This window comes from Streptomyces sp. NPDC006339 (assembly GCF_040612775.1).
Taxonomy (GTDB): Bacteria; Actinomycetota; Actinomycetes; order Streptomycetales; family Streptomycetaceae; genus Streptomyces.
The window spans coordinates 1-56,036 of sequence record NZ_JBEXQW010000031.1 but is presented as its reverse complement, the minus strand read 5'-3'; the positions used below and the strand labels follow the sequence as shown (position 1 = coordinate 56,036).

52 protein-coding genes, 1 tRNA gene and 1 pseudogene (1 of these 54 running past the window's edge) are annotated in these 56,036 nt (G+C 72.7%); 25 read left to right on the top strand and 29 right to left on the bottom strand.

All coding sequences use genetic code 11. From position 1 onward, the window contains the following. Both ABZ135_RS24585 and ABZ135_RS24580 read left to right on the top strand, forming a co-directional pair. On the top strand, positions 1-592 hold the 3' portion of the coding sequence (locus ABZ135_RS24585) for an acyl-CoA dehydrogenase family protein (protein ID WP_356698399.1). It extends 560 nt beyond the left edge of the window; 592 of the gene's 1,152 nt are visible here — the last part of the coding sequence; the start codon falls outside the window, past its left edge; its stop codon occupies positions 590-592. Positions 593-677: 85 nt separating this feature from the next. Next, positions 678-1,307, top strand: coding sequence for a TetR/AcrR family transcriptional regulator (locus tag ABZ135_RS24580; RefSeq protein WP_356698398.1), 630 nt, complete (start codon positions 678-680; stop codon positions 1,305-1,307). Here the strand turns inward: ABZ135_RS24580 and ABZ135_RS24575 are convergent. Then, positions 1,295-1,756 (bottom strand): MaoC family dehydratase, encoded by a 462-nt coding sequence (locus ABZ135_RS24575; protein ID WP_356698397.1) that lies wholly within the window; start codon positions 1,754-1,756, stop codon positions 1,295-1,297. The two genes, ABZ135_RS24580 and ABZ135_RS24575, sit on opposite strands and share 13 nt — an antisense overlap. A gap of 106 nt (positions 1,757-1,862) precedes the next feature. Here ABZ135_RS24575 and soxR point away from each other — a divergent pair, with 106 nt between their 5' ends. Then, complete coding sequence (gene soxR / locus ABZ135_RS24570) at positions 1,863-2,327, top strand: redox-sensitive transcriptional activator SoxR (RefSeq protein ID WP_356698396.1); 465 nt, start codon at positions 1,863-1,865, stop codon at positions 2,325-2,327. 85 nt (positions 2,328-2,412) lie between these two features. On the opposite strand, the gene ABZ135_RS24565 is transcribed toward soxR, so the two are convergent. The 6 genes from ABZ135_RS24565 to ABZ135_RS24540 form a co-directional block, all read right to left on the bottom strand. Further along, on the bottom strand, positions 2,413-3,486 hold the full coding sequence (locus ABZ135_RS24565; protein ID WP_356698395.1) for an RNA ligase (ATP): 1,074 nt from the start codon (positions 3,484-3,486) through the stop codon (positions 2,413-2,415). 126 nt (positions 3,487-3,612) lie between these two features. After that, positions 3,613-4,326, bottom strand: a complete 714-nt coding sequence (locus ABZ135_RS24560) for a 3-keto-5-aminohexanoate cleavage protein (protein ID WP_356698394.1) — start codon at positions 4,324-4,326, stop codon at positions 3,613-3,615. After that, positions 4,326-4,937 (bottom strand): hypothetical protein, encoded by a 612-nt coding sequence (locus tag ABZ135_RS24555; protein WP_356698393.1) that lies wholly within the window; start codon positions 4,935-4,937, stop codon positions 4,326-4,328. The genes ABZ135_RS24560 and ABZ135_RS24555 overlap by 1 nt, the downstream gene beginning before the upstream one ends. 150 nt (positions 4,938-5,087) lie before the next feature. Next, positions 5,088-6,305 (bottom strand): serine-threonine protein kinase, encoded by a 1,218-nt coding sequence (locus ABZ135_RS24550; RefSeq protein WP_356698392.1) that lies wholly within the window; start codon positions 6,303-6,305, stop codon positions 5,088-5,090. Between the two features lie 80 nt (positions 6,306-6,385). Beyond that, positions 6,386-7,744: an erythromycin esterase family protein gene (locus ABZ135_RS24545; protein ID WP_356698391.1), complete on the bottom strand. Its 1,359-nt coding sequence runs from the start codon at positions 7,742-7,744 to the stop codon at positions 6,386-6,388. Between the two features lie 90 nt (positions 7,745-7,834). After that, positions 7,835-9,094: a DUF1343 domain-containing protein gene (locus ABZ135_RS24540; RefSeq protein ID WP_356698390.1), complete on the bottom strand. Its 1,260-nt coding sequence runs from the start codon at positions 9,092-9,094 to the stop codon at positions 7,835-7,837. A gap of 150 nt (positions 9,095-9,244) precedes the next feature. Here ABZ135_RS24540 and ABZ135_RS24535 point away from each other — a divergent pair, with 150 nt between their 5' ends. The 3 genes from ABZ135_RS24535 (at position 9,245) to ABZ135_RS24525 (ending at position 12,374) form a co-directional block, all read left to right on the top strand. Next, positions 9,245-10,009, top strand: a complete 765-nt coding sequence (locus ABZ135_RS24535) for an SDR family oxidoreductase (protein WP_356698389.1) — start codon at positions 9,245-9,247, stop codon at positions 10,007-10,009. Positions 10,010-10,125: 116 nt separating this feature from the next. After that, positions 10,126-11,751, top strand: a complete 1,626-nt coding sequence (locus tag ABZ135_RS24530; RefSeq protein WP_356698435.1) for an AMP-binding protein — start codon at positions 10,126-10,128, stop codon at positions 11,749-11,751. 29 nt (positions 11,752-11,780) lie between these two features. Then, positions 11,781-12,374, top strand: coding sequence for a TetR/AcrR family transcriptional regulator (locus ABZ135_RS24525; protein ID WP_356698388.1), 594 nt, complete (start codon positions 11,781-11,783; stop codon positions 12,372-12,374). Between the two features lie 60 nt (positions 12,375-12,434). On the opposite strand, the gene ABZ135_RS24520 is transcribed toward ABZ135_RS24525, so the two are convergent. Continuing rightward, positions 12,435-13,649 carry an acyl-CoA dehydrogenase family protein gene (locus ABZ135_RS24520; RefSeq protein ID WP_356698387.1) on the bottom strand — a complete coding sequence of 405 codons (1,215 nt, stop codon included), beginning with the start codon at positions 13,647-13,649 and terminating at the stop codon, positions 12,435-12,437. A gap of 6 nt (positions 13,650-13,655) precedes the next feature. After that, positions 13,656-14,729 (bottom strand): phosphotransferase family protein, encoded by a 1,074-nt coding sequence (locus ABZ135_RS24515; protein ID WP_356698386.1) that lies wholly within the window; start codon positions 14,727-14,729, stop codon positions 13,656-13,658. Between the two features lie 131 nt (positions 14,730-14,860). On the opposite strand from ABZ135_RS24515, the gene ABZ135_RS24510 reads away from it, so the two are divergent. After that, positions 14,861-16,153, top strand: coding sequence for an enolase C-terminal domain-like protein (locus ABZ135_RS24510; protein WP_356698385.1), 1,293 nt, complete (start codon positions 14,861-14,863; stop codon positions 16,151-16,153). A 98-nt stretch (positions 16,154-16,251) separates the two neighbouring features. On the opposite strand, the pseudogene ABZ135_RS24505 reads toward ABZ135_RS24510, so the two are convergent. The 7 genes and pseudogenes from ABZ135_RS24505 to ABZ135_RS24475 all read right to left on the bottom strand — a co-directional run bounded on the left by ABZ135_RS24505 (position 16,252) and on the right by ABZ135_RS24475 (position 20,694). Further along, positions 16,252-17,236, bottom strand: a pseudogene (locus tag ABZ135_RS24505) (MBL fold metallo-hydrolase). An 81-nt stretch (positions 17,237-17,317) separates the two neighbouring features. Continuing rightward, a complete protein-coding gene (locus ABZ135_RS24500; RefSeq protein ID WP_356698384.1) occupies positions 17,318-17,617 on the bottom strand; it encodes a hypothetical protein in 300 nt (99 codons plus the stop codon). Positions 17,618-17,746: 129 nt separating this feature from the next. After that, positions 17,747-18,148: a DUF202 domain-containing protein gene (locus ABZ135_RS24495; protein ID WP_356698383.1), complete on the bottom strand. Its 402-nt coding sequence runs from the start codon at positions 18,146-18,148 to the stop codon at positions 17,747-17,749. After that, complete coding sequence (locus ABZ135_RS24490) at positions 18,145-18,540, bottom strand: DUF202 domain-containing protein (RefSeq protein WP_356698382.1); 396 nt, start codon at positions 18,538-18,540, stop codon at positions 18,145-18,147. Before ABZ135_RS24490 ends, ABZ135_RS24495 begins: the two co-directional genes overlap by 4 nt. Positions 18,541-18,648: 108 nt before the next feature. Then, positions 18,649-19,164, bottom strand: a complete 516-nt coding sequence (locus tag ABZ135_RS24485) for an NUDIX domain-containing protein (RefSeq protein WP_356698381.1) — start codon at positions 19,162-19,164, stop codon at positions 18,649-18,651. A 48-nt stretch (positions 19,165-19,212) separates the two neighbouring features. Further along, positions 19,213-19,977 carry a glucose 1-dehydrogenase gene (locus ABZ135_RS24480; protein WP_356698380.1) on the bottom strand — a complete coding sequence of 255 codons (765 nt, stop codon included), beginning with the start codon at positions 19,975-19,977 and terminating at the stop codon, positions 19,213-19,215. Positions 19,978-20,064: 87 nt separating this feature from the next. Beyond that, positions 20,065-20,694, bottom strand: a complete 630-nt coding sequence (locus ABZ135_RS24475) for a TetR family transcriptional regulator (protein WP_356698379.1) — start codon at positions 20,692-20,694, stop codon at positions 20,065-20,067. 115 nt (positions 20,695-20,809) lie between these two features. Here ABZ135_RS24475 and ABZ135_RS24470 point away from each other — a divergent pair, with 115 nt between their 5' ends. From ABZ135_RS24470 to ABZ135_RS24460, 3 genes are all read left to right on the top strand, one after another. Then, entirely contained in the window at positions 20,810-22,474 is a 1,665-nt protein-coding gene (locus ABZ135_RS24470; RefSeq protein WP_356698378.1) for an FAD-binding dehydrogenase, read from the top strand. A 72-nt stretch (positions 22,475-22,546) separates the two neighbouring features. After that, positions 22,547-22,966: a hypothetical protein gene (locus tag ABZ135_RS24465; RefSeq protein WP_356698377.1), complete on the top strand. Its 420-nt coding sequence runs from the start codon at positions 22,547-22,549 to the stop codon at positions 22,964-22,966. Beyond that, positions 22,963-26,349, top strand: coding sequence for a HEAT repeat domain-containing protein (locus ABZ135_RS24460; protein ID WP_356698376.1), 3,387 nt, complete (start codon positions 22,963-22,965; stop codon positions 26,347-26,349). Before ABZ135_RS24465 ends, ABZ135_RS24460 begins: the two co-directional genes overlap by 4 nt. A gap of 43 nt (positions 26,350-26,392) precedes the next feature. On the opposite strand, the gene ABZ135_RS24455 is transcribed toward ABZ135_RS24460, so the two are convergent. Both ABZ135_RS24455 and ABZ135_RS24450 read right to left on the bottom strand, forming a co-directional pair. Further along, positions 26,393-27,790: a gluconate:H+ symporter gene (locus ABZ135_RS24455; RefSeq protein ID WP_356698375.1), complete on the bottom strand. Its 1,398-nt coding sequence runs from the start codon at positions 27,788-27,790 to the stop codon at positions 26,393-26,395. 44 nt (positions 27,791-27,834) lie between these two features. Continuing rightward, positions 27,835-28,371, bottom strand: a complete 537-nt coding sequence (locus ABZ135_RS24450; RefSeq protein WP_356698374.1) for a gluconokinase — start codon at positions 28,369-28,371, stop codon at positions 27,835-27,837. A 195-nt stretch (positions 28,372-28,566) separates the two neighbouring features. On the opposite strand from ABZ135_RS24450, the gene ABZ135_RS24445 reads away from it, so the two are divergent. The 4 genes from ABZ135_RS24445 to ABZ135_RS24430 all read left to right on the top strand — a co-directional run bounded on the left by ABZ135_RS24445 (position 28,567) and on the right by ABZ135_RS24430 (position 32,808). Beyond that, the gene (locus ABZ135_RS24445) at positions 28,567-29,268 is read left to right on the top strand and encodes an FCD domain-containing protein (RefSeq protein ID WP_356698373.1); all 702 of its coding nucleotides are present in this window, start codon (positions 28,567-28,569) and stop codon (positions 29,266-29,268) included. A 199-nt stretch (positions 29,269-29,467) separates the two neighbouring features. Continuing rightward, positions 29,468-30,937 carry an amino acid permease gene (locus ABZ135_RS24440; protein ID WP_356698372.1) on the top strand — a complete coding sequence of 490 codons (1,470 nt, stop codon included), beginning with the start codon at positions 29,468-29,470 and terminating at the stop codon, positions 30,935-30,937. Between the two features lie 156 nt (positions 30,938-31,093). Continuing rightward, positions 31,094-32,179 carry an S-(hydroxymethyl)mycothiol dehydrogenase gene (locus ABZ135_RS24435; protein ID WP_356698371.1) on the top strand — a complete coding sequence of 362 codons (1,086 nt, stop codon included), beginning with the start codon at positions 31,094-31,096 and terminating at the stop codon, positions 32,177-32,179. Beyond that, positions 32,179-32,808 (top strand): MBL fold metallo-hydrolase, encoded by a 630-nt coding sequence (locus tag ABZ135_RS24430; RefSeq protein WP_356698370.1) that lies wholly within the window; start codon positions 32,179-32,181, stop codon positions 32,806-32,808. Before ABZ135_RS24435 ends, ABZ135_RS24430 begins: the two co-directional genes overlap by 1 nt. Here ABZ135_RS24430 and ABZ135_RS24425 read toward each other — a convergent pair. Together ABZ135_RS24425 and ABZ135_RS24420 are read right to left on the bottom strand one after the other, a co-directional pair. After that, the gene (locus ABZ135_RS24425; protein WP_356698369.1) at positions 32,792-33,730 is read right to left on the bottom strand and encodes a pseudouridine synthase; all 939 of its coding nucleotides are present in this window, start codon (positions 33,728-33,730) and stop codon (positions 32,792-32,794) included. The genes ABZ135_RS24430 and ABZ135_RS24425 overlap by 17 nt on opposite strands. A 74-nt stretch (positions 33,731-33,804) precedes the next feature. Next, positions 33,805-33,892, bottom strand: a tRNA-Leu gene (locus tag ABZ135_RS24420). 228 nt (positions 33,893-34,120) lie between these two features. Here ABZ135_RS24420 and ABZ135_RS24415 point away from each other — a divergent pair. The 3 genes from ABZ135_RS24415 (at position 34,121) to ABZ135_RS24405 (ending at position 36,695) form a co-directional block, all read left to right on the top strand. Then, positions 34,121-35,449, top strand: a complete 1,329-nt coding sequence (locus ABZ135_RS24415) for a M20/M25/M40 family metallo-hydrolase (protein ID WP_356698368.1) — start codon at positions 34,121-34,123, stop codon at positions 35,447-35,449. 147 nt (positions 35,450-35,596) lie between these two features. Then, the gene (chpH, locus tag ABZ135_RS24410) at positions 35,597-35,830 is read left to right on the top strand and encodes a chaplin ChpH (RefSeq protein ID WP_356698367.1); all 234 of its coding nucleotides are present in this window, start codon (positions 35,597-35,599) and stop codon (positions 35,828-35,830) included. 112 nt (positions 35,831-35,942) lie between these two features. Beyond that, the gene (locus tag ABZ135_RS24405; protein ID WP_356698366.1) at positions 35,943-36,695 is read left to right on the top strand and encodes a chaplin family protein; all 753 of its coding nucleotides are present in this window, start codon (positions 35,943-35,945) and stop codon (positions 36,693-36,695) included. Between the two features lie 60 nt (positions 36,696-36,755). Here the strand turns inward: ABZ135_RS24405 and ABZ135_RS24400 are convergent, their stop codons facing one another. Continuing rightward, positions 36,756-36,944: a DUF5703 family protein gene (locus ABZ135_RS24400; protein ID WP_125749393.1), complete on the bottom strand. Its 189-nt coding sequence runs from the start codon at positions 36,942-36,944 to the stop codon at positions 36,756-36,758. A gap of 47 nt (positions 36,945-36,991) precedes the next feature. Between ABZ135_RS24400 and ABZ135_RS24395 the strand changes: the two genes are divergently transcribed. Continuing rightward, on the top strand, positions 36,992-37,621 hold the full coding sequence (locus ABZ135_RS24395; RefSeq protein ID WP_356698365.1) for a hypothetical protein: 630 nt from the start codon (positions 36,992-36,994) through the stop codon (positions 37,619-37,621). A gap of 83 nt (positions 37,622-37,704) precedes the next feature. Here the strand turns inward: ABZ135_RS24395 and ABZ135_RS24390 are convergent, their stop codons facing one another. Together ABZ135_RS24390 and ABZ135_RS24385 are read right to left on the bottom strand one after the other, a co-directional pair. Further along, on the bottom strand, positions 37,705-39,975 hold the full coding sequence (locus ABZ135_RS24390; RefSeq protein WP_356698364.1) for a helix-hairpin-helix domain-containing protein: 2,271 nt from the start codon (positions 39,973-39,975) through the stop codon (positions 37,705-37,707). After that, complete coding sequence (locus tag ABZ135_RS24385; RefSeq protein WP_356698363.1) at positions 39,972-40,958, bottom strand: aldo/keto reductase; 987 nt, start codon at positions 40,956-40,958, stop codon at positions 39,972-39,974. The genes ABZ135_RS24390 and ABZ135_RS24385 overlap by 4 nt, the downstream gene beginning before the upstream one ends. A gap of 151 nt (positions 40,959-41,109) precedes the next feature. Here ABZ135_RS24385 and ABZ135_RS24380 point away from each other — a divergent pair, with 151 nt between their 5' ends. Beyond that, entirely contained in the window at positions 41,110-42,159 is a 1,050-nt protein-coding gene (locus ABZ135_RS24380; protein ID WP_356698362.1) for an LLM class F420-dependent oxidoreductase, read from the top strand. A gap of 337 nt (positions 42,160-42,496) precedes the next feature. Further along, entirely contained in the window at positions 42,497-43,282 is a 786-nt protein-coding gene (locus ABZ135_RS24375) for a ferritin-like domain-containing protein (RefSeq protein ID WP_356698361.1), read from the top strand. A gap of 39 nt (positions 43,283-43,321) precedes the next feature. Here ABZ135_RS24375 and ABZ135_RS24370 read toward each other — a convergent pair whose 3' ends face one another. Then, positions 43,322-44,314, bottom strand: coding sequence for a magnesium and cobalt transport protein CorA (locus ABZ135_RS24370; protein WP_356698434.1), 993 nt, complete (start codon positions 44,312-44,314; stop codon positions 43,322-43,324). Between the two features lie 63 nt (positions 44,315-44,377). Here ABZ135_RS24370 and ABZ135_RS24365 point away from each other — a divergent pair, with 63 nt between their 5' ends. The 4 genes from ABZ135_RS24365 (at position 44,378) to mshC (ending at position 47,936) form a co-directional block, all read left to right on the top strand. After that, positions 44,378-45,067, top strand: coding sequence for a histidine phosphatase family protein (locus ABZ135_RS24365; protein ID WP_356698360.1), 690 nt, complete (start codon positions 44,378-44,380; stop codon positions 45,065-45,067). 91 nt (positions 45,068-45,158) lie between these two features. Continuing rightward, the gene (locus tag ABZ135_RS24360) at positions 45,159-45,749 is read left to right on the top strand and encodes a DUF3090 domain-containing protein (RefSeq protein WP_356698359.1); all 591 of its coding nucleotides are present in this window, start codon (positions 45,159-45,161) and stop codon (positions 45,747-45,749) included. After that, positions 45,746-46,549, top strand: coding sequence for an SCO1664 family protein (locus tag ABZ135_RS24355; protein WP_356698358.1), 804 nt, complete (start codon positions 45,746-45,748; stop codon positions 46,547-46,549). Before ABZ135_RS24360 ends, ABZ135_RS24355 begins: the two co-directional genes overlap by 4 nt. A gap of 157 nt (positions 46,550-46,706) precedes the next feature. Beyond that, positions 46,707-47,936: a cysteine--1-D-myo-inosityl 2-amino-2-deoxy-alpha-D-glucopyranoside ligase gene (mshC, locus tag ABZ135_RS24350; protein ID WP_356698357.1), complete on the top strand. Its 1,230-nt coding sequence runs from the start codon at positions 46,707-46,709 to the stop codon at positions 47,934-47,936. A 142-nt stretch (positions 47,937-48,078) separates the two neighbouring features. On the opposite strand, the gene ABZ135_RS24345 is transcribed toward mshC, so the two are convergent. The 5 genes from ABZ135_RS24345 to ABZ135_RS24325 all read right to left on the bottom strand — a co-directional run bounded on the left by ABZ135_RS24345 (position 48,079) and on the right by ABZ135_RS24325 (position 54,438). Further along, positions 48,079-49,257: a PAC2 family protein gene (locus ABZ135_RS24345; RefSeq protein ID WP_356698356.1), complete on the bottom strand. Its 1,179-nt coding sequence runs from the start codon at positions 49,255-49,257 to the stop codon at positions 48,079-48,081. A 157-nt stretch (positions 49,258-49,414) separates the two neighbouring features. Next, a complete protein-coding gene (locus ABZ135_RS24340) occupies positions 49,415-51,019 on the bottom strand; it encodes a glycerol-3-phosphate dehydrogenase/oxidase (protein ID WP_356698355.1) in 1,605 nt (534 codons plus the stop codon). 16 nt (positions 51,020-51,035) lie between these two features. Further along, a complete protein-coding gene (gene glpK / locus ABZ135_RS24335) occupies positions 51,036-52,586 on the bottom strand; it encodes a glycerol kinase GlpK (RefSeq protein ID WP_356698354.1) in 1,551 nt (516 codons plus the stop codon). Between the two features lie 35 nt (positions 52,587-52,621). Next, positions 52,622-53,407, bottom strand: a complete 786-nt coding sequence (locus ABZ135_RS24330; RefSeq protein WP_356698353.1) for an MIP/aquaporin family protein — start codon at positions 53,405-53,407, stop codon at positions 52,622-52,624. A gap of 266 nt (positions 53,408-53,673) precedes the next feature. After that, positions 53,674-54,438, bottom strand: coding sequence for an IclR family transcriptional regulator (locus tag ABZ135_RS24325; protein WP_356698352.1), 765 nt, complete (start codon positions 54,436-54,438; stop codon positions 53,674-53,676). 243 nt (positions 54,439-54,681) lie between these two features. Between ABZ135_RS24325 and ABZ135_RS24320 the strand changes: the two genes are divergently transcribed. After that, on the top strand, positions 54,682-56,036 hold a 1,355-nt coding region (locus ABZ135_RS24320), incomplete at its 3' end, for a homocysteine S-methyltransferase family protein (protein ID WP_356698351.1).

Below are 56,036 nucleotides of genomic sequence, written 5' to 3'. Positions count from 1 at the left end.
CGCCGACACCCCCGGCCTCACCCGCCGAGCCATCCACGGCAAGCTCGGCCTGCGCGGCCAGGCCACCGCCGAACTGGTCCTCGAGGACCTCCGCGTCCCCGCCGACGCTCTGCTCGGCCCGGCGGGCAAGGGCTTCTCCGTCGCCATGTCCGCCCTCGCCAAGGGCCGGATGTCGGTCGCCGCCGGCTGTGTCGGCATCGCCCAGGCCGCCCTCGACGCGGCGGTGCGCTACGCCGGGGAGCGCGAGCAGTTCGGCAAGCCCATCGCCTCGTACCAGCTCGTCCAGGAGCTCATCAGCGACATCGCCGTCGACGTGGACGCGGCCCGGCTGCTCACCTGGCGCGTCGCGGATCTGATCGACCGCGGCCAGGACTTCGCCACCGCCGCCTCCAAGGCCAAGCTGTACGCCTCCGAGGCCGCCGTCCGCTCGGCGAACAACGCCCTCCAGGTCTTCGGCGGCTACGGCTACATCGACGAGTACCCGGTCGGCAAGCTGCTGCGGGACGCCCGCGTGATGACCCTCTACGAGGGCACCAGCCAGATCCAGAAGCTGATCATCGGGCGGGCGCTGACGGGTGTGTCGGCGTTCTGACCCACCTGATCCACCCACAGCGCTAAGCGCTTGCTCACCTTCGTTGTATGGTGTTCGTCCTGGACGGCCCGAGAAGGAGTGTGCGATGAGCGCGGCGGAGGAGACGCCCGGCGGCGAGGACATGCCGTGGGGCGAGGTCACGCCCGAGGCCGCCCGGCGTCTGCTGGTCGCGGCCGTCGAGGCGTTCGCCGAGCGCGGCTATCACGCCACCACCACCCGGGACATCGCGGGCCGGGCCGGCATGAGCCCGGCCGCGCTCTACATCCACTACAAGACCAAGGAAGAGCTGCTCCACCGGATCAGCCGGATCGGCCACGACAAGGCCCTGGAGATCCTGCGGGCCGCCGCCGACGGCGAGGGCACGGCCGCCGAGCGGCTCGGCGACGCGGTGCGGTCCTTCGTCCGCTGGCACGCCGAGCGGCACACCACCGCCCGGGTCGTGCAGTACGAGCTCGACGCCCTCGGCCCCGAGCACCGCACCGAGATCGTGGCCCTGCGCCGCGAGTCGGACGCCACCGTGCGGCGGATCATCGACGAGGGCGTGGCGGCCGGCGAGTTCGACGTCCCCGACGTGCCCGGCACGACGGTCGCGGTGCTCTCCCTCTGCATCGACGTGGCGCGCTGGTTCAACACCCAGGGCCGGCGCACGCCCGACGAGGTCGGCGCGCTCTACGCCGACCTCGTGCTCAGGATGGTCGGCGCTCAGAAGAAGTAGCGGGAGACCGACTCGGCGACGCAGACCGGCTTGTCGCCGCCCTCGCGCTCCACGGTCACCGTCGCCGTCACCTGCACCCCGCCGCCGGCCTCCGTCACGTCGGTCAGCACCGCCGTGGCGCGCAGCCGCGAGCCGACCGGCACGGGGGCGGGGAAACGGACCTTGTTGGTGCCGTAGTTGATGCCCATCCGCATGCCCTCGACGCGCATGATCTGCGGGACGAGCGCCGGCAGCAGGGACAGCGTGAGGTAGCCGTGCGCGATCGTCCTCCCGAACGGGCCGGCGGCGGCGCGCTCCGGATCCACGTGGATCCACTGGTGGTCCCCGGTGGCGTCGGCGAACTGGTCGATCCGCTTCTGCTCGATCTCCAGCCAGTCGCTGTATCCCAACGGCTCGCCCACCCCGGCGCGGAGCTCCTCGGCGGAGGTGAAGATCCTCGGCTCGGCCATGTTCCCGCTCCCTCTCGTATGGAAGTTTCCAAGCGCTTGCTCAGCATGTGGGGCGAGCGGACTCCTGTCAACGGAACGGCGACGGTCCTGACGTAGGCTCGGCGGAATGCCGCAGATTCCCGAGAAGATCCACGAACTCACCGTCGGCCAGCTCTCCGCGCGCAGCGGGGCGGCCGTCTCGGCCCTGCACTTCTACGAGACCAAGGGCCTGATCAGCAGCCGCCGCACCAGTGGCAACCAGCGCCGCTACAGCCGCGACACCCTGCGCCGGGTCGCCTTCATCCGCGCCGCCCAGCGGGTCGGCATCCCCCTCGCCACCATCCGCGACGCCCTCGCCGAACTCCCCGAGGAGCGGACCCCCACCAACGAGGACTGGGCGCGGCTCTCGGCGGCGTGGCGCACCGAGCTCGACGAGCGGATCAAGCAGCTCGGCCGGCTGCGGGACCACCTGACGGACTGCATCGGCTGCGGCTGCCTGTCCCTGGAGAACTGCGTGCTCTCCAACCCCGACGACGTGTTCGGCGAACGCCTCACCGGCTCGCGCCTGATGCCGGAGCGCAAGGAGGCATAGGACGCCCCCGGCGGCGGACCAGGGAAAAGGAGCAGGGGCCCGCCACCCCCGTGGGCGGGTCCCTGCTCGGATCACGGCGAGTACGTCACTCGTACTCGGTGCCGCCCTTGCGGGTCAGATAGGCCGGGCTGACCGCCTTCGCGATCGCGCGGCCGCCGAGGACCGGGCTGTGGCGCTCGGTCACCGGGCGGATCACGACCCCCTCGCGCAGGTGCAGTGCACGGCCGGAGACCGTCTCCCCGCCGCTCGCGAGGGCGAGGACCGTGTCCAGGTCGAACGGTCCGGTGTACAGCCGTGGCACGAGCGGCAGTTCGCCCGGCTCCAGGACCTCGGCCGGGTCCAGCCAGCGGACCTGGCCGTCGACTTCGGCGGACACGTCGAACAGCGCGTAGCCGAGGCCGTCCTCGGCGCGGGCGTTCGCCCCGTACGCCAAGTCCTGCACCCCCGCCCCGTACACCTCGCCGAACAGGCCGACCCGGGTCGCGCCGAGCCGCTCGGCGAGCCGGGCCGCGACGGCGGGCAGACCGTGCCCGAGGACCGCGCGCCAGTACAGATTGCGCGGATCCTCCTTCAGGGCCAGGCTCTTGGCGCCGAAGCCCTTGGAGGAGACGAGGACCCGCTCCTCCCCGGCGAGATAGGTGACCAGGCAGGCCGTCCCGTGCAGCTTCTCGGTGAGGACGACCGGCTCGCCCGGCGCGAAGACGTCCGGGAAGCGGTGCAGGTTCTCGATGTCCACCCACGGCAGCAGGTCCGGCGCGGCCTCCACGTCCCCGCTCATGGTCGGCGGGACCGGCGGCGCCCACTTGGTGATCCCGAGCAGCTCCGCGAAGTCGGTCCCGTCCGCGGCCGCCTGCTTCAGATCCACGCCGTCGAGCGCCTTCGGCCGGCACACCAGCCCCTGGGACAGCTCCCCGCGCAGCCGCACCGCCTTCACCCGGTCCGACGCCTTCCCGGCCAGCCGCCCGGTAAGCCCGAGCTCCTCCACCAGCCCGGGCGGCAGCACCGCCTGCTCCGGGATGTAGAGCGCCACGTCACCGGTCCGGTAGATCCCCTTGGCGACCACCGCGCGATAGAGCCCGACCTGCGCGAGCTCCAGCGCGTCGGCGTTCGGGTGGTCGTGGACGGTCAGGGTCTCGGCGGTGACGCGCAGCGTCGACATGTCAGAACTCCGGTCGCTCGGTGTGGTGCGGTCGCGGTCGCGGTTTCGTTCGCGTTCTCATCGCCGCACACTGTGCCGGGCCGAAATCCCGTGGGCCAGCGCTTTGTTGGCTGGTAGCGTCGCTCGCTATGCCGAGACGGCCGCCGAGGAGCACTCCGCGAGCGCCGCCGAGACCAGTTGAGCGTTGGAGCGGGCCGGCGAGCCGTCCGGGAGGAGCAGGGTGTCCTCCAGGCCGATGCGGGCGGCCAGGCCCCGTCGGCGGGCGAGGCGGAGGAGGGGCCAGGCGGCGGTGTCCCGGCCGTGGAGCAGTACCGGGCGGGCGTGGGGGGAGCGGGCCAGGGCGGTGAGGAGGGCCAGGGCCGCGGACTCGGAGCCGGCCTCGGCGACGGCCCGCAGCACCCGCGGGGCCAGGGAGGAGCGCAGGAAGCGGGCCGGGCCGTCGGTGTCCGCGCGCAGCACCGCCTCGACGGCGATGCCCCGGCTGAGGAGGGCCGACGCGAGGGCCTCCGCGCCCGGCTCGTGCCAGTTGACCGCGGCACGGTCCGGCAGCACCGTCCACGCGCGCACCCGGGCCAGCCGGCGGACCGGATCGGGCTCCGCCCAGGCGCCCGTCGTCACCCCGACCGGCACGTCCACGGCCGCCCGGATCGCGCTCAGCGTGTCGGCCAGCACCCGCGGCGAGAGCGTGTCGCTCCCGCAGGGCGTCTTGGGGTGGACGTGCACCTCCCCCGCGCCGGCCGCGACGGCCGACGCCGCCGCCTCGGCCATCGCGGCCGGGGTCATCGGCACCGCCGCCGAATCCCCGGGCCCGCGGCCCCCGTTGAGACAGACCTGGAGCATCACGCCACCGAGGCCAGCCGGGGCGACAGCTCACCACGGGTCCTGGCCAGGGCCCGCGGCGTCAGCACGGCGCGCGGTATCAGCACCCCGCAGTCCTCGCACACCGGGCCGAACCACGGCTCGTCCCGCAGCTCCGAGCGCCACTCGATCCGCGGCCCCTCGCACACCGGGCAGTGCTCGCCCGGCCCGCGCCGCAGCGCCTCGACCAGCCGGCCCACCACCTCCGGCAACGGCTCGGTCGGATGGTGCGCCGGATCGTCGCAGCGGGCGACCCCGTTGCCTCCCCAGATCCTGCGGTGCCACTCGTCCAGGCCGCCCGGCCGGCGCAGCCCGCCGTGTTTCTCCCGCCGCCGCCGATCGGCGAACTCCCTCTCGTACGCGAGCCACACCGCCCGCGCCGCCTCCAACTCGTCGAGCGCGGCCACGAGCCGCCGCGGATCGGCCTCCCGGTCCTCGGGACCGAACCCGTGCCTGCGGCACAGATGGTCCCAGGTCGCCCGGTGACCGTAGGGTGCGAAGCGCTCCAGGCACTTGCGCAGCGAGTACCGCCGCAGCGCCGTGTCGCTCCCTGGGTCGCGGACCTGTCTCGCGAGACTCCGGAACCCGGCCATCTCTGCCACCTCCGTCGCTAGCACACCGGCGATATGAGAGGGACGAACGAGAGACCGATCCTGTTCCATCGACGCGCCGCGACGGGACGCGGAAGACGGCCGGATGGCCGGAACCGGACCCCCGGACGGCGGGCCGGCCGGCGGCCCGCCTCAGCCGAACCGGCCCGCCCGCGCCACCAGCCCGGCCAGCTCCTCATGGCAGATGTCGCTGTGCTCGGACACCACGGGGGCCGCGTCCACGCTCACGCACCCGGACGCGGGCAACCCCTCGCGCAGTGCCGCGCCCAGCGTCACGGCGGCCGTCCCCGGTACGGCCTGAACCCCGTCATAGCCGATCGCCCCCCAGCGCGGGTCGTCCCGGCCCAGAAGCGACTCGTCGTCCCGGGCGAGCCGCGACGCCAGCGGATAGAAGACCCGCAGCGCCGTGTCGCGGTGCGAGTGACAGGCCACCAACGGCCCGTCGATCCGCTTCTGGAGGTCCCGCAGGGCGCCGCCGCGGCCGGGCTCGTGCGGCAGCCGCGCCGCGAAGGCGTAATGCGAGAAGGCGCCTTGGAGGAGCGTCACGGACTTCACGGTGCGGGCGCCCGCGGGCAGGCCGCGCAGGGCGTGCGCGACGAGCCGGGCGCCGAAGCTGTGTCCGACGAGATGGACCCGTAACCCCGGGGCCGTACGGGCGAGTTCGCCGAGCAGCGGTCCGAGGCCGCGCTCGCCGACCACACCGGCCCGGCGCTTCATCGTGTAGTACGTGGCCTGCCGCAGCGCCTCCTTCGCGCCCTTCCACAGCCGCTTCACCCGGTCCCGCCCGAACAGCGACTCCACCCCCGGCCCACCCTCCGGCACGCCCGCGCCGCCCTCCGCCGCGTCGGCGAACATCGCGTACACCGTCAGCGGATCGCCGACGAGGAACGCGGGCGCGGTGGCGGCGGCGGGCCCCTCGGCCGGCGCCTCGGGCGCGACGCCCGCCAGTTCCCGCAGCAGCGCCGCGAACTCGGCGAACGCCGCCTCCTCGGCCGGTTCCTCCGCGAGCAGCTCCGCGATCCGCGCGACCACCGCCATCCGGCCGGGCACGGTCGCGGCGAGCACGCCGTAGTCCGGGACCGGCTCGTCGGAGAACATCATCGAGGGCCAGACGAGCCCCGCGTACCCGAGCCGCGCTCCCGGCGCGGCCACGCGGGGGAAGGGCGCGAAGAAGCGGGAGAAGAGCCCGGAGGCGACCGACGGCGTGTTGTTCCAGCCGTGCGAGAAGAGCACCAGGTCCGTGCGGCCGCGCCGGGCCAGAGAGGCGAGCGCGCCCGCCTGTCCGGCCGGGCCGTCGCCGTCCTTGTCGAAGACGATCTCGCGGTACGGATCGACACTCGTCACCGTCATGGCCCGTCCCTCCGCGTCGAGGTGCGCCGCCGCACGGCGGCGGCCCCGGGATTCTTCCCCCGCGGAGGGACGGCCAGTCGTCAGGGGCGCAGCCGCGCCGCCGAGATCTCCGGGAAGTGCACGAGCGCGTCGTACGAGGTCGCGAGCCGCACGGGCGCCAGATCACCCAGCCAGGGATACGCGGTGCCGATCGCCCGGCTCGGCCGGGCGGCGGACAGCCACTCCCGCGCCTCCGGCGTCGCCGTGCGCAGGTCGAGCAGGAAGGGGCGCCGCGCCACCCGGTCCAGGACGTGCTCGTTGCTGTCCGGCCCCAGCGGCCCCACGGTGAACACCCGGACCGGTTCGCCGGCGGTCCCGGTGTCGCGCGCGTTGAAGGAGCCCCTGCCGAAGGTGGTGCCGATGCTCACGTAGTCCCGGCCGAGCGCGTCGCGCAGGAAGGCGCCCTGGAGCCGCGGGTAGTGGTCGGGCATGGTGGTCTCGTAGCCGATGTGCCCGTTGTGCGCCGACAGGACCATCCGGTCGCCGGTGTGCCGCTGCCACCACACGGTGTTCTCGGCCATCACCTGGTCGCGGTAGAGCATGGCCGCGGCGACGCCGTCCGGTGTGTTCAGGTCGTGGGCGTACTCCGCGCCGACCTGGGCGATCGCCCGCGCGTGCTGGACCGCCCAGGCGTGCGCCTCGCGCGCCTTCCGGTCCTGGCCGGCCGGCTTCTGCCGCTCCAGGAGGGTGAGGGCGCGATGCGCGTCCGCCGCCATCGCCCGCCGTTCGGCGAGCGGCCTGGTCAGGTAGGCGTTCATCCAGGTGTCGACGGCGACGCCGTCGGCAGGGCGCGAGGAGCGGTACAGCTCCCGGAAGCGGGGGAGGAGCCCGGGGCGGGTCCGCGCGACATGGCCGAGGACCTCGTCGAAGACCCGGGGGCCGGCGTAGCCGAGGTCGTTGCCCATGAACCGCACCGGGTGGCCGGGGTGGCGCTGGTTGTGCCGCCGCATCCAGGTGAACAGGTCGAGGTACTCCTCGGTGTTCCAGAAGGCGTACGCGTGTCGGAACTCGTCCCGCATGATCTTCCGGATGTCGCCCTTGCCGAAGCGCACGTAGTCGTCGATCAGGAGCCCGGTGCTCCAGTTGGCCTCCAGGGCGAAGGTGGTGAACCCCCGCTCCTCCACGAGCCGTTCGAAGATCCGGTGCTTGGTCTCGAAGAACTCGGCCGAGCTGTGCGTGGCCTCGCCGATGCCCACCACCTTCGCCGAGCCGACGACGCGGTCCAGGGCGCGGTCGTCGGTCAACGGGCGGGCGGTGGCGGCGAGTTCCCGGGCCGGGTCGGGGGCGGGACCGGTGCCCGGCCGCTCCTGCGCGACGGCGGCGGGCGCGAGGAGGGCCACGCAGAGGGTGGTGAGCAGGGCGGTGAGGGGGCGCCGGCGGCGCCGTGTGAAAGTGCTCATGACGTCAGCCTCCTTGCCGGAGGGCGGGCGAGGACAGCCCGCGCGCCCCCCGACCGGCACGGGGGACAACCCCACCCGCCGAGGCCGTGCCTAGTGGTACATCAGGTATCCCTTGCGCACCGAGCGGAACGCCGCCAGGTCCTCCTCCCAGGCGCCGACGACGTCGTCCGCCGACGCGCCCGCGTCGATCAGCGTCCGCACCCGGCTCGAACCTGTCAGCCTGTCGATCCAGTGGTCCGCCCGCCACGCGAAGCCGCTCCAGGTGCGGCGCGCGGTGACGAGGAGCGCGATCCCGGTCCGTACGGGGTCGAAGGCGGCGCGGTCGTGCACCATCAGTTGGACCCCGCCGACCGTCTTCCCCTGGAACTTGGAGAAGGTCGGCGCGAAGTACGCCTCGCGGAACCGGACGCCCGGCAGGCCGAGCGCGTTCGCCGCCTCCGCCCACCGGCCGTCGATCCCCTCCGCGCCGAGCAGTTCGAAGGGGCGGGTGGTGCCGCGGCCCTCGGAGAGGTTGGTGCCCTCGAAGAGACAGGTGCCGGAGTAGACGAGCGCGGTGTCGGGCGTCGGCATGTTCGGGCTGGGCGGCACCCACGGCAGCCCGGTCGCGTCGAAGAGGTCGGCGCGCCGCCAGTGGGTCATCGGCACCGTCTCCAGCGGCACCGGCGCCGCCAGGAACTCCCCGTTGAACAGTTGGGCCAGCTCCGCCACGGTCATCCCGTGCGCCTGCGCGATCGGCTCGCGGCCCACGAAGGTCGCGTACGCCTTGTCCAGGACCGGCCCGAGCGCGGCCCGCCCGGTCACCGGGTTCGGCCGGTCGAGGACGACGAAGCGCTTGCCGGCCGCCGCGGCCGCCGCCATGCAGTCGTAGAGCGTCCAGATGTACGTGTAGAAGCGGGCGCCCACGTCCTGGATGTCGAAGACGATCGTGTCGACGCCCGAGGCCGTGAAGACGTCCGCGAGGGCCTTGCCGCTCTTCAGATACGTGTCGTAGACGGGCAGTCCGGTCGCCGGGTCGTCGTAGCGGCCCTCGGAGCCGCCGGCCTGGGCGGTGCCGCGGAAGCCGTGCTCGGGGCCGAAGACGGCGATCAGGTCGACCCGTTCGTCGGCGTGCATGACGTCGACGATGTGCCGGGCCTCGGCGGTGACGCCGGTCGGGTTGGTGACCACGCCGACCCGCTGTCCGGCGAGCACCGCGTACCCGTCGGCGGCCAGCCGCTCGAAGCCGGTGCGCACCCGGCGGCCCCGGCCGGCCGGGGCGTCGGCCGCCGCCGGTGCGGCGCCCGTGGCGGTGGCCGTGCCGGCCGCCAGCGCTCCGCCCGCGGCCAGCAGGCCCCGTCTGGACAGGCTCATGGGGAAACCTCCTTGCTCGCCTTCCCTGACATGGCCACGCACGCTAGCGCCCGGGGGGCCCGCACGGAACGAGGCGTACCGCCGGACTCTTCCCCGACTGCATACCGACCGGTTAGTCTGCCCGCGTAACCGCGACGGAGAGGTGGGCCGATGAGTACGGTGCAGGGCGCTGCAGTGGTCGTCACGGGAGCGGGAGGCGGCATCGGCGCCGCGCTCGCCCGCCGGTTCGCGGCGGAAGGGGCGCGGGTCGTCGTCAACGACCTCGACCCCGCCCGCACCCGGGCGATCGCCGACGAGATCGACGGCCTGGCCGTCCCCGGTGACGCCTCCGCCGTCGTCGAGGAGGCCCGCGACGCCCTCGGCGGCGCCGTGGACGTCTGGTGCGCCAACGCCGGACTCGCCTCGCCCGGCGACGCCTTCGCCGACGAGGAGGTCTGGGCCGCCGCCTGGGACGTCAACGTGATGGCCCACGTGCGGGCGGCCCGCGCCCTGCTGCCCGACTGGCTGGAGCGCGGTACCGGACGCTTCGTGTCCACCGTCTCCGCCGCCGGCCTGCTCACGATGGTCGGCGCCGCCCCGTACAGCGTGTCCAAGCACGGCGCGTACGCCTTCGCCGAATGGCTCTCGCTCACCTACCGCCACCGCGGTCTCCAGGTCCACGCGATCTGCCCGCAGGGCGTACGTACGGACATGCTGACCGCCGCCGGATCGGCCGGCGAACTCGTCCTCGCCCCCACCGCCATCGAGCCCGAGGACGTCGCCGACGCCCTCTTCGACGCCATCGACGCCGACCGCTTCCTGGTCCTCCCCCACCCCGAGGTCGCCGGCTACTACCGCACCCGCGCCACCGACCCCGAGCGATGGCTCGGCACCATGAACCACATCCAGCAGAAGTGGGAAGGGACGGGCGCATGAGCGACGAACACCCCGCACCCACCGCGGACGGCAGCGCGACCGGGGCCACGGCGGCCGGTGCCGGCCCCGTCGGGACGGGCGCGAGCGACGGCCCCGCCGGGTCCCTCTACGCCGCCATGCCCTGGCTCGGGCAGCTCAATGAGGCCCAGCGTGCTCCCGTCAGCCCGCCGCCCACCGTGCTGCACGCCTTCCGGGCCGCCGTCGGCCGCGCCCCCGACCACCCCGCGCTCGTTTACTTCGACGGCCGCGTCAGCTACCGCGAGGCCGACGCGCTCTCCGACTCCGTCGCCGGGCACCTCGCCGCCCGGGGCGTCGAGCGCGGCGACCGGGTCGCGATCATGCTGCAGAACAGTCCCCACTTCGTGCTCGCCCTGCTCGGCGCGTGGAAGGCCGGCGCCGTCGTCGTCCCGCTGAACCCCATGTACAAGTCCGCCGAGGCCGGCCACGCGCTGCGGGACTCCGCGGCCACCGCGCTCGTGTGCTCCGACCGGGCCTGGGACGGCTACCTCCGCGAGACCGCCGCCGAGGCCGGCGTACGCGTCGTCCTCACCGCCGACGAGCGCGGGCTCCAGACCCGCGACGACCCCCGCGTCCTCGCCTTCGACCCCGTCCCCACCGAGACCGACGACCTCCTCGCCGTCGCCCGCGCCGGACACCCCGCACCCGAGGACCGCGACCTCCACTCCGACGACCTCGCCCTGATCAGCTACACCTCCGGCACCAGCGGCACCCCCAAGGGCGCCCTCAACCTCCACCGGGGCATCGTCCACAACGCCGAACGCCAGCGCACCGGCCACCCCGTGCCGCCCGGTGCCGTGTACTTCGTCCTCGCCCCGCTCTTCCACATCACCGGCCTCGTCTGCGAACTCGGCGCCTGCTTCGCGAGCGGCGGCACCCTCGCCCTCGCCTACCGCTTCGAGCCCGGCGTCGTCCTCGACGCCTTCCTCGAACACCGGCCCGCCTACACCGTCGGCCCCTCCACCGCCTTCATGGCGCTCGCCGCCCACCCGGCCGCCACCCCCGACCACTTCTCCTCCTTCCTGGTCGTCTCCTCGGGCGGCGCCCCGCTCCCGCCCGCCCTGGTCGAGCGCTTCCGCGCCCGCTTCGGCCCGTACCTCCGCAACGGCTACGGCCTCACCGAGTGCACCGCCCCCTGCGCCTCCGTCCCGCCGCAGCACGAGGCACCCGTCGACCCCGTCTCCGGCACGCTGTCCGTCGGCGTCCCCGGCCCCGACACCGTGGTCCGGATCCTCGACGAGAACGGCGCCGAGGTCCCCTTCGGCGAGCACGGCGAGATCGCCGTCCGCGGCCCCCAGGTCGTCCCCGGCTACTGGGGGCTGCCCGAGGCCACCGCCGCCACCTTCCCCGACGGGGAACTGCGCACCGGCGACATCGGCTTCATGGACGAGGACGGCTGGCTCTACGTCGTCGACCGCAAGAAGGACATGATCAACGCCTCCGGGTTCAAGGTCTGGCCGCGCGAGGTCGAGGACGTCCTCCACACCCACCCTGCCGTCCGCGAGGCCGCCGTCGTCGGCGTCCCCGACGCCTACCGCGGCGAGACCGTCAAGGCGTACGTCAGCCTCCGCCCGGGCGCCTCGGCGGAGCCCGCCGAGCTCTCCGCCCACTGCGAGCGGCGGCTCGCCGCCTACAAGTACCCGCGCGAGGTCGAGATCCTGCCGGAGCTTCCCAAGACGACTAGTGGGAAGATCCTCAGGCGGGACCTGCGGTCCCGGAAGTGAGCGGCAGCATGAACGAAAGGCGGCGCAGCATGGCCAGGACGACGGACGGGAACGGCGCACCCGTCCCCCAGAGGCTCCTCGCCGCCGCCACCCGGCTCTTCGCCGAGCAGGGGTACGACCGGACCTCCGTGCAGGAGATCGTCGAGGCGGCGGGCGTCACCAAGGGCGCCCTCTACCACTACTTCGGCTCCAAGGAGGACCTCCTCCAAGAGGTCTACTCCCGCGTCCTGCGGCTCCAGCAGGAGCGGCTCGACGCCTTCGCCGACGCCGACGCGCCGGTCGCCGAGCGGCTGCGGGACGCCGCCGCCGACGTCGTCGTCACCACCATCGAGAACCTCGACGACGCGGCGATCTTCTTCCGCTCCATGCACCACCTGAGCCCGGAGAAGAACAAGCAGGTACGGGCCGAGCGGCGGCGCTACCACGAGCGGTTCCGCGCCCTGATCGAGGAGGGCCAGGAGTCCGGCGTGTTCTCCGCCGCGACCCCCGCCGACCTGGTCGTCGACTACCACTTCGGCTCGGTCCACCACCTGTCGACCTGGTACCGCCCGGACGGCCCGCTCACCCCGCAGCAGGTCGCCGACCACCTGGCCGACCTGCTGCTGCGGGCCCTGCGCCCGTAACGGAGGTCCGGACGGGCGAAGGGCCCGGGGCGGGACGACGCCCCGGGCCCTCCCGCGTCCCTACAGGTACTTCTTCAGCTCCCGGCGGGCCAGCGACCGCTGGTGGACCTCGTCGGGTCCGTCCGCCAGCTTCAGGGTGCGCGCCGCGGCCCACAGCTCGGCGAGCGGGAAGTCCTGGGAGACCCCGCCGGCGCCGTGCACCTGGACGGCCTTGTCGATGATGTCGACGACGGCCCGGGGGGTGGCGATCTTGATCGCCTGGATCTCGGTGTGCGCGCCCCGGTTGCCGACGGTGTCCATCAGCCAGGCCGTCTTCAGGACGAGCAGCCGAAGCTGTTCGATGGTGACCCGGGCGTCCGCGATCCAGTTCTGTACGACGCCCTGCTGGGCGAGGGCCTTGCCGAAGGCGGTACGGGACACCGCGCGCCGGCACATCAGCTCCACGGCCCGCTCGGCCATGCCGATCAGCCGCATGCAGTGGTGGATGCGGCCGGGGCCGAGGCGGGCCTGCGCGATGGCGAAGCCGCCGCCCTCCTCGCCGATCAGGTGCGTGGCGGGGACGCGGACGCCGTCGAAGACCACCTCGGCGTGGCCGCCGTGGGAGTGGTCCTCGTAGCCGTACACCTGCATCGCGCGCCGCACCTCGACGCCGGGGGTGTCGCGGGGCACGAGGATCATCGACTGCTGGCGCCGGATGTCGGCGCCGTCGGGGTCGGTCTTGCCCATGACGATGAAGACCTTGCAGTCGGGGTTCATGGCCCCGGAGATGTACCACTTGCGCCCGTCGACGACGTACGTGTCGCCGTCCCGCCGGATCCGGGTCTCGATGTTGGTGGCGTCGGAGGAGGCCACCTCGGGCTCGGTCATGGCGAAGGCCGAGCGGATCTCGCCCGCGAGCAGCGGCTCCAGCCACTGCTTCTTCTGCCGCTCGTCGCCGAACTGGGCGAGCACCTCCATGTTCCCGGTGTCGGGGGCCGCGCAGTTGAGGGCGGTGGGGGCGAGGTGGGGGCTGCGGCCGGTGATCTCGGCGAGCGGCGCGTACTGGAGGTTGGTGAGCCCGGCCCCGTACTCCTCGTCCGGCAGGAAGAGGTTCCACAGACCCTGGCGGCGTGCCTCGGCCTTGAGGTCCTCGACGACCGCCGGGGTGTCCCACGGCGAGGCGAGCCGGGCCCGCTGCTCGTGGGCGACGGCCTCGGCCGGGTACACGTGCTCGTCCATGAAGGCGAGGAGTCTCGCCCGCAGTTCCTCGGTACGGGCGTCGAACGCGAAGTCCATGGCGGGTCAGCCTTCCTGGAGGGTGGTGAGGCCGTGCTCGATGAAGACGGGGACGAGCGCGCCGATGCGGTCGAAGCCGGCGCCGACGGTCTGGCCGAGGGTGTAGCGGTAGTGGATGCCCTCCAGGATCACGGCGAGCTTGAACCAGGCGAACGCCGTGTACCAGGACAGGGCGCCGGTGTCGCGGCCGGAGCGGGTGGCGTAGCGCTCGATCAGCTCGGCGGCGGAGGGGTGACCGGCGGCCGACGCGGTGGTGGAGACCGGCGAGTCCGGCAGGTCGAGCGGTGTGCTGTACATGATCAGCAGACCGAGGTCGGTGAGCGGGTCGCCGAGGGTGGACATCTCCCAGTCGAGGACGGCCCGGATCCGGTCGTCCGCGCCGATGAGGACGTTGTCGAGGCGGTAGTCGCCGTGGACGACGGCCGGGGCGGGGGAGACGGGCAGGCTGCGGCCGAGGGCCGCGTGCAGCTCCTCGATGCCGGGCAGTTCACGGCCCCGGGACGCGGCGAGCTGCTTGCCCCAGCGGCGCAACTGCCGGTCGAGGAAGCCCTCGGGCCGACCGAAGTCCCCGAGGCCGACGCCGGCCGGGTCGACGGCGTGCAGGTCGACGAGGGTGTCGACCAGGCCGAGGACCGCTCGGCGGGTGCGCGCGGCGCCCAGCGGGGCCAGTTCGGCGGCGGAGCGGTACGGGGTGCCCTCGACGAACTCCATGACGTAGAAGGGCGCGCCGAGCACCGACTCGTCCTCGCACAGCACGACCGTCCCGGGCACCGGCACGGCGGTGGCGTCCAGGGCGCTGATCACCCGGTGCTCGCGCCTCATGTCGTGCGCGGTGGCGAGGACATGGCCGAGCGGAGGGCGGCGCACGACCCAGCGGCCGGTCCCGTCGGTCACGACGTACGTCAGGTTCGAGCGGCCGCCCTCGATCAGCCGGGCGTCGAGCGGGCCGGACACGAGGCCGGGCCGCTCGCGGTCGAGGAAGCGGCGGAGCCGCTCGGGGTCGAGACCCGGAGGCGGCGAACCGGGCTGCGGACCGGGCTGCGCACCCGGCTGCGGACCGGGCGGCGGGGCGGAACTCATGAAGGCGTACCTCCGGGGTCGGTCGACGTCGCCCCATGATGACCGACCAGTCGGTATGTCGTCCAGAGGGGCCGGGGAAAGTCGCTGCGCGCCCCTGGTGTCCGGTCTCAGAGGATGAATAGGGTTCACATATGGATTCAGCGTTGCGCATCGACGACGTCCGGCTGACCCCCGTCCTCATCAAGGACCCGCCTCTCCTCAACACCCAGGGCGTGCACCAGCCCTTCACGCCCCGGCTCGTCGTGGAAGTGGTCACGACGGGCGGCGTGACCGGCCTCGGCGAGACCTACGGCGACACGAGGTACCTCGACCTGGCCCGCCCGCTGGCCGAGGCCCTGCCCGGCCGATCGGTCACGGACGTGAACGGTCTGTTCGCCCTCGCCGCCGAGGTCTGCGATCCGGGCGCGGCCGGTGGAGTGGACGACCGGGTGGACGCGGGCGGCCTGCGCGGCGCCCAGACCGCCGACAAGCTGCGCCTCTCCGTCGTCTCCGCCGTCGAGACCGCCTGCCTGGACGCCCTCGGCAGGACCCTCGGCCTGCCCGTCCACGCCCTGCTCGGCGGCAAGGTCCGCGAGGAGGTCGAGTACAGCGCGTACCTCTTCTACAAGTGGGGCGCCCGCCCCGGCGCCGCACCCGACCCCGCCGACCCCTGGGGCGAGGCGCTCGACCCGGCCGGCATCGTCGAGCAGGCCCGCCGCTTCGACCGCGCCCACGGCTTCGGCTCGTTCAAGCTCAAGGGCGGCGTCTTCGAGCCCGAGCGGGAGATCGCCGCGATCCGCGCCCTCGCGAAGGAGTTCCCGGGCCGCCCGCTGCGCCTCGACCCCAACGGCGCCTGGTCCGTCGAGACCTCCCTCGCCGTCGCCCGCGAACTCGGCGACGTCCTCGAGTACCTGGAGGATCCGGCCACCGGTACGGAGGCGATGGCGCGGGTCGCCGCCGGTACGGAGGTGCCGCTCGCCACCAACATGTGCGTGACCACCTTCGAGGAGGTGCCGGACGCCTTCGCGCGGGGCGCCGTACGGATCGTGCTCTGCGACCACCACTACTGGGGCGGACTGCACCGCACCCGTGAACTCGCCGCGCTCTGCCGCACGTACGGCATCGGGCTCTCCATGCACTCCAACACGCACCTGGGCATCAGCCTCGCCGCCATGACGCAGGTCGCCGCGACCCTGCCCAGGCTCGACCACGCCTGCGACACCCACTACCCGTGGCAGTCCGAGGACGTCGTCACCACCGCCCCGGAGTTCCGCGCCGGGCGCCTCGCCGTCTCCGACGCGCCCGGCCTCGGCGTCACGCTCGACCGCGACCGGCTCGCCGACCTCCACCGCCGATGGGCCGAGGACGACGGCCGGATGCGCGACCGCGACGACGCGGCGGCGATGCGGGAGGCCGACCCGGCGTGGACACCGGGCCGGTGGTGACGGGGTGGTGGTGACGGGGCGGTGGTGACGGGATGGGATGGGGTGGGATGGGGCGCGGGGTGCCGGGCGTGGGTGCTGGGGATGACGCCTGGTGGGGGCTACGCGTGGCAGGCCACCGGGACCCCGTCGTTCATCGCGGCCATGTCCCCGAAGACCGCCGCCGGATCCAGTGGATGACCCTCCGGCAGGCCGTCCAGCTCCGCGTACGCCCGGTGGAGGTTGGCGACCAGGCGCTCGCTCTCCCGCCACGCGGCGAACTCGCCCAGGTCGGCCCGGCGCGCGGTCTCCAGGGGCGTCGCGCCCTTGGCGTGGCCCTCGGCCGCCAGTTCCCGCACCCAGCGCAGATAGCGCTCGGTCGCGTCGTACGCGGAGGGGTCGGTGACCGGGCCGTGGCCGGGCACCACGACGGGCGCGTCGAGGGACCGCAGCAGGTCGAGCGCGCGCAGCGACCCGGCCAGCGAGCCCATCGGCAGGAACGGCGTGCCTCCGTGGAAGACCAGATCGCCGGTGAACACCACGCCCTGCGCGGGGAGATGGACGATCGAGTCGCCCGTGGTGTGCGCGGGCCCGGGGTGGATCACCCGTACCTCCACGTCACCCACGTACAGGGTCAGCCGGTCCCGGTAGGTGAGGTGCGGCGGCACGATCTCGACCCGGCCGAAGTCGGTCCGCGGCCACAGCAGATGGAGCTGGTGCCCGGCGGCCACCTGCTCGGACCGGCAGTTCTCGTGCCCGACGATTCGGGCCTCCGGCCCGAACACCCCGTTGCCGTAGGTGTGGTCGCCGTGGTGGTGCGTGGAGACGATCGTGCGGGGCGGCGCGAGCCCGGCGTCGAGCACGGCCTCGCGCAGCAGCAGGGCCCCGGCGTTCGGTGGCGGCGGTGTCGACGAGCAGGGTTTCGCTGCTGCTGCTGCCGGTGCCGGTGCCGGTGCCGGTGCCGTTGCGGTTGCGGTTGCCGCTGTCGCCGCCCGCTCCGCGCTCGCCGACGAATCCGGCGTTGTTCAGGCACCAGCCGCCGTCCGGCTGGACGAAGGCGTGGACGTTCGGCGCGAGCGCGACCACATACGGATCGGTGGCGGGCACAGGCGATCCCCCGGATGAGCAGCCGACGTGACAGGGGAAGAGTGCCAGTCGGGCCAGGTCCGGGGGAAGTTCGCCGTCCCGTCAGTGGTCGTCCCAGTGGTTGTCGTGCGCCGCGTGCCGGTGTCCGTCGTGGACGTAGTCGAGGTGGTCGCCGTGCGGGACGGCGGCATGCCCGCAGTCCGGCCCGTGCGTGTGGTCGGGGTGGGTGTGCGCGACGTGCGAGCTGGGCTCGCACTCGTCCCAGTGCCCGGCGTGCTCGCGGTGCAGGTGTCCGTCGTGCGCGTAGTCGACGTGGTCCCGGTGCGGGACGGCGGTGTGCCCGCACGACGGCCCGTGGGAGTGCGCGTGGGGGGTGGGGTGCTCGTGGTGGAGAACGGTCATGACATCCGCCTCGGGGGAGGGGAGGGTGACCCTTCCAGGCTAGTCCGGAATGCCCGCTTCTTCAGGGCGGTGGGAAGCGGGAGCCGAGGCGGCGGGGAGGGAGAGGGGAGTCAGGCAGGCCGGTGGGGGTCAGAGCACGACCGCGACCGCGAAGCCCGCGAACGCCACCGTGCACACCGCCGCGAGCAGCGCGCCCCGGTGCGACAGCGGCAGGGGCCGGGCCGCCGCGCCCAGTGACTGGATACGGCGGTGCGCGACCACCAGGAACCCGATGAAGACCAGGGCCGACAGTCCGGCCGCCACCAGCCCGGTGGCCGACACCCCGTCGTGGATGGCCTGCTTGCCGGCCAGGACCGCCACCACCGTGCACGACAGCGTCGTCCGCCGCCAGGCGAGCCGGGTCCGCTCGGGCTGGAGCCCCGGATCCCGGTCCGCCGCCCCGCCCCCGGCCCCGGTCCGGGTCCCGGCTGCGCCCCCGGCCCTGGCTCCGGTCCCGCCCGCGGCCCCGGCCCCCGTCCCGGCTCCGCTCACCGGCCGGTCCAGCCGAAGACGACCACCACCACCATCGCGAGCGCGACCACCGCCACCGCGAGGCTCAGCACGGTCGGGAAACGCGAGACGGGCAGGTCCTCCCCGCGTCGCATGGCCCGCTCGCAGCGCACCCAGTGGTTCACCGCCCGCAGCGCGCACAGCACACCGGCCGCGAGCAGCGCGAGCGCGAACCCGACCCGGACGCCCCAGCGCAGGTCCGGCAGGAACTGGTCCACGGCGAAACCGCCGCCGATCAGCGCGAGCGCGGTCCGGATCCAGGCGAGGAAGGTCCGCTCGTTGGCCAGGGAGAACCGGTAGTCGGGGGTCTCGCCCTCCTCCCGGAGACGCCGCGGCGCGAACCACAGCCGCAGGCTCTGTACGAAGTCGCTCACGCGTGAACCCTATCCGCCGGGTGAGCGCGCGCCCGCGAGCCGTTCCGGCCGCCCCGGAGCTGGTCCCGCCCCGTCGCTCAGCCGGCCCGGCCCGGTCCGCCCTGTCGCTCAGCCGGCCCGGCCCGCGCGCAGCCGCTCGTACGCGGCGAGGCCGTCCGGCACCCACTCCCAGTCGGCGAGCCGGGCCGCCAGCTCCTCCTCCGGCAGGAAGGCGTGCCAGGCCACCTCCTCCACCTGCGGGTTCACCGGCAGCTCGCACCGCACCTCGTACACGGCCGACCACCACTTGCCGGCGACGCCCCCGGAGTCGTACAGGAACCTGAAGAGCGGCACCGGCCGGGGCAGCCCGGACACGCCCAGCTCCTCCTCGGCCTCGCGCAGCGCGGCCTCGTCGTAGGACTCGCCCGCGCCGACGACCCCGCCGACGAACATGTCGTACAGGGAGGGGTACACCAGCTTCGTGGGGGTCCTGCGGTGGACGAAGACCCTTCCCTCCGCGTCCCGCACCCGGACGAAGACGCACCGGTGGATCAGCCCCCGCGCGTACACCTCACCGCGCGGGAGCCGTCCGGTCACCCGGTCGTCCTCGTCGACGACGTCGATCAGTTCGTCAGCGGCGCTCATGCCGCCATCCAAGCAGGTCCCCGCGCCGCCGGGCCCGCCCGGGGGCGCTCACTGCCCCATGACGTACTTCACCGTCGGACCGGTGGTCCATCCGCCGTCCACCGCCAGCTCCGCCCCGGTCACGTAGGAGGCGGCGTCCGACAGCAGGAAGACGACCGCGCCCGCGATCTCGTGCGCCTCGCCGACCCGGCCCATCGGGGTGTTGGGGTACTTGCCCTCGCCCTTCTCGATGCCGACGGAGGCGGTCATGGGGGTGTACGTCATGCCCGGGTGGACGGAGTTGACGCGGATCCGGGCGGCGCCGAGCTCCACCGCGCCGATCTTCGTCAGCCCCCGTACACCCCACTTGGAGGCGCCGTAGCCGGCCGTCAGGGCCAGGCCCATGAGGCCGGCGGCGGAGGAGATGTTGACGATCGAGCCGCCGCCCGCCTCCTTCAGGGCGGGTATCGCGGCCTTCATGCCGATGAAGACCCCGGTCAGGTTGACGTCGAGGACCTTGCGGAAGTGCTCGACGGACTCGGTCTCCAGGAAGGCGCCGGTGGCGATGCCGGCGTTGTTCACCAGTCCGTGCAGACCGCCGAACTCCCCGACCGCGTACGCGACGGCCGCCGCCCACTCCTCCTCCGAGGTCACGTCGTGGTGGCGGAAGCGGGCCCGCTCGCCGAGCTCCGCCGCGGTCGCCGCGCCCTCCTCGTCCAGGACGTCGGTGATCACGACGTTCGCGCCGGCGGCCACGGCCTGGCGCGCGGCCTCGGCGCCGAGGCCGCGGGCGCCGCCGGTGATCAGGACGGTCTTGCCGGTGAGGTCGTTCATGGAGGGTCCTTTCGGGGACATGCCCGCGTCCGCGTCCGCATTCGTGCGGGTACGGGTACGGGGGCGGGGCGGGGGCGTTCGGGGAGGTCAGAGGCTTCGCGGCGGCGCCGCCCGGAGGAGCGCGGTGGTGGTCTCGATCAGGTCGGCCAGGAAGAGCGGCTCGCCGGTGAGGGGTTCGTCGCCGTCGAGGTACTGCCGGGCCCGGTCCGCCAGCGCCGCGCCCACGACGGTCAGCGCCAGGTCGAGCCGCTCCAGGCGCAGCGGGCCGGGCAGCCCGTCGGCGGCCAGACGGGCTTCGAGGCGCTCGATCAGCCGCCAGGAGTGGGTGCCGGCGAGCGCGGGGTGCGGGGTGCGGGCGCGGATCCCGCTCTCGTGGCTGAGCTGAGCCGAGATGCGCAGGCAGCGCCGCCCCCGGTCGGTGCGCAGCTCGCTCGCCTCGGCCGTGACGAGGGCGCCGACCAAGGCGTGGATGTCGTCGGGGGCGGCGTCGAGCAGCGGGGCGAGCACCCGCTCGGTGCGGAGCTGACGGCCGGCCATCACGGCGTCCAGGAGCCCGGCCCGCGAGCCGAAGTGGTACTGCACGGCGGAGGGATTGCCCTGCCCGGCGAGGGCCACGACGTCCCGCAACTGGGCACCGTCCACGCCCTGGGCGGCGAAGACCTCCTCGGCCGCTCGGATCAGCTTCTCCCTGGTCCCGGGTCCCGACGTCCGTGCCATGCGCTCATGGTATCGCCTGATTAATGCCCGACATTAGAAAACGGAACGAACACGAAGCCCTTTCCGCCCCGCAGGACCGTTGACTCGATACATCCGTGTATCCAAGATGCGGTCCATGCCTCATGAGTCGTACGACGCCGATGCCATCGTGATCGGGGCCGGCCTCGCCGGTCTCGTCGCCACCGCCGAACTGGTCGACGCCGGCCGCTCGGTGATCCTGCTCGACCAGGAGCCCGAGCAGTCGATCGGCGGCCAGGCCCACTGGTCCTTCGGCGGCCTCTTCCTCGTCGACTCGCCCGAGCAGCGCCGGATGCGCATCCGCGACAGCCACGCCCTCGCCCTCCAGGACTGGCTGGGCACCGCCGGCTTCGACCGGCCCGAGGACGCCTGGCCGCGCCGGTGGGCCGAGGCGTACGTCGACTTCGCGGCCGGCGAGAAGCGCGCCTGGCTGCACGGCCTCGGCGTCCGCTTCTTCCCGGTCGTCGGCTGGGCCGAGCGCGGCGGCTACGACGCCAACGGGCACGGCAACTCCGTCCCCCGCTTCCACATCACCTGGGGCACCGGCCCCGGCCTCGTCGCGCCCTTCGAGCGCCGGGTGCGCGAGGGCGTCGCCCGCGGCCTGGTCCGCCTCCGCTTCCGCCACCGGGTGACCGGCCTCGCGCGCACCGCCGGCGCGGTCGACACCGTCACCGGCGAGGTCCTGGCCCCCTCCGACGTGCCGCGCGGCACCGCCAGCGGCCGCGAGGTCACCGGCACCTTCTCCTACCGCGCCCAGGCCGTGATCGTCACGTCCGGCGGCATCGGCGGCAACCACGACCTGGTGCGCAAGCAGTGGCCCGAGCGCCTCGGCACCCCGCCCGCCCGCATGCTCTCCGGCGTCCCCGCCCATGTCGACGGCCTGATGCTCGGCATCGCCGAGGACGCGGGCGCCCATCACATCAACCGGGACCGGATGTGGCACTACACCGAGGGCATCGAGAACTGGAACCCCATCTGGGCCCGCCACGGCATCCGCATCCTGCCCGGCCCGTCCTCCCTCTGGCTCGACGCGACCGGCAGGCGGCTGCCCGTACCGCTCTTCCCCGGCTTCGACACCCTCGGCACCCTCGAACACATCATGCGGACCGGCCACGACCACACGTGGTTCGTGCTCGACCAGAAGATCATCGGCAAGGAGTTCGCACTCTCCGGCTCCGAACAGAACCCCGACCTCACGGGCAAGTCCGTCCGCGAGGTCTTCGTACGCGCCCGCGCCGACGTCCCCGGACCGGTCAAGGCGTTCATGGACAAGGGCGCCGACTTCGTCGTCGAACAGGACCTCGCCGCCCTCGTGCGGGGCATGAACCGGATCACCGGCGAGGACCTGATCGACGAGGCCGCGCTGCGCCGCGAGATCACCGCCCGCGACCGCGAGATCGCCAACCCCTTCACCAAGGACCTCCAGGTCATGGCGATCCGCGGCGCCCGCCGCTACCTGGGCGACAAACTGATCCGCACGGCCGCCCCGCACCGCATCCTCGACCCCAAGGCCGGCCCGCTGATCGCCGTCCGCCTGAACATCCTCACCCGCAAGTCCCTCGGCGGCCTGGAGACCGACCTCTCCTCCCGGGTCCTCGATCCGTCCGGCGAACCCCTGCCGGGTGTGTACGCGGCGGGCGAGGCGGCCGGCTTCGGCGGCGGCGGCGTCCACGGCTACCGCTCCCTCGAAGGCACCTTCCTCGGCGGCTGCCTCTTCTCGGGCCGCGCGGCGGGCCGGGCGGCGGCGAAGGCGGTGGGCTGAGGCGGTGGGCTGAGGCGGTGGGCCGAGGCACGCGGGCTCCCCGCTGTCATACCCGTCGGGCACGATGGACCGGTGACAAAACGCCTTTGGTTTCTGGTCGTTGGCACCGTCCTCGCCCTGGGTGGGCTCGCGGTCTTCCTCACCCTGCGCGGCCTCGACGCGGCCGACAAGTGGAGCAGTGTGCTCAGCCTCTTCTTCACGGTGGCCGGCTTCGCGCTGGCCCTGGCCGGCATGGTCGGCCGCGGCCCCGCACAGTCGGCGGACGGGGCCGTCGCCGGGGGAGCGCTGCGCCAGATCCGCGGGGTCAAGGGTGACGTGACCATCACGGGCGGCGGCGCTTCCGGCACTCCGCCTTCTTCTACGTCGGTTCCCGCACCCGGTCAGGGCGGCGGCACCCAGTCGGCCCAGAGCGCCCGCACCGGAGGCGACCTGACACAGATCGACGGCGTCGACGGCTCGGTGAGGATCCAGCCGGAGTCGCCGACGCCATGAGGGGACTGTTCAAGCGGTGGCGTCGGGGCGCGGGCCCCCAGACCGCCGAGGGCGCCACGGCGGGCCGCGACATCAACATGTTCAGCAACATCGAGGGACCCGTGTACGTGGGGATCGAACCCCCGCCGCCCCCACCTGAGTTCGACGCCGCCGTCGCCCACTACACCGCTCGTCTGCGCCAGCGCTACGGCCGCCTGGACCTGGAGGTCCTCACACCCCTCCGGGAACAGGGCGAACACCCCGTCGTGCCGCTCCACGACGTCTTCGTCCCCCAGTCCGTACGGGCCGACCCGCCCCCCGTCGAGCTGCCGCGGGAACTGCTGCGTCGGCTCGAGGACCCCACCGAGGCCGAGTTCCACGAACTGCCGCCGGGCGTCGACCGGGAGACGGTCGAACGGGTCCGTGAGGCGTACCGACAGCGGCCGCCGCAGCCCGTCCTCGACGTCCTGAGCGCTCCGGACAACGACCACGTCGTCCTCCTCGGCGACCCCGGCGCGGGCAAGTCCACCCTGTCCCGCTACCTGGCGCTGGCCCTGACCGCCCCGGAACCCGTGCCGGGCCTGGAGCGGCTGCACGGCCGGCTGCCCCTCATCCTGGAGCTCCGGGGCTATGCGCAGGCCGCCTGGCGGGAGCGGAGCTTCGAGGACTACCTCGCCCACCAGTACGAGACGGAGGGCCTCGGCCTGCCGGCCGAGCTGCTGACCGCCGTGCTCGCGGGTGAAGCGCCCCGCAAGCCCCTCGTGATCTTCGACGGACTCGACGAACTCTTCGAGACGGACGTCCGGGACGCGGTCACCCGCCGCATCGCCGGTTTCGCCGCCCGCCACCCCGAGGCCCGCGTCCTCGTCACCTCGCGCGGCCACGGCTACCAGCGCGCGGTCCTCGACGGCGCCGGCTTCGCCGACTTCATGCTCCAGGACCTCGACCGCGAGCAGATCGGCGCCTTCGTCGCCCAGTGGTTCGCCGTCGCCTGCCCCGAGGACCCCGAGGGCGCCCGCAGGCTGATCGAGCGGGTCACCTCCGCCGTCGACGGCTCCCGGTCCGTACGGGAACTCGCGGGCAACCCGCTCATCCTCACGATCCTCGCCATCATCGGCCGCCGCCGCGAACTGCCCCGGGACAGGCGCCGGGTGTACCAGCACGCCGTGGACGTCCTGGTCGAGCACTGGGACCCCAGCAAGTACCTCAAGGACCGCAGGATCGAGGAACACCTGCCGTACCTGAGCGCGGACGACAAGCTCGAACTCCTGCGCCTCATCGCCCGTGGCATGCAGACCGGTCAGGGCGGCGTCGCCGGCAACCACATCGCGGGCCCCGACCTCATCACGTACTTCGAGGACTACCTCAAGGACCGCTACGCCCTCCCGCCCGACCGCGCGGCGACCGCCGCCCGCCTCATGCTCGACCAGTTCCGCCACCGGAACTTCATCCTCAGCCGCTTCGGCGGCGAGATCTACGGCTTCGTCCACCGCGCCTTCCTCGAATACCTCACGGCCACCGACCTCGCCCACCGCTTCCACCGCACCCGCGAGCTCTCCGAGCAGGACCTCCAGGACCTCTTCGAGACCAAGGTCCACGACCCGGCCTGGCAGGAGATCCTGCTGCTGCTCGTGGGGATGCTGGACGAACGCTTCGTGGCGGGGGTGATGGACCGGCTGCTCGCCCCGCGACCGGTCTCCATCCGCCTCGCAGCGAATGACGACCGGGCCTTCGCCGAAGTCACCTTCCTGGCCCGCTGCCTGGGGGAGGTGCGCCGCTTGAACGTTCTGGAGCCGCAGAGCAGGAGCCTGGTGCGGAGGATCACGAGGCTCTTCGACCAGGCCGCGGTACTCGGTCGGCGCTTCTACTACCCGAGCCGCCATCTGGATGATCTGGGGCCTGCGTTGCGGGCCCTGGGTGGTGACTGGTGCGGCCGGGCCGACTACCTGGAATGGTTCGAGGGGGATCGCCCCCACCAACAGCCGCTCGGCGGCCGGCGTCTGGCGGCCAACTCCCTTGGGCAGCTCGCCGCGGACGTCTACCTGTGTCTGGCGTCGGCAGGTACGGACACGAGCTGGGCGGACGTCGCGCAGAGCGCTCTGGCGAGTGACCGCCGCGAGGTCAGGATCGGCATGGCGTGGCGACTGCTGCGCCGCACCCGCGAGGAACCCGCGCTACGGCCACTGGTCGAGCGGTGCGTGCGCGAGGACCCGAGCCCTGCCGTACGGCAGACGCTGCTGGAATACCTGTCGTTCGAACCGACGACGGATCCCGACTGGGTCGGGCGGCTGGCCCTCGAGCGCATGGACCGTGAGGAGGACGCGCGGGTCCGCGCGGCTGCCGTGGAACTGCTCCAGAAGGACAGGGTGGCCGACCCCGAGGTGCGTGCGGCGCTGGAACGAGCGCTCCAGGACCGGGCGGCGGAGGTGAGACGGGCAGCGCTCAGAGGGCTGATCAGCGATCCGGACAGGAGCCGGAGCATGGCCGCCTGCCGTGTGGCGCTGAGCGAGGGGAATGGTGAGATCCGTCGCATCGCGTTCTCCGCCGCGAGGGACAACGGCCTGGACGCCGACGAGGAGTTCCAGGCGTTGATCGAGAACATGGTGAGGAACGACGTCGACGCCGAGGTCTTGCCGGACGCGATCGGCGCACTCGGGCCCCGAGCGCTCGAAAGGGCCGCAGTGCATGAACTGCTGCTCGCACGCTCCGCACACGACGATCCCGGCGTCCGGGCGGCCGCGGTGCGACGCATGGCACGGAGCGGATCGCGGTACGAGGCTCTGGTCACACGGGTCTCGCACCTCATGGACCATGACGAGGATCGTTACGTGCGAAGGGCTGCCCTGTACGCCTTCGGCCGCTTCGAGGAGCAGACGGCCCGTGCTCTTCTCGTCGAGCGGACACGCGGCGCCGACGGTCCTTGGACACGGCTCGACGCGTGGCACACCCTCTTCCGGCTGGATCGTGGCCTGGCACGTCGCCTGATCGCCGAGCGTCTGCGCACCGAGCCGGACGAACCAGTGCGCATGTGGATGATCTCTGAGCTGCGCCGCTCGGATGGGCGCGGTGCCCTCGTCGACGCCGACGCGGAATACGCGGTGCTGCTCGATCTCGCCGCCTCCGACCCGAGCGGCAAGGTGCGACGGCCCGCGTTCGAGCAACTCGCCGAGTTCCACGACGACGTACCCGCGCTGCTCGCCCTCGCCGAGGACCGCTACGCCCACGACCCCGACGACACGATCCGCGCCCACGCCTTCACCTTGCTGACCGACATCCGCCGCGACGACCCCGCCCTCATCCCCGTACTCCGCCACGCCGCCGAGCACGAATCGGACCCGATCGCCGCCCGCGCCACCTCCCTGCTCGCCGTGCTCGCGCCGGAGGGCCGGCGGGATCCGACCTGACGTCGGTTCCGCCGGCCCTCCGGGCCGTACCGCACCGCTCCCGCTACACCACCAGCGACAGCAACAGCACGCACACGATCCCCACCACCGAGATGATCGTCTCCATCACCGACCAGGTCTTGATCGTCTGGCCGACGCTCATCCCGAAGTACTCCTTCACCAGCCAGAACCCCGCGTCGTTCACATGGCTGAAGAAGAGCGAACCGGCCCCGATCGCGAGGACGAGGAGCGAGACCTCGCCCGTCGACATGCCCTCGGCGAGCGGGGCCACCAGGCCCGCCGCCGAGATGGTGGCGACCGTGGCCGAGCCGGTCGCGAGGCGGATCGCGACGGCGATCAGCCAGGCGAGCAGCAGGGCCGGGATGGACCAGTTCTCGGAGAAGTCGAGGATCATCTGGCCGACGCCGATGTCGATCAGCGTCTGCTTGAAGCCGCCGCCCGCGCCGACGATGAGCAGCACGCCCGCGATCGGGGCCAGCGACTTCTCGACCGTGGAGGACAGCCGTTCCTTGGTGAACCCGGCCGCCCGGCCCAGCGTGAACAGGGCGACGAGGACGGCGGCGAGGAGCGCGATCAGCGGGGAGCCGATGACGTCGGTGACCTTCTGCAGCCCGTGCTCCGGGTCGTCGACGACGATGTCGACGAGGGCCTTCACCAGCATCAGGACGACCGGCAGCAGCACGGTCGCGACGGTCACGCCGAAGCCGGGACGCTTCTCCAGGTCCTCGGAGGGCCGGACGGGGATCATCTTCTCCGGGGCCGGGATGTCCACCCAGCGGGCGGCGTACCGGGAGAAGAGCGGACCGGCGATGATCACGGTCGGGATCGAGACGAGGAGGCCGAGGGCGAGCGTGACGCCGAGGTTCGCGCCGACCGCGTCGATCGCGACGAGCGGCCCGGGGTGCGGCGGGATGAGGCCGTGCATGACCGACAGGCCGGCGAGGGCCGGGACGCCGATCCGCATCAGGGAGTAGTCGCCGCGCTTGGCGACCATCAGCACCACCGGGATCAGCAGCACGATGCCGACCTCGAAGAACAGCGGCAGACCGATCACGGAGGCGATGAGGACCATCGCCCACGGCATGGCTCGCCCGCTCGCCTTGCGGAGGATCGTGTCGACGATCTGGTCGGCGCCGCCCGAGTCGGCGAGCAGCTTGCCGAGGATGGCGCCGAGGGCGATGAGGACGCCCACGCCCGCCACGGTGCTGCCGAGGCCGGTGGTGAAGGACTTGATGGCGTCCGCGAGCGGGGCACCGGCGAACGCGCCGAGCGCGAGCGAGCCGATGGTCAGCGCCAGGAACGCGTGCAGCTTGAACCGGGTGATGAGCAGGACGATGACGGCGATACCGGCGAGAACGGCTATGCCGAGCTGGGCGTTGCCCGCCGAGGTGATCGGTTCGGCGGCGTCCGCTGCCAGGGTCTCGACGCTGAGACTGGTCACGGTGGGTCCCTAGAAGGTGAGGGGGCGGGGGCAGGGGGTGCGGGTCAGACGGCGAGCCGGCGCAGCGCGGCGACGGCCCGGGCGGTGATCTCCTCGGGGGTGCCGGAGACGTCGACGGCGACGCCGGCCTCGTCCTCCTGCAGCGGCTGCAGGGTGGCGAACTGGGAGTCGAGGAGCGCGGTCGGCATGAAGTGGCCCCGGCGGGCCGTCATCCGCCGCTCGATGAGTGCGCGGTCGCCGGTCAGATGGAGGAAGACCACGCCGGGCGCGGCCGCGCGCAGCCGGTCCCGGTAGCTCCGCTTCAGCGCGGAGCTGCTCACCACCCCGCCGTGTCCGGCCCGGCCGTGCGCCCACCGTCCGATGGCGTCGAGCCAGGGCGCCCGGTCGGCGTCGTCGAGCGGGACGCCGGCCGACATCTTGGCCACGTTGGCCGGGGGGTGGAAGTCGTCGCCCTCCGCGTAGGGGACGCCGAGCGCCTCGGCCACGAGCGGGCCGATCGTGGTCTTGCCGGTGCCGGCGACGCCCATCACGACGACGACCTGGGGGCGGTCCGCCGTGCCGGGGCTGCGGGTGGTGCTCATGGGGGTGCCTCGCTGTCTTCTTCGACATCTCCGACGTCCTCGACGTCGTTCGCACTCCTCGACATCGATCCGTCGCGCTCATGAAACCTATTGGGTACGACGTATTCAAGAGCCTGTGACAAATAAGTCGTACTTTTTCTTCCCTGTCGGCCGTCCCGTGTGATCACCCGGGTGATCACGCATAGGCTGGCCACCATGACGACACCGGCCCAGGGGCTCCATCCGCACGTCCTGACCACCCTGGGTCTCGCGATCACCGCGGGGGAGTACCCGCCCGGCAGCGTGCTGCGCACCGACGAGCTCGCCGAGCGCTTCGAGGTCTCTCGGACCGTCGTACGCGAGGTCGTGCGCGTCCTGGAGTCCATGCACCTCGTCGAGTCCCGGCGCCGGGTCGGCGTCATCGTGTTGCCGGCCGAGCGCTGGAACGTGTACGACCCCCAGGTCATCCGCTGGCGCCTGGCCGGCACCGACCGCCCCCGCCAGCTCCGCTCGCTCACCGTGCTGCGCTCCGCGATCGAACCGGTCGCCGCCGGCCTGGCCGCGCTGAACGCGACCCCCGAGCAGTGCCGCGAGCTCACCGAGGAGGCCCTCGGCATGGTCGCCACCTCCCGCGGCCGCCGCCTGGAGGAGTACCTGGTGCACGACATCGCCTTCCACCGGGTCGTCCTCGCCGCCTCCGGGAACGAGATGTTCGCCCGGCTCGGGGACGTGGTCGCCGAGGTCCTCGCCGGCCGCACCCGCCACCAGGTGATGTTCGAGGACCCCGACCCGGCCGCCGTCACCCTCCACGTCCAGGTCGCCGAGGCCGTACGGGAGAAGGACGCGGCCCGCGCCGAGGCGCTGACCCGCGAGATCGCCGTCGGCGCGCTCAAGGAGCTGGACGTCCTCGCCCCGTGAGGGCGCCGACCGCGCCGTAGCACGCCGTACACCCGCGCGTAACCTCTGAACTAGCTCAAATCCGGTCGTTCAGTGACATCCGCCACAGTCAGCGACCGGGTGTTGCCGTGAGGATGTCCGCTGGCCGTGCCGGGAAGCCCCACAAGGGCACGGCCGGGTACCGCACAGACCCTCCCCCCTCACGAAGGCGAACAACTCCATGAGTGACCGCATCACTGCGGCCGACCCGCTGTCCGCCACGCAGGCGGCGCCCGCGGCGTCGCAGGCTTCCGCCCACGTCGACGCCGGTGACGCCGGATACCGCAAGGACCTCAAGTCCCGGCACATCAACATGATCGCCATCGGCGGCGCCATCGGCACCGGCCTCTTCCTGGGCGCCGGCGGCCGCATGGCCAACGCCGGACCCTCGCTCTTCATCGCGTACGCGGTCTGCGGCGTCTTCGCCTTCTTCGTCGTCCGGGCCCTGGGCGAGCTCGTGCTCTACCGCCCCTCCTCCGGCGCCTTCGTCTCCTACGCCCGTGAGTTCATGGGCGAGAAGGGCGCCTACACGGCCGGCTGGCTGTACTTCCTCAACTGGTCGACCACCGCCGTCGCCGACATCACCGCCGCCGCCACCTACGCCCACTTCTGGGCGATGTTCAGCGACGTCCCGCAGTGGATCCTCGCCCTGATCGCCCTCGCCGTCGTCCTCGCCGCCAACCTCATCTCGGTGAAGTACTTCGGCGAGATGGAGTTCTGGTTCGCGATCATCAAGGTCGCCGCGCTCGTCGCCTTCATGATCGTCGGCATCTTCCTCGTCGTGACCTCCCACGACGTCGGCGGCCACACCCCCGGCTTCGCCAACATCACCGACAACGGCGGCATCTTCCCCAACGGCGTCATGCCGATGCTGCTGCTGATCCAGGGCGTCGTCTTCGCCTACGCCTCCGTCGAGCTCTGCGGCGTCGCCGCCGGCGAGACCGAGAACCCCGAGAAGATCATGCCCAAGGCGATCAACTCGATCATGTGGCGCGTCGGCCTCTTCTACGTCGGCTCCGTCGTCCTGCTCGCGCTGATCCTCCCGTACACCGCGTACTCCGGCGACCAGAGCCCCTTCGTCACCGTCTTCGACAAGCTCGGCGTCCCCGGCGCCGCCGGCGTGATGAACCTCGTCGTCCTCACTGCCGCCCTCTCCAGCCTCAACTCCGGCCTCTACTCCACCGGCCGCATCCTGCGCTCCATGTCGCTGGCCGGCTCCGCGCCCAAGTTCACCGGCGTCATGAACAAGGGCGGCGTCCCCTACGGCGGCATCCTGCTCACCGCGGCCTTCGGCGTCGCCGGCGTCTTCCTCAACTACGTGATGCCCGAGGACGCCTTCGAGCTGGTGCTGAACTTCGCCTCCATCGGCATCATCGGCACCTGGGCCATGATCATGGTCTGCTCGCTGCTCTTCGTGCGCCGCTCCCAGGAGGGCAAGCTCACCCGGCCCGCCTACCGCCTGCCCTGGGCCCCGTACACCCAGATCGTGACGCTGGTCTTCCTCGCCGCCGTCGTCGTCCTCATGTGGCTGGACGGCGGAGTGGGCCGCACCACCGTCAACTGCCTGCCGCTCATCGCCGCCGCCCTCGTCGGCGGATGGTTCCTGGTCCGCGGCCGCGTCCGCGCCACCGAGAGCGCCCGCCAGGACTGACCCCGGCCGGCCACCCCCACCGCTTCCCCCCACGGGAAGAGCGAGACCCCCGCAGGCACGAACCGCGGGGGTCTCGCGTTGGGTCAGGAGACAGTGGTACGCAAGATCCTTACAGAGCCTGACCGCCCAGACACCGTCGGAGAAGGGAAGCTCGCCATGCCGCAGCAGGTCCAGGGGGTCGTCGCCCCCGGCAGGAACGAACCCGTACGGGTCGAGACGATCCTGATCCCCGACCCGGGCCCGGGCGAGGCGGTGGTGAAGATCCAGGCATGCGGGGTCTGCCACACCGACCTCCACTACAAACAGGGCGGGATCAACGACGACTTCCCCTTCCTCCTCGGCCACGAGGCCGCCGGAATCGTCGAGTCCGTCGGCCCGGACGTCACCGACGTCGCCCCCGGCGACTTCGTGATCCTCAACTGGCGCGCCGTCTGCGGCCAATGCCGGGCCTGCCTGCGCGGCCGCCCCTGGTACTGCTTCGCCACCCACAACGCGCGCCGGAAGATGACCCTGACGGACGGCAGGGAGCTCTCCCCGGCCCTCGGCATCGGCGCCTTCGCCGAGAAGACCCTCGTCGCCGCGGGCCAGTGCACCAAGGTCGACCCGGCCGTCGCCCCCGAGGTCGCCGGACTCCTCGGCTGCGGCGTGATGGCCGGCATCGGCGCCGCGATCAACACCGGCGAGGTCGGCCGCGGCGACAGCGTCGCCGTCATCGGCTGCGGCGGCGTCGGCGACGCCGCGATCGTCGGCTCCCGCCTCGCCGGAGCCGCCCGGATCATCGCCGTCGACATCGACGACCGCAAGCTCGACACCGCCCGCCGGATGGGCGCCACCCACACCGTGAACTCCCGCACCACGGACCCCGTCGAAGCGATCAGAGAGCTCACCGGAGGCTTCGGCGCCGACGTCGTCATCGAGGCCGTCGGCCGCCCCGAGACCTACCGGCAGGCTTTCTACGCCCGCGACCTGGCCGGCACCGTCGTCCTCGTCGGCGTCCCCACCCCCGAGATGACGCTCGAACTCCCGCTCCTCGACGTCTTCGGCCGCGGCGGCGCGCTCAAGTCCTCCTGGTACGGCGACTGCCTGCCGTCCCGCGACTTCCCGATGCTCATCGACCTGCACCAGCAGGGCCGCATCGACCTCGGCGCCTTCGTCACCGAGACCATCGGGCTCGGCGACGTCGAGAAGGCATTCGCCCGCATGCACGAGGGCGACGTCCTGCGCTCGGTGGTGGTCCTCTGATGGCCGCCCGCATCGACCACCTGGTCACCTCCGGCACCTTCAGCCTCGACGGCGGCACCTGGGACGTCGACAACAACGTCTGGATCGTCGGCGACGACACCGAGGCGATCGTCATCGACGCCGCCCACGACCACGAGGCCATCCTCGCCGCCCTCGACGGCCGCACCCTGCGCGCCATCGTCTGCACCCACGCCCACGACGACCACATCGACGCGGCCCCGGCCCTCGCCGCCGCCACCGGCGCCCGGATCCTGCTCCACCCCGCCGACCAACCGCTGTGGAAACTGACCCACCCCGACCACCACCCGGACGGAGACCTCGCCGACGGCCAGGTCCTCACCATCGCCGGGACCGACCTCCACGTCCTGCACACGCCCGGCCATGCCCCCGGCGCCGTCTGCCTCTACGCCCCCGACCTCGGCACCGTCTTCACCGGCGACACCCTCTTCCAGGGCGGCCCGGGCGCCACCGGCCGGTCCTGGTCCGACTTCCCGACCATCATCGAGTCGATCCGGACCAGGCTCCTCGCCCTCCCGCCCGCGACGGTCGTCCGCACCGGCCACGGCGACCCGACCACCATCGGCGCCGAGGCCCCGCACCTGGAGGAATGGCTCAAGCGGGGCCACTGAGCGAGAGCCGGCTCACGAACCGCCGCTCCTCGCCCGAGAACGGGTCGGTGAACCCCAGCGTCCGCGCCAGCAACTGCAGCGGCCGCCCGAAGTCCTCCGGCCCGTCCTCCCGCACCACCGGGTACACCGGATCGTGCAGGATCGGCAGCCCCAGCGCGTTCATGTGCACCCGTAGCTGATGCGTCCGCCCGGTCTCCGGCACCAGCCGGTACCGCCCGAGCCCGCCCGCCTGCCCGATCCGCTCGATCAGCTCGATCCGGCTCTCGGCGTTCGGCTCGCCCGGCACCTCCCGGGCGGCCATCACCCCGCGCTCCTTCTCGATTCGGCTGCGCACCGTCACCGGCAACGCCACCCCGGGGTCGTACGCCGCCACCGCCTCGTACTCCTTGCGCACCCGCCGGTCCCGGAACAGCGTCTGGTACGCCCCCCGGTCCTCCGGCCGCACGACGCACAGCACCAGACCCGCGGTCAGCCGGTCGAGCCGGTGCGCGGGCTGCAACGCGGGCAGCCCCAGCTCCCGCCGCAACCGCGCCAGCACCGTCTCCGTCACATGCCGGCCCCGCGGCATCGTCGCCAGGAAGTGCGGCTTGTCCGCCACCACGATCCGCTCGTCCCGGTACACCACCCCGACCTCGAACGGCACCCGCTCCTCCACCGGGAACTCCCGGTGGAACCAGAGCAGGCGGCCCGCCGCGTACGGCTCGTCCGCCGCCACGGCGGCCCCGTCCGCCCCGACGAACCGCCCCGCGCGCAGCATCTCCTCGACCGCCCCGGCCCCGACCGCCCCCGCGTACCGGTCCCGCAGATGATCCCCGACGGTCGCCCACACCCCACCGGGATCCTCGGGCAGCCGCACCCGCACCGCGTCGATCCCGTCCCGCTGGGGGAGGGGAGAGGCGGGGGCCTTCGTTCTGCGTCTCACCGGTCCTGCCGTCGTCGCCGGGCCACCAGGGGTGGCAAAACAAGAAGGACCCCACATGATGCGGGGTCCTTCGCTGGTGTCCGAGGGGGGACTTGAACCCCCACGCCCGATAAAGGGCACTAGCACCTCAAGCTAGCGCGTCTGCCATTCCGCCACCCGGACAGGTGTCATGTCTTCGTGGCGCTCGGCCCTTCCGACGAGGAAAACCATAGCAAACATCTGAGGTGGCCGATCACCACCCCCGGGCCCCGCCTGCCCCGGCCCCCGCCGGCGTCTCGGCATGTGACGGCCGCATGTCGCGGGGCGGACGCCCTTGGGGGCCGAGGGGGCCGCGCGGGAGGATGGGGCGATCAACGTCATCACGTGGGGCACGTAGTGGGAGGAAGCAGCGTGAGCGAGTCGAACACCGCGGCGGGAAGCGTCACCGGAGAGGACGAGGTCGTCGACCTCTGCCGTGACCTGATCCGCATCGACACCAGCAACTACGGCGACCACTCCGGCCCCGGCGAGCGGGCGGCGGCCGAGTACGTCGCGGAGAAGCTCGCGGAGGTCGGCCTCGAGCCGAAGATCATCGAGTCGCACAAGGGACGCGCCTCCACCGTCGCCCGGATCGAGGGCGAGGACCCGTCGCGCCCGGCCCTCCTCATCCACGGCCACACCGACGTCGTCCCCGCCAACGCCGAGGACTGGACCCACCACCCCTTCTCCGGCGAGATCGCCGACGGCTGCGTCTGGGGCCGCGGCGCCGTCGACATGAAGGACATGGACGCGATGACCCTCGCGGTCGTCCGCGACCGGCTGCGCAGCGGCCGCAAGCCGCCCCGCGACATCGTGCTCGCCTTCCTCGCCGACGAGGAGGCCGGCGGCACCTACGGGGCCCGCCACCTCGTCGACAAGCACCGCGACCTCTTCGAGGGCGTCACCGAGGCGATCGGCGAGGTCGGCGGCTTCTCCTTCACCGTCAACGAGAACCTGCGCCTCTACCTGGTCGAGACGGCCCAGAAGGGCATGCACTGGATGCGGCTGACCGTCGAGGGCACGGCCGGGCACGGCTCGATGACCAACGACGACAACGCGATCACGGAGCTGTGCGAGGCCGTGGGCCGGCTCGGCCGCCACACGTGGCCGGTCAGGGTCACCAAGACCGTACGGTCCTTCCTCGACGAGCTGTCGGACGCGCTCGGCACCCCGCTCGACCCCGAGGACATGGACGCGACCCTCGCCAAGCTCGGCGGCATCGCCAAGATGATCGGCGCCACCCTGCGCAACTCCGCCGCCCCGACCATGCTCGGCGCCGGCTACAAGGTGAACGTCATCCCCGGCCAGGCCACCGCGCACGTCGACGGACGGTTCCTGCCCGGTTACGAGGAGGAGTTCCTGGCCGACCTCGACCGCATCCTCGGCCCGCGGGTGAAGCGCGAGGACGTGCACGGCGACAAGGCCCTGGAGACCAGCTTCGACGGCGACCTGGTGGACGCCATGCAGGTGGCCCTGCGGGCCGAGGACCCGATCGCGCGGGCGGTGCCGTACATGCTCTCCGGCGGCACGGACGCCAAGTCCTTCGACGACCTCGGCATCCGCTGCTTCGGCTTCGCCCCGCTCCGGTTGCCGCCGGAGCTGGACTTCGCCGGCATGTTCCACGGCGTCGACGAGCGGGTCCCGGTGGACGGCCTCAAGTTCGGCGTGCGGGTCCTCGACCGGTTCATCGACGCCAGTTGAGGGCCGCCGACGCACCCGGAAATCGGCCGCGCGTGCGGAGATGCCCGGAAAGAGTGAATGCCCGAGGCGCCTCGTAGCCACCCCGGTTCCCCCTCGTTACAGGTGTGCGGTCCGCGGCTGGGACCGCATTGCCTACAAGGAGGAATAATGATCAAGAAGGTCGTCGCTGCTGCGGCTGCCACCGGCGGTCTCGTTCTCGCGGGTGCGGGCATGGCCGTTGCCGACGCGGGTGCCCAGGGTGCGGCCATCGGTTCCCCCGGTGTCCTCTCGGGCAACGTCGTCCAGGTGCCGATCCACGTTCCCGTGAACGTGTGCGGGAACACGGTCACCATCATCGGGCTGCTGAACCCCACCTTCGGCAACACCTGCATCAACGCCTGACGTCGTGCCTCGACCCCTGAGGGTCTGAGCCAGCGGCCGGCCCCGGAGTGCGTGCCATGCACTCCGGGGCCGGTGGTCATTTCGTCACGAGCCGAGAAGCAGGTAACCCACAATGCGACAGGTCACACGCATCACCCGCACGAGCATCCTCACCGTCGCCGCGGCGAGCGGCATGATCGCCCTCGGCGGCGGCTACGCGCAGGCCGACGCGGGCGCGAACGGCACGGCGTCCGACTCGCCGGGCGTGGCGTCCGGCAACAGCGTCCAGGCACCGGTCCACGCCCCGGTCAACGTCTGCGGCAACACCGTCAACGTCGTCGGGCTGCTGAACCCGGCGTCGGGCAACTCCTGCGCCAACCAGGGCGCTCCGGGCGGATACGGCGACGACGGCGGCTCCTCCGCCGGCGGCCACACCTCGGACTCGCCGGGCGTCGGCTCCGGCAACAACGTCCAGGTGCCGGTCGAAGCCCCGGTGAACGTCTGCGGCAACAACGTCACGGGCGTCGGCCTCGGCAACGCCGTCGGCGGCAACGACTGCGGCTACGGCATCGAGCCGACGCATCCCGGACACCCGGGAGAGCCCGGCAACCCCGGAGAGCCGGGGAATCCGGGAGAGCCGGAGAACCCCGGCAACCCCGAGAACCCGGGCCCCGGCGACTCCGGCGGCGAGCACCCCGGCAACCCCGGCACCCCGGGTCAGCCGGAGAAGCCGAACACCCCGGGTGCGCACACGGTCACCCAGGACCGGCCCGACGAGGAGCTCGCGCACACCGGTGCCGACACGCTCGGCATCGCGCTGCCCGCCGGGGCGGCCCTGCTGCTCGCCGGCTCCGTGATCTACCGCCGGGCCCGCCGCAGCGCGTGAACCGGCCTCGCCGCACGGCGAACGGAAAGGGCCCCGCGATCTCGCGGGGCCCTTCTCGTCTCACCAGGTGGCACGGATCTGACGGATGATGCGCCGGCGCAGCCGCACCCTGCGGCTGCCGTCCCGGTGCAGGCTCAGTCGGTCCAACTCCCAGTGTCCGTACTCGGCATGGTCGGTCAAAAGCCGCGTCGCCTCCTTGCGGGAGACGCCGCGCGGCACGTACACATCGACAAATTCGTATTCCGGCATCACATCTATTGTGCGGCCAAGGCCCCGGTACGGATAGCGTCTCTCCTATGTCTGATGCTGCGCAGCCCACCGCTGCCGAGGTACGCGCCGCCGCCGAGGCGGTCAAAGCCGCACTGGACCGTCACCTCGCGGCGGTCGAAGGCCGCACCGGGGACGACGACCCGGCCGTCTACGAGGCATTCAACGCGCTCGCCGCGGCGGCGGAGGCGTACGACGAAGCCCTCTACGACCGGTACGACGAGGTCACGCCCTTCGAGATCCCCGGCGCGGACGACTCCCTTCCGCCCTACGCGGGGCCGGAGGAACCGCACGCCCTCAGTGTGCTGATCCGCCGCGACTACGCCGTCGTGGAGCCGCAGCGGCTCATCGCCCAGGCCCGTCGGGTCACGGACCTCGAACGGGACGAGGCGGCGACGACGACCCACGCGGCGCTCGGGATCCTCTTCGGCGAGTACGAACCTGACGAAATCGCGTCCCGTCACAAGGAATTCGGCCTGGAGGAGGGCGACTCCACGCTCTGGGTCGAGGCCGCCGAGGAACTGCCGGAAGCGGGGGAGTGGCTGCACGCCCCCTTCGAGCACGCCGACCCCGAGCGGATCGTCTGCCGCTTCGACATCAGCGCCGTCTTCGACGACGAGACCGACGAGGACCTGGAGGACCGGGTCCGCGGGACCTGAGCCCGGGCCAGAAGCACCGGGTGCACGAGCACCGGACCACGGGCGCCCCTTCCGCCGCGAGCGGGAGGGGCGCCCGTGGCGCGCTACGCCTCGTCCTCGTGGAGCAGCGCCTCCAGGAGCGGGCGCAGCCGGGTCGTACGCTCCGGGTCCCGGCCCTCGGCCACCGCGCGCGGCAGCGCCTGATCCACACCGTGGACGACCGAGAGATGGCGCTCCGCCCGCCCGAACGCCGTGTACACCCAGGCCCTGCTGAGGCCCGCGGCCGCGTCACCGGGCAGCACCACGACCGCCGCGGGCCAGCGCGCCCCGACCGCCTGGTGCGCGGTCAGCGCCCAGCCGTGCCGCAGCGACGACTCGACCCGCTCCTTCCGTACGACGATCCGCTCGCCCCCGCAGTCCAGGTGCAGGCCCTCGGCGTCGGCCGAGACGACCGTGCCGGTGACCGTGCGGCCCGGGGCGGGGGAGTGGGCCACCCGGTCGCCCGGGTCGTAGCCGCCGAAGCGGCCGGGGCCCGGGTTGAGCCGCTGCTTGAGCGCCGCGTTCAGCGCGCGGGTGCCGGCGGAGCCGCCGTGCCCGACCGTGATCACCTGGGTCTGCCCCGGCGGCACCCCGAGGGCCCGCGGGATCGAGTCGGCGACCAACTGCACCGTGCGGTGCACCGCCTCGCCGGCGTCCCGGACCGGGACGATCACGACCTCCTTGCCGGGGGCGTCCACCTGGCTGAGCTCGCCGACGCCGATGCCCGAGACCAGCTCGCCGATCGGGCCGGGATCGGGGGTGCGGGAGGCGAGCTGCGGGGCGACCCGGGCCGCCAGCAGGTCGGCGAAGACCCGGCCGGGCCCCGCCGATCCCAGCACATGGGGATCGCCGCTGAGCACCAGGCGGCAGCCGTCGGGCAGCGCCTCGACCAGGGCGGCCGCGCTCTCCACGTCGAGCTGCGGCGCGTCGAGCACCACCAGCAGGTCCAGGGCGAGCGCGCCCTCCGCGTCCCTGCCCACGCCCGCGGAGCCGGACAGCAGCCCGGCCACCGTCACGGCGCCGTCGCGGGCGGTGTGGGCCGCGAGGGCCACTCGCAGGCCCCGCGCGCGGGCGGCCGCGGCCAGCGCGACCGGTTCGGCACGGGCCGCCTCGCCGCCGGTGTGCAGCACCAGACCGTGCGCCCCGGCGGCGCGGACCGGCTCGGGGCCGTCCCACTCCTCCGCCCGTACGGTACGGATCAGGCGGGCGACACCGTCGGCGAGGCTCTCCTCCGCGAGCGCGTACCGCTCGAGGCCGAGCAGCACCGGCACCTCGGGGCGCGGCTCGGCCTGTTCCTCTTCCTCCGGCCCCTCCTCGTCCTCCTCCTGGAAGACGAGGACCGCGGCCTCGGACACCGCGAGGTCGACGGCCTTGTCCGGCTCGGGCACGGCGAGCCTGGCCAGCCCCTCCCGTACGGCTCCGATCTCCAGGGCCGTGTGGCCCTTCAGCGCCGCCTGCTCCAGGAGCCAGGCGGTGAGGGCCACGGCCCGGCGCGGATCGGCGGGGCCGCACTGCGGGCCGAGGAGGGCCCGCGCGAAGCCGTCCGCCTGCTCCGGCCGCACGCCGGGCACGGAGAGCAACTGCCACGGATCGTCCTCCAGGGCGCGGGCCGCGCCCTCGCCGAGCACGGCGGCCACCTGCCCGGCGAGCGTCTCGGGGGCCCCGCCCCGGGCCAGCACCTGCCGGACGGCCGCCGTCGTCTCCTCGGTCACCACCGGCGCCGCGGGCGCCGGCGGGCGCACCGTCGTCTCCGGAGCGACGGGCGCCGGGGGCCGCGGCGGCTCGGGCGTCGCCATGCGGGGGACCGCGACGGGCTTGGCGCCGCTCTCCACCGCCCGCACGGCCGCCAGGAGATCGGCGGCCGTCCCGCTCAGCTTCCGGCCCGCCTCGACGGGCCCGCCCCGCTCGGCCTTCCGCTGCTCGATCCTGGCCCGCAACTCCCGCTGCGCGGCGATCTCCGCCTGCGCCTCCGACACCGCGCGGGCCGCCGCGTCACTCTCGGAATCCCCGACCCCGGGAGCGCCCCCGGCGTCGGCACCCGCCTCGGTCCCGTGCCCGTCCCCCGCGCCCGTCGTGTCGTCACCGTCACCGTCACCGTGGTCGGCACCGGGCTCGACGTCACCCGCCTCGGCCGACTCGGCCGCCTCGGCCGCCTCGGCCTCGGACTCCTCGTGGCTCCCGTCCTCCGGGCCCGCCCCCGCCCCCTCCGCCGGGTCTTCCTCGGCGGCCGTCGGCCGGGCCCGGTCGGCGGGGGCCGTCGGGGCCGGGCCGGTGGTGGACTCGTCCGTCAGGGCGTCGGCGGCCTCGGGCGTGTTCTCCCCGGAAGGCTCGGTCACAGGGTGCTCCAGTCGTGATCCGGATAGCGGTGCACGGGCGCCGACACGTCGTCGAGGGCCCGGCAGATCTCGTCAGGAAGACTAAGGCTCTCCACTGACAACGCGGCCGCGAGCTGCCGCGCGTTGCGCGCGCCGATGATCGGGGCGGTCACCCCGGGCCGGTCGCGCACCCAGGCGAGGGCGACGTGGAGCGGGGTCGTGGCGAGTCCGTCGGCGGCCGTGTGGACCGCGTCGACGATCCGGCCGGCCGTCTCGTCCAGATACGGCTCCACGAAGGGGGCCAGGGCCTCGGAGCCGCCGCGCGAGTCCGTCGGGGTGCCGTTGCGGTACTTGCCGGTCAGCACCCCGCGCCCGAGCGGGGAGGAGGGCAGCAGCCCGATGCCCAGGTCGAGCGCGGCGGGCAGCACCTCCCGTTCGATGCCGCGCTGGAGCAGCGAGTACTCCATCTGCGTCCCGGCGAGCCGGGTCCGGTCGCCGCCGAGCTGCCAGGTCCCCGCCTTCGCCAGTTGCCAGCCGCAGAAGTTGGACACGCCGACATAGCGGGCCCGGCCGCTGGCGACCGCGATGTCCAGGGCGTGCAGCGACTCCTCCAGCGGGGTGTGCGGGTCGAAGGCGTGCAACAGCCACAGGTCCACGTAGTCCGTGCCCAGCCGGGCGAGCGACGCGTCGAGGGCGGCCAGGAGATGGCCGCGCGAGCCGTCCGTGCGCCGGTCGGGGTCCGGGACGCTGCCCGCCTTGGTCGAGATGACCAGCTCCCGGCGGGGCACGAGGCCGCCCCGGTCGTCGATGAGCCGCCCGAGCAGATACTCCGCCTCGCCGCCGCCGTAGACGTCCGCGGTGTCCACGAGCGTGCCGCCCGCGTCCCAGAACGTCTTCAACTGCTCGGCGGCGTCGTGCTCGTCGGTGTCCCGGCCCCAGGTGAGGGTGCCGAGCCCGAGCCGGGACACGCGCAGGCCCGTACGTCCGAGATGCCTCTGCTCCATGGCCGCGAGATTACTGGCCAGGGCACCACGCGGAGAGAGCCTGTGGACAACCTGTCCACAGGGCGAGGGCCGGTCCGGCTCCTGTCGGACGGAGGGCCCGCGCGCTAGAGTCCCGCACAAGGACGTTACCGATGGGTAAGGGGTACGTGGCATGCGGCTCGGCATCAACCTCGGCTACTGGGGCGCGGGCATGGACGGCGACAACCTCGCCGTGGCGCAGGAGGCGGACCGCCTCGGCTACGACGTGTGCTGGGCGGCGGAGGCGTACGGCTCCGACGCTCCCACCGTGCTCTCCTGGGTCGCCGCCAAGACCGAGCGGATCGACGTCGGTTCGGCGATCATGCAGATCCCGGCCCGCCAGCCCGCGATGACGGCGATGACCGCCGCCACCCTCGACTCGCTCTCCGGGGGCCGCTTCCGCCTCGGCCTCGGCGTCTCCGGACCGCAGGTCTCCGAGGGCTGGTACGGCGTCAAGTTCGACAAGCCGCTCGCCCGCACCCGCGAGTACGTCGAGATCGTCCGCAAGGCCATGTCCCGCGACCGCCTCACCTACCAGGGCGAGCACTGGACGCTGCCGCTGCCGGACGGCCCGGGCAAGCCGATCAAGCTCACCGTCCACCCGACTCGCCCGCACATCCCGCTCTACATCGCCGCCATCGGGCCCAAGAACCTGGAGCAGACCGGCGAGATCGCCGACGGCGCCCTGCTCATCTTCCCGTCCGCCGAGCACCTGGAGGAGACCGCCCTGCGTCACCTCCGCGCGGGCCGCGAGAAGGCGGGCCTGACGATGGACGGCTTCGACGTCCACCCCACCCTGCCGCTCGCCCTGGGCGACGACATCGACGCCCTGGCCGACGTCTTCCGCCCGTACACGGCGCTCTACGTCGGCGGCATGGGCAGCCGCAAGCAGAACTTCTACAACCAGCTCGCCCAGCGCATGGGCTACGAGAAGGCCGCCGCCGAGATCCAGGACAAGTACCTGGCCGGTGACAAGGACGGCGCCGCCGCGGCCGTACCGCGGCAACTGATCGACCAGACCACCCTGCTCGGCTCCGTCGACCGCATCGCCGACCGTATGAAGGCGTACGCGGCGGCCGGGGTCACCACCCTGACCCTCGCCCCGGCCGGCTTCACCCTGGACGAGCGGATCGCGGCGCTCCGGGCCGGCTTCGAGGCCCTGGAGCGGGCCGGCCTCGCCTAGCGGAACTCCGGGAACGGGCCCGGAAAGGTCTGCGGCCGTGGTGGGGGCTCGGGGGTCTTCCCCGCCACGGCCGTCACGCAGCACAACGCGCGAACGAGCCCGGGGGTTACGCGCCCCGCGGCACTTCCTCCGCGCCCCGCCCGCACCCGCCCGGCGCCCGGCCCCGCCCCACCCGCCCGGCGCCCGGCCCGCGTCCGCCCCCGCCCCTCCCGGACCCGGGCCCGTACCCCGTTCGGCCCACCGCCCGAGCGCGCCCTGTTGCCCACCCGGCGGGGGCGCACTTGACTCGTACTCCACGGGCGTGCGGCGTGCGGACGTCCGCATGGAGGTGGCACCCATGCTTTCGGCCAAGAGCCTGTTCCAGGAAATCATCGACGACGACGAGTCCTTCCGGCTCTTCTGCTCCATCGCTGCCAGCGGCGAGGCCCAGGGAGGCTGGGAGAACGGCCGGATCGCCGCCCTGGTCCCGCCCGGCATGCGGGACATGGCGCCGAAGATCACCCGGCACGGCGCCGACGAGGACAAGCACGGCCGGATCTTCCACGCGCTGCTCAAGAAGCGCGGGCTCGACCCCGTCCCCGTACCGCCCGAGACCGACTACACGATGCTGCTCGAACGGCGCGGGATCGGCCTCGCCCACGACAAGCTCCGCCGGGACGAGCCCCTGACCGAGCGGGACATCGTCGTCTACCTCAGCCACAGCCGGGTCACCGAGCAGCGCGCGGCCGACCAGATGGACATGCTCGTCAAGCACTTCGGGGACCACCCGGAGCTCGGCAAGGCCATCCACATGATCGACAACGACGAGGCCAACCACCTCGCCTACTGTCACGAGGAACTGCTGCGCCTCAACTACGAGGGACACGGCCGGCTCATCCAGCGCACCCTGCGGGAGTCCGCGCTCGCCGAGATCCAGGTCTACCGCGACGTCAGCCTCGCCGTGATGAGCCACATGGGCCGCATCCTGCGCTGGCCCCGCGCCAAGGCCGCCGCCCTCACCGCCGGCATCCACGGCATGTACGCGTACGAGCGCGCGGCCGGCTGGCACCGGATGGTCGACCTGCGGATGCCCGAACGACGCGACGCCCTCGGAGGGCCCATGACCCCGGCCCCGGCCTTCTGAGCCCGTCTCCGTCCACACCCACGGCGCGGCGCGGATCGCTCACATCCAGCCCCGCCGCTTGAACAGCCGGTACAGCAGCGTGACGACCCCGGCCATCACCAGCAACAGCGCCGGATACGACCACGTCCAGCGCAGCTCCGGCATGTGGTCGAAGTTCATGCCGTAGATCCCCGCGACCATCGTCGGCACCGCGGCCATCGCCGCCCACGCCGAGATCTTGCGCATGTCGTCGTTCTGCCGCACCCCCATCTGCGCCAGATGCGCCGACAGCACGTCCGACAGCAGCCGGTCGAGCCCCTCCACCTGCTCCGTCGCGCGCAGCAGATGGTCCTGCACGTCCCGGAAGAACGGCATCGACCGCTCGTGCACGAAGGGCACGGCCCCCGTCGCCAGCCGGGCCATCGGCCCGGCCAGCGGACTGCTCGCCCGCCGGAACTCCAGCACCTGCCGCTTCGCCGTGTAGATCCGCTCGGCCGTGCGCCCGGGACTGCCGCCGGCCGGCGCGAAGACGTCCGCCTCCAGCTCCTCCAGGTCGACCTGGAGCTCCGCCGCCACCTCCAGGTAGTGGTCCACCACCGCGTCGCTGATCGCGTACAGCACCGACGTCGGCCCGTGCTTCAGCAGCTCCGGATCGGCCTCCAGGCGCCTGCGCACCGCCGCGAGCGGGGCGCCCTCGCCGTGCCGCACGGTCACCACGAAGGAGTCGCCGATGAACACCATCAGCTCCCCCGAGGAGACCCGGTCGCTCTCCGGCTCGTACAGCACCGGCTTGAGCACCACGAACAACGAGTCGTCGTAGACCTCCAGCTTGGGCCGCTGATGCGCCTTCAGGGCGTCCTCGACGGCCAGCGGGTGCAGCGCGAACTCCGCCGACACATGGTCGAACTCCTCCTCCGTCGGCTCATGCAGCCCCACCCACAGAAACGCGTCTCCGGTCGCCCGCGCCTGCGCGAGGGCGTCCGACAGATCGCCGGGGTCGTCCGTCCTGCGCCCGTCCCGGTAAATGGCTGAGTCCACGATCACGGCCCGTATTCTCCCCTTCCCGCACCTGTCACGCACCCGCAGGCACCCCGCCTACCCCCTAGGCTGGCCGACATGGCCACCCTGATCCTCGTCCGGCACGGACGCTCCACCGCCAACACCTCCGGGGTGCTCGCCGGGCGGACGCCCGGGGTGGCGCTCGACGAACGCGGCGCGGCGCAGGCCGCCGCGCTGCCCGGGCGCCTCGCCGGGGTGCCGCTCGCCGCGGTCGTCACCAGCCCGCTCCAGCGCTGCCGCGAGACCGTGCGCCCGCTGCTCGACGCCCGCCCCGGACTGCCGCTGCACACCGAGGAGCGGATCAGCGAGTGCGACTACGGCGACTGGTCGGGCCGCAAACTCGCCGAGCTCATGGACGAACCGCTCATGGAGGTCGTCCAGGCCCACGCCTCCGCCGCCGCCTTCCCCGGCGGCGAGTCGATGCGCGCCATGCAGGCCAGGGCCGTGGACGCGGTGCGCGACTGGAACGAGCGGATCGAGACCGGGCACGGCGAGGACGCCGTCTACGTGATGTGCTCGCACGGCGACATCATCAAGTCGCTCGTCGCCGACGCCCTCGGCCTGCACCTCGACCTCTTCCAGCGCATCCACGTCGACCCGTGCTCCCTGACCGTCATCCGCTACACCCGCCTGCGCCCCTTCCTCGTCCGCCTCGGCGACACCGGCGACCTCGCCGGCCTCGCCCCGCGCGAGAGCCCCGCCGACGGAGGGGCGGCGGAGGTCGGAGGCGGTGCGGGCGCACCGTGATCCATCCGCGCAGTAGGGTGGACGCGCCGCTGTAAAGCCGCCGCAAGACCAGTCCCCAGCACCACAGTCGAGACCCAAGGGAGTCGGGAACGTGTCCCGTCAGGTGTTCCTCTACGACCCACCGGAGCGTTTCGTGGCCGGCACGGTCGGGCTGCCTGGCCGCCGTACGTTCTTCCTGCAGGCGTCCGGCGCCGGCCGGGTCACCAGCGTCGCCCTGGAGAAGACCCAGGTCGCCGCCCTCGCCGAGCGGATCGACGAACTCCTCGATGAGGTCGTGCGCCGCACCGGCGGCAACGCCCCCGTCCCCGCGGTCGCGCCGCCGGACACCACCGACACCGCCCCGCTGGACACCCCCATCGAGGAGGAGTTCCGGGTCGGCACCATGGCCCTCGCCTGGGACGGCGAGGAACAGGTCATGATCGTCGAGGCGCAGGCGCTCGTCGAGCTCGACGCGGACTCCGAGGAGGACCTCGCCGAGGCCGAGGAGCGGCTGCTCCAGGACGAGGAGAACGGCCCGCCCATGCTGCGGGTCCGGCTCAGCGGCGCCCAGGCGAGGGCCTTCGCCAAGCGGGCCCTCGACGTCGTCAACGCCGGCCGGCCGCCGTGCCCGCTGTGCAGCCTGCCGCTCGACCCGGAGGGCCACGTCTGCCCGCGCCAGAACGGATACCGTCGCGGCGCATGAGCAGTCACCAGGCCCTCACGGCGGTCGACCTGCTCAGGCTGGGGGAGCTGACCGTCCGCGGCCAGGTCCGCGAGGCGTCCAACGCGGTCCTGTTCTGCTCCGTCGCGTACGCGGGCGAGGAGGCGGCCTGCGTCTACAAGCCGGTCGCCGGCGAGCGCCCGCTGTGGGACTTCCCCGACGGCACCCTCGCCCAGCGCGAGGTCGCCGCCTACGAGCTGTCCGAGGCGACCGGCTGGGGCCTGGTCCCGCCCACGGTGCTGCGGGACGGCCCGTACGGCGAGGGCATGGTCCAGCTCTGGATCGAGACCGATCCGGAGGCCGCCCTCCTGGCCCTCGTCGAGGACGAGGAGCCGGGCGAGGGCTGGAAGGCCGTCGGGCCCGCCCAGGTCGCCGAGGACCGCACGGCGCTGCTCGTGCACGCCGACACCCCGGAGCTGCGCAGGCTCGCCGTCCTGGACGCAGTGATCAACAACGGCGACCGCAAGGGCGGGCACCTGCTGCCCGCGCCGGACGGACGCCTGTACGGGATCGACCACGGGGTCTCCTTCCACGTCGAGGACAAGCTGCGGACCCTGCTGTGGGGCTGGGCGGGGGAGGAGCTCACCGAGGAGGCCCTCGCCGTCCTGGAGGCGCTCGACGCGCGGCTGGCCCCGGGCACTCCGCTGGCCGAACGGCTCGCCGGGCTCCTGACGGCCGCCGAGGTGGACGCCCTGCGGCGGCGGGTCGCCGCGCTGCGCGGGACGGGGCGCCACCCCGTACCCTCCGGTCAGTGGCCCGCGATCCCCTGGCCTCCGGTGTAGCCGACGCGAGGCGTCGAACGTTTTCGGCCAATCTTCCGGAACACGGGAACACCCCCCGGGGGTATGCATGAACGGGCTCGTCACGCAAGACCGCCAGATCGGACAAGATCCCGGATGCGGTTCGTATCCGGAAGAGCTGTCCGGTTACGCTCAGGACATGCATGCCTGGCCCGCTTCTGAGGTCCCCGCCCTGCCCGGCAAGGGCCGCGACCTCCGGATTCACGACACCGCGACCGGTGGACGAGTGACCCTCGCCCCCGGCCCCGTCGCCCGTATCTACGTCTGCGGCATCACGCCGTACGACGCCACCCACCTGGGACACGCGGCGACCTACAACGCGTTCGACCTCGTTCAGCGCGTGTGGCTCGACACCAAGCGGCAGGTCCACTACGTCCAGAACGTCACCGACGTGGACGACCCGCTCCTCGAGCGGGCGAACCGCGACGGCATCGACTGGGTCGGCCTCGCCGAGCGCGAGACCGCCCTCTTCCGCGAGGACATGACCGCCCTGCGCATGCTGCCCCCGCAGCAGTACATCGGCGCGGTCGAGGCGATACCGGGCATCGTCCCGCTCGTCGAGCGGCTGCGCGACTCCGGCGCCGCCTACGAGCTCGAGGGCGACATCTACTTCTCCGTCGAGGCCGACCCGCACTTCGGCCAGGTCTCGAACTACGACACCGAGCTGATGCGCCACCTGTCCGCCGAGCGCGGCGGCGACCCGGACCGCCCGGGCAAGAAGAACCCCCTCGACCCGATGCTGTGGATGGCCGCCCGCGAGGGCGAGCCGAGCTGGGACGGCGGCAGCCTCGGCCCCGGCCGCCCCGGCTGGCACATCGAGTGCGTCGCCATCGCCCTCGACCACCTCGGCATGGGCTTCGACGTCCAGGGCGGCGGCTCCGACCTGATCTTCCCGCACCACGAGATGGGCGCCTCCCACGCCCAGGCCCTCACCGGCGAGTTCCCCATGGCCAAGGCGTACGTCCACGCCGGCATGGTCGCCCTGAACGGCGAGAAGATGTCCAAGTCCAAGGGCAACCTGGTCTTCGTCTCCGCGCTGCGCCGCGAGGGCGTCGACCCGGTCGCCATCCGGCTCGCGCTGCTCTCGCACCACTACCGGGACGACTGGGAGTGGACCGACGAGGTCCTGCGGGACGCCGTCGACCGTCTCGGCCGCTGGCGCGCCGCCGTCTCGCGTCCCGACGGCCCGTCCGCCGACGCCCTCGTCGAGGAGCTCCGCGAGGCGCTCGCCGACGACCTGAACGCCCCGGCGGCGCTCGCCGCGGTGGACCGCTGGACCGAGCTCCAGGCGGCCGAGGGCGGCACGGACGAGTCCGCCCCCGGCCTCGTCTCCCGCGCGGTCGACGCCCTCCTCGGCGTCGCCCTCTAGGACGCACGGCCACGCGGCCGTCCCCGGACCTCCCCGCGAGGCCCGGGGGCGGCCGCTTCCGCGTCACCGGCCCCGTCGAACGGCTACGGGAGGGGCGGCCGCGCCACCCCTCCCGTATCGATCACTCGTCAGCCCGTACCGGTCACGCGCCGGCGGCCTCGTCGCCGCCCGGCTTCGTCTCCCGGCCGTCGCCCTCGCCCGCATCCTCGCCCGCGCTTCCGCCCGTGCGCTGTTCCCGGTCCGGGTCCGACGCCGATGCGGGGTCAGACGCCGACCCCGGCTCCGACGCCGACTCCGGCTCCGACTCCGGCGCGGGCTGGGGCCCGGGCTCCGCGCCCGGTACGGCCTCGGGGCCGGGCTGCTGCGGCTTCGGCGGGCGGGTCCGCTCGCTCGTGCTGTCCCGCAGATACGAGGTGTCGCCGCCCTCCGTCGCCACTCCGGGACCGGTGCCGGGACCGGAGCCCGGGCCGGGACCCGTGCCCGGCTCACGGCGCCGCAGATAGCGCTCGAACTCGCGGGCGATGGCCTCGCCGGACGCCTCCGGGAGCTCCGCGGTGTCCCGCGCCTCCTCCAGCGTCTGCACGTATTCGGCCACCTCGCTGTCCTCGGCGGCCAACTGGTCGACGCCGAGCTGCCAGGCGCGCGCGTCCTCGGGCAGCTCGCCGAGCGGGATGCGCAGCCCGATCAGGTCCTCGAGCCGGTTGAGCAGCGCCAGCGTCGCCTTCGGGTTCGGCGGCTGCGACACGTAGTGCGGAACGGCCGCCCACAGGCTCACCGCCGGCACCCCGGCGTGGGTGCACGCCTCCTGGAGGATGCCCACGATGCCGGTCGGGCCCTCGTAGCGCGTCTCCTCCAGGTCCATCGTCCGCGCCAGATCGGGGTCGGAGGTGACCCCGCTGACCGGCACCGGACGGGTGTGCGGGGTGTCACCGAGCAGCGCGCCCAGGATGACGACCATCTCCACACCCAGCTCGTGCGCGAAGCCGAGCAGCTCGTTGCAGAACGAACGCCAGCGCATCGACGGCTCGATCCCGCGCACCAGGACCAGGTCCCGGGGCTTCTCGCCGCCGATCCGTACCACGGAGAGCCGGGTCGTCGGCCAGGTGATCTTCCGGACACCGCCGTCCATCCACACCGTGGGCCGGTTGACCTGGAAGTCGTAGTAGTCCTCGGCGTCGAGCGCCGCGAACACCTCGCCCTTCCACTCCCGGTCCAGATGGGCGACCGCCGCGGAGGCGGCGTCACCGGCATCGTTCCACCCCTCGAACGCGGCCACCATGACCGGGTCGATCAGCTCGGGAACCCCCTCGAGCTCGATCACCCAGCGCCTCCTTCGTCGAAGTTCCTGTCGTACGGACCAACCTTACGGCTTTCCCAGGCCGCGTCCGCCTTGATCAACTACCCAGGAAAACCGGGCCGCACACGAAACGGGTAAGGGGCGGCCTCTCTTGAGACCGCCCCTTACCCGTGGTGCGTCGCTACTTGCGCAGCATGTCCTCGACCTTGCCGCGTATCTCGTCCGTGGCCAGGCCGCGGATCGTCAGCGTGGTGCGACGGCGCAGCACGTCGTCCGCGGTCTCGGCCCACTCGTGGTCGCGGGCGTAGGCGACCTGGGCCCAGATCTCCGGCGCGTCCGGGTGGATGCGCTCGGCGAGCTCGGGGTTCTCGTTCGCCATGCGGGCGATGTCGAAGGAGAGCGAACCGTAGTGCGTCGCCAGGTGCTTGGCGGTGTCGGCGGCCATCCGCGGGCCGGGCGCCGGACCGTCCACGAGCAGCCGGTGGGCGACCGCGTTGGGGTTGGCGATGCCGGGCAGCGGCAGCCGCTTCGGCAGGGTCGCGACCGGCTCGTAGTCGTCGCCCAGGGGGTGACCCGGCAGCGACTCCAGCTTCTTCATGATGGTGCGGCCGATGTGGCGGAAGGTGGTCCACTTGCCGCCGGCCACCGACAGCATGCCGCCGCGGCCCTCGGTGACGACCGTCTCGCGCTTGGCCTTGGAGGTGTCGCCGGGGCCGCCCGGCAGCACCCGGAGGCCCGCGAAGGCGTAGGTGATCAGGGAGCGGTCGAGCTGCTGGTCGCGGATGGAGAAGGCGGCCTCGTCCAGGATCTGGGCGATGTCCTTGTCGTTGACCGCGACCTCGCCCGGGTCGCCCTCGTACTCCTCGTCGGTGGTGCCGAGCAGGAGCATGTCCTCCCAGGGGAGGGCGAAGGTGATCCGGTACTTGTCGATCGGGGTGGCCAGCGCGGCCTTCCAGGGGGAGGTGCGCTTGAGGACCAGGTGCGCGCCCTTGGAGAGGCGGATGGACGGGGCCGCGTTCGGGTCCTCCATCTTGCGCAGGTGGTCGACCCAGGGGCCGGTGGCGTTGAGGACCAGGCGGGCGCCGACGCCGAACTCGCTGCCGTCGAGGCGGTCCCGGAGCTCGGCGCCGGTGACCCGGCCGTTGGTGAAGCGCAGGCCGGTGACCTCGGCGTGGTTGAGGACGACCGCGCCGGCGTCGACGGCGGCGCGGACCGTCATCAGCGCCATGCGGGCGTCGTTCATCTGGTCGTCGCCGTAGACGGCGACGGCCTTGAGGTTGTCCGTGCGCAGCTCCGGCACGTCCTGGGCGGCCTTGGCGGGGCTCAGCAGGTGTCCGACGCCGTCACCGAAGGCGGACAGGGCGCTGTAGGCGAAGACGCCGGCGCCGAGCTTGGCCGCGCCGTGCGGGCCGCCCTTGTAGACGGGCAGGTAGAAGGTGAGCGGGTTGGACAGGTGGGGCGCCACCTGGCGGGAGACCGCGCGCCGCTCGAAGTGGTTCTCCGCGACCAGCTTGACCGCGCCGGTCTGCAGGTAGCGCAGGCCGCCGTGGAGCAGCTTGGAGGAGGCGGAGGAGGTGGCGCCGGCGAAGTCGCCGGCGTCCACCAGGGCCACCCGCAGTCCGGACTGCGCGGCGTGCCAGGCGGTGGAGATGCCCAGGATGCCGCCGCCGATCACCAGGAGGTCGTACGTCGCCTTGGACAACTGCTCTCTGGTCTCGGCGCGGGTCGGCAGGGAACCGGCAGCCGGGTGCATCCCCAGGGAGGGGAGGCTCTGCAGGGTGGTCATCGCGAATTACTCCTCGTCAGTTCTCTTCTGCTTCGAGCCAGCCCATGGAGCGCTCTACGGCCTTGAGCCAGTTCTTGTACTCGCTGTCGCGCTTGTCGGCGTCCATGCGAGGGGTCCATTCGGCGGCCCGGCGCCAGTTGGCGCGCAGGGCGTCGGTGTCGGGCCAGAAGCCGACGGCCAGGCCGGCGGCGTAGGCCGCGCCGAGGCAGGTGGTCTCGGCGACCATCGGGCGCACGACGGGGGCGTCCAGGAAGTCCGAGAGGGTCTGCATCAGCAGGTTGTTGGAGGTCATGCCGCCGTCGACCTTGAGGGCGGTCAGCTCGACGCCCGAGTCCTTGGTCATGGCGTCGGTGATCTCGCGGGTCTGCCAGGCGGTGGCCTCGAGTACGGCGCGGGCGATGTGCGCCTTGGTGACGTAGCGGGTGAGGCCGGCGATGACACCGCGGGCGTCGGAGCGCCAGTACGGGGCGAACAGGCCGGAGAAGGCCGGCACGAAGTAGGCGCCGCCGTTGTCCTCGACGGAGGAGGCGAGGGTCTCGATCTCGGCGGCGGACTTGATCAGGCCCATCTGGTCGCGCATCCACTGGACGAGCGAGCCGGTGACCGCGATGGAGCCCTCCAGGGCGTAGACCGGCTTCTGCTCACCGATCTGGTAGCCGACCGTGGTCAGCAGGCCGCTGTAGGAGTTGATGATCTTGTCACCGGTGTTCATCAGCATGAACGTGCCGGTGCCGTACGTGGACTTGGCTTCGCCCTCGGCGAAGCAGGTCTGGCCGAACAGGGCGGCCTGCTGGTCGCCGAGTGCGGAGGCGACCGGGACGCCGTCGAGGACGCCGCCCTTGACCGTGCCGTACACCTCGGCGGAGGAGCGGATCTCCGGCAGTACGGCGGCCGGGACCTCCATCGAGTCGAGGATCCGCTCGTCCCACTGCATGGTGTGGAGGTTCATCAGCATGGTGCGGGAGGCGTTGGTGACGTCGGTGACGTGGTGACCGCCGTTCACACCGCCCGTCAGGTTCCAGATGACCCAGGAGTCCATGGTGCCGAAGAGGATCTCGCCGCGCTCGGCCCGCTCGCGCAGGCCCTCGACGTTGTCGAGCAGCCAGCGGACCTTGGGGCCGGCGAAGTAGGAGGCGAGGGGGAGGCCGGTCTCGCGGCGGAAGCGGTCCTGGCCGACGTTGCGGCCGAGCTCCTTGCAGAGGGCGTCGGTGCGGGTGTCCTGCCACACGAGGGCGTTGTGGACGGGCTCACCGGTGTTCTTGTCCCACAGCAGCGTGGTCTCGCGCTGGTTGGTGATGCCGATCGCCTTGACGTCGGCGGAGGTGATGCCCGCCTTGCGGATGGCGCCCGCCACGACTTCCTGGACGTTGGCCCAGATCTCGGCGGCGTCGTGCTCGACCCAGCCCGGCTTCGGGAAGATCTGCTCGTGCTCCTTCTGGTCGACGGAGACGATCCGGCCGTCCTTGTCGAAGACGATGCAGCGGGACGAGGTGGTGCCCTGGTCGATGGCGGCGATGAACGGGCCGGCGCCGTGGGAGGCGGTGCCGGAGGTGTGTGCGTCGGTCACGGTGGACTCCAAGGGAGGTCTGGGAGAAGGACGGCTCAGGCGAACGCGAGGGTGTAGATACCCGCGGCGAGGGCTCCGCCGATCAGCGGGCCGACGACCGGGATCCAGGCGTAGCTCCAGTCGGAGCCGCCCTTGTTCGGCAGCGGGAGGAGGGCGTGCACGATGCGCGGGCCCAGGTCGCGGGCGGGGTTGATCGCGTAGCCGGTCGGGCCGCCGAGCGAGAGGCCGATGGAGACGACGACGAAGGCGGTGATCAGGGCGCCGATGACGCCGAGGCCCTTGCCGCTGTCGTTGAGGCCCTGGGTGAGCACGGCGAGCACCAGCACCACGGTGCCGATGATCTCGGTGGCCAGGTTCTGCCAGGTGTTGCGGATCTCGGGGCCGGTGGAGAAGACGCCGAGCACCGGACCGGCCGCGGGAGCGGCCTTCTGGTCGACCATCCCCTCCTCGCGCGGCGTCGAGATGATCGACTCGTCCGTGAGGTGGGCCCGGAACTGCCCGTAGTAGGCCACCCAGACCAGCGCGGCGCCGATCATCGCGCCCAGCATCTGACCGGCGAAGTAGACCGGTACGTCGCCCCACTCCCCGTCCTTGACCGCTATACCGATCGTCACGGCGGGGTTCAGATGGGCGCCGGAGAGGGAAGCGGTCATGTAGACCGCCGTCATGACGGCGAAGCCCCACCCGAAGGTGATCGCGAGCCAGCCCGCGCCACGGGCCTTGGAGCTCTTGAGCGTGACGGCGGCGCACACACCACCGCCGAGCAGGATGAGTACGGCGGTACCGATGGTCTCGCCGAGGAAGATGTCGGAGCTGGACACCCGCGACTCCTTTGTCCTTCGTCCAGGGGAAGGCGAACCCCGGGTCCCTCCGGTGGTCCGCGCCCTCGGGGTGAGGGCGGTTTCGGCCCTTGGCACCGTCACACCTTAGCGTGTATTGCCGGTACCTGTTCGACAATGCCGACCGATGAACGGAAGTTTTGCGCCAGGGTTAACAGCGCGTCAAGGGTCGCGGGCGTGAAAAACCCGCCGATAACGCGATCGTTACCGACGGGTCGGATGGTGCTCGGGCGCAGGTGAGCGCCCGTTCAGAAGCGGCCGGCCCCCAGGTCCCGCGACACCGCCCGGGCACAGTCCCGTACGGCCGCGATCAGCTCCGAGCGCAGCTCGCCCGCCGCGCAGACCCGCTCCACCGCGCCCGTGATGGCGACCGCGCCCACCGGCATCCGCCGCCGGTCGTGGATCGGCGCCGCCACCGAGGCCACGCCCTCCCAGGTCTCCTCCACGTCGGCGGCCCAGCCGCGCGCCCGGGTCATGTCCAGCAGCGTCTCGAAGTCCGCCAGCGCCGTGACCGTACGGGGAGTGAAGGACTCCCGCTCGACCTCCACCGCCTCGCTGTGCGCCACCGGGTCGTACGCCGACAGCACCTTGCCCAGGGCCGTGGAGTGCAGCGGCTGCATGGCCCCGACCTCCAGGACCTGGCGGCTGTCGTCGGGCCGGAAGACGTGGTGGACGATGAGGACGCCCTGCTGGTGCAGCACGCCGAGGTGGACGCTCTCCCCGCTGGAGCGGGCCAGGTCGTCCGTCCACACCAGCGCCCGCGCGCGCAGCTCGTGCACGTCCAGATAACTGTTTCCGAGCCTCAGCAGCTCCGCGCCGAGCTGATAGCGGCCGGACGCGGCGTCCTGCTCCACGAAGCCCTCGGCCTGAAGCGTGCGCAGGATGCCGTGGGCCGTCCCCTTGGCGAGGCCGAGGGAGGAGGCGATGTCGGACAGGCCGAGCCGGCGCTCGCCGCCGGCGAGCAGTCGCAGCATCGCCGCCGCCCGTTCAAGCGACTGGATGTTCTTCGCCATCGCCCGGCCCTTCTCCTCACATGCTGTTCGACAATGCTGAACACTATCGGTCGATGCCGACCTTGTGTCACACCTGACAGTGTCGTCCACGAACGGGCCGGACCGGGAGTCCCCGCACACAGGATGCCGTCCACCTGCTGGAACCCCATGTCCACCCCGGCACGCGCACGGCTAGTCTGGGCCCGTGCACCCTCCTCCGAGCGTGCAAAGCCGACAGCCGTCGCATCCCAGGGAGCTCTGTCCATGGCCTCGTCGCCGACCCCTTCCCCCGCAGCCGCGACCCCCGCCCAGCGGGCCGACGCCCTCCGCGAGGCTTTCGCCTCCCGGGTCGTCGTCTCCGACGGAGCCATGGGGACCATGCTCCAGGCCCAGGACCCCTCCCTGGAAGACTTCCAGCAGCTCGAAGGCTGCAACGAGATCCTGAACGTCTCCCGCCCGGACATCGTCCGGTCGGTCCACGACGCCTATCTCTCGGTCGGCACCGACTGCGTCGGCACCAACACCTTCAACTGCAACTTCTCCGCGCTCGGCGAGTACGACATCGCCCACCGCATCCAGGAGCTCTCCGAGGCCGGCGCGCGGATCGCCCGCGAGGCCGCCGACGCGTTCACGCAGCAGACCGGACAGCAGCGCTGGGTCCTCGGCTCCATGGGCCCCGGCACCAAGCTGCCCACCCTCGGCCACGTCGACTACGCCACCCTCCGCGACGCCTACCAGCGGAACGCCGAGGGCCTCCTCGCCGGCGGCGCCGACGCCCTCCTCGTCGAGACCACCCAGGACCTCCTCCAGACCAAGGCCGCGATCATCGCCGCCCACCGCGCCATGGAGGTCGCCGGCTACACCGTCCCGCTGATCTGCTCCGTGACGGTCGAGACGACGGGCACGATGCTGCTGGGCTCGGAGATCGGGGCGGCGCTGACGGCCCTGGAGCCGCTGGGCATCGACATGATCGGCATGAACTGCGCCACCGGCCCGGCCGAGATGAGCGAGCACCTGCGCTACCTCGCCCGCCACGCCGGCGTCGCCCTCTCCTGCATGCCCAACGCCGGTCTCCCCATCCTCACCAAGGACGGCGCGCACTATCCGCTGTCGGCCGAAGAGCTGGCCGACGCCCACCAGACCTTCGTGGCCGAGTACGGGCTGTCGTTGGTGGGTGGCTGCTGCGGTACGACTCCGGAGCATCTGCGGCAGGTCGTGGAGCGGGTGCGCGGGCTGGTGCCGCCGGTGCGGGAGCCGCGTCCGGAGCCGGGTGCCGCGTCGCTGTACCAGACGGTGCCGTTCCGGCAGGACACGGCGTACATGGCGATCGGTGAGCGGACGAACGCGAACGGGTCGAAGAAGTTCCGTGAGGCCATGCTGGAGGGCCGCTGGGACGACTGTGTGGAGATGGCGCGGGACCAGATCCGTGAGGGCGCGCACATGCTCGATCTGTGCGTGGACTATGTCGGTCGTGACGGTGTCGCGGACATGGAGGAGCTCGCGGGCCGGTTCGCGACCGCTTCCACGCTGCCGATCGTGCTGGACTCGACGGAGGTCGAGGTCATCCGGGCGGGGCTGGAGAAGCTGGGTGGCCGGGCGGTCATCAACTCGGTCAACTA

Bases quoted from the DNA above. Each gene is read 5' to 3' on its own strand.
- ABZ135_RS24380 (WP_356698362.1), top strand. From the start codon at position 41,110: ATGCGGCTCGGCATCAACCTCGGCTACTGGGGCGCGGGCATGGACGGC.
- ABZ135_RS24475 (WP_356698379.1), bottom strand. From the start codon at position 20,694: ATGGCACGGACGTCGGGACCCGGGACCAGGGAGAAGCTGATCCGAGCG.
- ABZ135_RS24550 (WP_356698392.1), bottom strand. From the start codon at position 6,305: ATGACGGTGACGAGTGTCGATCCGTACCGCGAGATCGTCTTCGACAAG.
- ABZ135_RS24500 (WP_356698384.1), bottom strand. From the start codon at position 17,617: ATGACCGTTCTCCACCACGAGCACCCCACCCCCCACGCGCACTCCCAC.
- ABZ135_RS24325 (WP_356698352.1), bottom strand. From the start codon at position 54,438: ATGGCGAAGAACATCCAGTCGCTTGAACGGGCGGCGGCGATGCTGCGA.
- ABZ135_RS24365 (WP_356698360.1), top strand. From the start codon at position 44,378: ATGGCCACCCTGATCCTCGTCCGGCACGGACGCTCCACCGCCAACACC.
- ABZ135_RS24435 (WP_356698371.1), top strand. From the start codon at position 31,094: ATGCCGCAGCAGGTCCAGGGGGTCGTCGCCCCCGGCAGGAACGAACCC.
- ABZ135_RS24535 (WP_356698389.1), top strand. From the start codon at position 9,245: ATGAGTACGGTGCAGGGCGCTGCAGTGGTCGTCACGGGAGCGGGAGGC.
- ABZ135_RS24405 (WP_356698366.1), top strand. From the start codon at position 35,943: ATGCGACAGGTCACACGCATCACCCGCACGAGCATCCTCACCGTCGCC.
- ABZ135_RS24575 (WP_356698397.1), bottom strand. From the start codon at position 1,756: ATGGCCGAGCCGAGGATCTTCACCTCCGCCGAGGAGCTCCGCGCCGGG.
- ABZ135_RS24560 (WP_356698394.1), bottom strand. From the start codon at position 4,326: ATGCTCCAGGTCTGTCTCAACGGGGGCCGCGGGCCCGGGGATTCGGCG.
- ABZ135_RS24395 (WP_356698365.1), top strand. From the start codon at position 36,992: ATGTCTGATGCTGCGCAGCCCACCGCTGCCGAGGTACGCGCCGCCGCC.
- ABZ135_RS24340 (WP_356698355.1), bottom strand. From the start codon at position 51,019: ATGACCACCCTGCAGAGCCTCCCCTCCCTGGGGATGCACCCGGCTGCC.
- ABZ135_RS24530 (WP_356698435.1), top strand. From the start codon at position 10,126: ATGCCCTGGCTCGGGCAGCTCAATGAGGCCCAGCGTGCTCCCGTCAGC.
- ABZ135_RS24400 (WP_125749393.1), bottom strand. From the start codon at position 36,944: ATGCCGGAATACGAATTTGTCGATGTGTACGTGCCGCGCGGCGTCTCC.
- ABZ135_RS24355 (WP_356698358.1), top strand. From the start codon at position 45,746: ATGAGCAGTCACCAGGCCCTCACGGCGGTCGACCTGCTCAGGCTGGGG.
- ABZ135_RS24485 (WP_356698381.1), bottom strand. From the start codon at position 19,164: ATGAGCGCCGCTGACGAACTGATCGACGTCGTCGACGAGGACGACCGG.
- ABZ135_RS24510 (WP_356698385.1), top strand. From the start codon at position 14,861: ATGGATTCAGCGTTGCGCATCGACGACGTCCGGCTGACCCCCGTCCTC.
- ABZ135_RS24580 (WP_356698398.1), top strand. From the start codon at position 678: ATGAGCGCGGCGGAGGAGACGCCCGGCGGCGAGGACATGCCGTGGGGC.
- ABZ135_RS24450 (WP_356698374.1), bottom strand. From the start codon at position 28,371: ATGAGCACCACCCGCAGCCCCGGCACGGCGGACCGCCCCCAGGTCGTC.
- ABZ135_RS24525 (WP_356698388.1), top strand. From the start codon at position 11,781: ATGGCCAGGACGACGGACGGGAACGGCGCACCCGTCCCCCAGAGGCTC.
- soxR (WP_356698396.1), top strand. From the start codon at position 1,863: ATGCCGCAGATTCCCGAGAAGATCCACGAACTCACCGTCGGCCAGCTC.
- ABZ135_RS24555 (WP_356698393.1), bottom strand. From the start codon at position 4,937: ATGGCCGGGTTCCGGAGTCTCGCGAGACAGGTCCGCGACCCAGGGAGC.
- ABZ135_RS24540 (WP_356698390.1), bottom strand. From the start codon at position 9,094: ATGAGCCTGTCCAGACGGGGCCTGCTGGCCGCGGGCGGAGCGCTGGCG.
- ABZ135_RS24430 (WP_356698370.1), top strand. From the start codon at position 32,179: ATGGCCGCCCGCATCGACCACCTGGTCACCTCCGGCACCTTCAGCCTC.
- ABZ135_RS24480 (WP_356698380.1), bottom strand. From the start codon at position 19,977: ATGAACGACCTCACCGGCAAGACCGTCCTGATCACCGGCGGCGCCCGC.
- ABZ135_RS24520 (WP_356698387.1), bottom strand. From the start codon at position 13,649: ATGGACTTCGCGTTCGACGCCCGTACCGAGGAACTGCGGGCGAGACTC.
- mshC (WP_356698357.1), top strand. From the start codon at position 46,707: ATGCATGCCTGGCCCGCTTCTGAGGTCCCCGCCCTGCCCGGCAAGGGC.
- ABZ135_RS24445 (WP_356698373.1), top strand. From the start codon at position 28,567: ATGACGACACCGGCCCAGGGGCTCCATCCGCACGTCCTGACCACCCTG.
- ABZ135_RS24470 (WP_356698378.1), top strand. From the start codon at position 20,810: ATGCCTCATGAGTCGTACGACGCCGATGCCATCGTGATCGGGGCCGGC.
- ABZ135_RS24565 (WP_356698395.1), bottom strand. From the start codon at position 3,486: ATGTCGACGCTGCGCGTCACCGCCGAGACCCTGACCGTCCACGACCAC.
- ABZ135_RS24440 (WP_356698372.1), top strand. From the start codon at position 29,468: ATGAGTGACCGCATCACTGCGGCCGACCCGCTGTCCGCCACGCAGGCG.
- ABZ135_RS24515 (WP_356698386.1), bottom strand. From the start codon at position 14,729: ATGAGTTCCGCCCCGCCGCCCGGTCCGCAGCCGGGTGCGCAGCCCGGT.
- chpH (WP_356698367.1), top strand. From the start codon at position 35,597: ATGATCAAGAAGGTCGTCGCTGCTGCGGCTGCCACCGGCGGTCTCGTT.
- ABZ135_RS24460 (WP_356698376.1), top strand. From the start codon at position 22,963: ATGAGGGGACTGTTCAAGCGGTGGCGTCGGGGCGCGGGCCCCCAGACC.
- ABZ135_RS24385 (WP_356698363.1), bottom strand. From the start codon at position 40,958: ATGGAGCAGAGGCATCTCGGACGTACGGGCCTGCGCGTGTCCCGGCTC.
- ABZ135_RS24545 (WP_356698391.1), bottom strand. From the start codon at position 7,744: ATGAGCACTTTCACACGGCGCCGCCGGCGCCCCCTCACCGCCCTGCTC.
- ABZ135_RS24375 (WP_356698361.1), top strand. From the start codon at position 42,497: ATGCTTTCGGCCAAGAGCCTGTTCCAGGAAATCATCGACGACGACGAG.